Annotated in this window: 54 protein-coding genes and 2 tRNA genes (2 of these 56 running past the window's edge); 24 read left to right on the top strand and 32 right to left on the bottom strand. The window is 63.1% G+C overall.

Going from position 1 to position 55,231, the window contains the following annotated elements:
* Together Har1129_RS06700 and Har1129_RS06695 are read right to left on the bottom strand one after the other, a co-directional pair.
* Positions 1-1,389 carry the 5' portion of a hypothetical protein gene (locus Har1129_RS06700; protein ID WP_151099956.1) on the bottom strand. 342 nt of this gene lie to the left of the window's left edge, so the window shows 1,389 of its 1,731 coding nt (coding positions 1-1,389); the start codon lies at positions 1,387-1,389; the stop codon falls past the left edge of the window.
* Positions 1,386-2,666 (bottom strand): Single-stranded DNA binding protein, encoded by a 1,281-nt coding sequence (locus Har1129_RS06695; RefSeq protein WP_151099955.1) that lies wholly within the window; start codon positions 2,664-2,666, stop codon positions 1,386-1,388. Before Har1129_RS06695 ends, Har1129_RS06700 begins: the two co-directional genes overlap by 4 nt.
* Before the next feature lie 243 nt (positions 2,667-2,909).
* Here Har1129_RS06695 and Har1129_RS06690 point away from each other — a divergent pair, with 243 nt between their 5' ends.
* Both Har1129_RS06690 and Har1129_RS06685 read left to right on the top strand, forming a co-directional pair.
* Complete coding sequence (locus Har1129_RS06690; RefSeq protein ID WP_151099954.1) at positions 2,910-3,368, top strand: hypothetical protein; 459 nt, start codon at positions 2,910-2,912, stop codon at positions 3,366-3,368.
* Positions 3,369-3,412: 44 nt separating this feature from the next.
* On the top strand, positions 3,413-4,072 hold the full coding sequence (locus Har1129_RS06685; RefSeq protein WP_151099953.1) for a 2,5-diamino-6-(ribosylamino)-4(3H)-pyrimidinone 5'-phosphate reductase: 660 nt from the start codon (positions 3,413-3,415) through the stop codon (positions 4,070-4,072).
* Between the two features lie 21 nt (positions 4,073-4,093).
* Here Har1129_RS06685 and Har1129_RS06680 read toward each other — a convergent pair whose 3' ends face one another.
* Both Har1129_RS06680 and Har1129_RS06675 read right to left on the bottom strand, forming a co-directional pair.
* Complete coding sequence (locus tag Har1129_RS06680; RefSeq protein WP_008308882.1) at positions 4,094-4,381, bottom strand: hypothetical protein; 288 nt, start codon at positions 4,379-4,381, stop codon at positions 4,094-4,096.
* Between the two features lie 66 nt (positions 4,382-4,447).
* Positions 4,448-5,497: an NAD(P)/FAD-dependent oxidoreductase gene (locus Har1129_RS06675; protein WP_151099952.1), complete on the bottom strand. Its 1,050-nt coding sequence runs from the start codon at positions 5,495-5,497 to the stop codon at positions 4,448-4,450.
* A gap of 101 nt (positions 5,498-5,598) precedes the next feature.
* Between Har1129_RS06675 and Har1129_RS06670 the strand changes: the two genes are divergently transcribed.
* The 3 genes from Har1129_RS06670 (at position 5,599) to Har1129_RS06660 (ending at position 7,761) form a co-directional block, all read left to right on the top strand.
* Positions 5,599-5,883: a DUF357 domain-containing protein gene (locus Har1129_RS06670; RefSeq protein ID WP_151099951.1), complete on the top strand. Its 285-nt coding sequence runs from the start codon at positions 5,599-5,601 to the stop codon at positions 5,881-5,883.
* Between the two features lie 656 nt (positions 5,884-6,539).
* Positions 6,540-7,508 carry a transcription initiation factor IIB family protein gene (locus Har1129_RS06665; RefSeq protein ID WP_151099950.1) on the top strand — a complete coding sequence of 323 codons (969 nt, stop codon included), beginning with the start codon at positions 6,540-6,542 and terminating at the stop codon, positions 7,506-7,508.
* Between the two features lie 73 nt (positions 7,509-7,581).
* Positions 7,582-7,761, top strand: a complete 180-nt coding sequence (locus tag Har1129_RS06660) for a hypothetical protein (protein ID WP_004515550.1) — start codon at positions 7,582-7,584, stop codon at positions 7,759-7,761.
* On the opposite strand, the gene Har1129_RS06655 is transcribed toward Har1129_RS06660, so the two are convergent.
* From Har1129_RS06655 to Har1129_RS06640, 5 genes are all read right to left on the bottom strand, one after another.
* Positions 7,762-8,166 (bottom strand): translation initiation factor IF-2 subunit beta, encoded by a 405-nt coding sequence (locus tag Har1129_RS06655; protein ID WP_151099949.1) that lies wholly within the window; start codon positions 8,164-8,166, stop codon positions 7,762-7,764.
* Positions 8,167-8,218: 52 nt separating this feature from the next.
* Complete coding sequence (locus Har1129_RS20485) at positions 8,219-8,392, bottom strand: hypothetical protein (protein WP_191906200.1); 174 nt, start codon at positions 8,390-8,392, stop codon at positions 8,219-8,221.
* 198 nt (positions 8,393-8,590) lie between these two features.
* Positions 8,591-9,334, bottom strand: a complete 744-nt coding sequence (gene thyX, locus Har1129_RS06650; RefSeq protein ID WP_151099948.1) for an FAD-dependent thymidylate synthase — start codon at positions 9,332-9,334, stop codon at positions 8,591-8,593.
* A gap of 82 nt (positions 9,335-9,416) precedes the next feature.
* Entirely contained in the window at positions 9,417-10,076 is a 660-nt protein-coding gene (locus Har1129_RS06645) for an ATPase domain-containing protein (RefSeq protein WP_151099947.1), read from the bottom strand.
* Positions 10,077-10,086: 10 nt separating this feature from the next.
* Positions 10,087-10,671, bottom strand: coding sequence for a response regulator transcription factor (locus Har1129_RS06640; protein ID WP_151099946.1), 585 nt, complete (start codon positions 10,669-10,671; stop codon positions 10,087-10,089).
* A gap of 122 nt (positions 10,672-10,793) precedes the next feature.
* Here Har1129_RS06640 and Har1129_RS06635 point away from each other — a divergent pair, with 122 nt between their 5' ends.
* Positions 10,794-11,369, top strand: coding sequence for an MBL fold metallo-hydrolase (locus Har1129_RS06635; protein WP_151099945.1), 576 nt, complete (start codon positions 10,794-10,796; stop codon positions 11,367-11,369).
* Between the two features lie 21 nt (positions 11,370-11,390).
* Here Har1129_RS06635 and Har1129_RS06630 read toward each other — a convergent pair whose 3' ends face one another.
* The gene (locus tag Har1129_RS06630) at positions 11,391-12,215 is read right to left on the bottom strand and encodes an ATPase (RefSeq protein WP_151099944.1); all 825 of its coding nucleotides are present in this window, start codon (positions 12,213-12,215) and stop codon (positions 11,391-11,393) included.
* The gene (locus Har1129_RS06625; RefSeq protein ID WP_370455395.1) at positions 12,212-12,481 is read right to left on the bottom strand and encodes a DUF5827 family protein; all 270 of its coding nucleotides are present in this window, start codon (positions 12,479-12,481) and stop codon (positions 12,212-12,214) included. The genes Har1129_RS06630 and Har1129_RS06625 overlap by 4 nt, the downstream gene beginning before the upstream one ends.
* Positions 12,482-12,562: 81 nt before the next feature.
* Here Har1129_RS06625 and Har1129_RS06620 point away from each other — a divergent pair, with 81 nt between their 5' ends.
* The 3 genes from Har1129_RS06620 (at position 12,563) to Har1129_RS06610 (ending at position 16,971) form a co-directional block, all read left to right on the top strand.
* Complete coding sequence (locus Har1129_RS06620; protein ID WP_151099942.1) at positions 12,563-14,281, top strand: histidine kinase N-terminal 7TM domain-containing protein; 1,719 nt, start codon at positions 12,563-12,565, stop codon at positions 14,279-14,281.
* Positions 14,282-14,322: 41 nt separating this feature from the next.
* A complete protein-coding gene (locus Har1129_RS06615; protein WP_151099941.1) occupies positions 14,323-16,470 on the top strand; it encodes a glycoside hydrolase family 3 protein in 2,148 nt (715 codons plus the stop codon).
* A 111-nt stretch (positions 16,471-16,581) separates the two neighbouring features.
* Positions 16,582-16,971 (top strand): thioredoxin family protein, encoded by a 390-nt coding sequence (locus Har1129_RS06610; protein WP_151099940.1) that lies wholly within the window; start codon positions 16,582-16,584, stop codon positions 16,969-16,971.
* Between the two features lie 3 nt (positions 16,972-16,974).
* On the opposite strand, the gene Har1129_RS06605 is transcribed toward Har1129_RS06610, so the two are convergent.
* Together Har1129_RS06605 and Har1129_RS06600 are read right to left on the bottom strand one after the other, a co-directional pair.
* Positions 16,975-19,128 (bottom strand): thioredoxin domain-containing protein, encoded by a 2,154-nt coding sequence (locus tag Har1129_RS06605; protein ID WP_151099939.1) that lies wholly within the window; start codon positions 19,126-19,128, stop codon positions 16,975-16,977.
* A 44-nt stretch (positions 19,129-19,172) separates the two neighbouring features.
* Positions 19,173-19,436 (bottom strand): hypothetical protein, encoded by a 264-nt coding sequence (locus Har1129_RS06600; protein WP_151099938.1) that lies wholly within the window; start codon positions 19,434-19,436, stop codon positions 19,173-19,175.
* 151 nt (positions 19,437-19,587) lie between these two features.
* Between Har1129_RS06600 and purD the strand changes: the two genes are divergently transcribed.
* The 3 genes from purD (at position 19,588) to Har1129_RS06585 (ending at position 23,105) form a co-directional block, all read left to right on the top strand.
* Positions 19,588-20,940, top strand: coding sequence for a phosphoribosylamine--glycine ligase (gene purD, locus Har1129_RS06595; RefSeq protein WP_151099937.1), 1,353 nt, complete (start codon positions 19,588-19,590; stop codon positions 20,938-20,940).
* A 55-nt stretch (positions 20,941-20,995) separates the two neighbouring features.
* Positions 20,996-22,492, top strand: coding sequence for a TrkH family potassium uptake protein (locus tag Har1129_RS06590; protein WP_151099936.1), 1,497 nt, complete (start codon positions 20,996-20,998; stop codon positions 22,490-22,492).
* A gap of 94 nt (positions 22,493-22,586) precedes the next feature.
* Positions 22,587-23,105 carry a DapH/DapD/GlmU-related protein gene (locus Har1129_RS06585; protein WP_151099935.1) on the top strand — a complete coding sequence of 173 codons (519 nt, stop codon included), beginning with the start codon at positions 22,587-22,589 and terminating at the stop codon, positions 23,103-23,105.
* 6 nt (positions 23,106-23,111) lie between these two features.
* On the opposite strand, the gene Har1129_RS06580 is transcribed toward Har1129_RS06585, so the two are convergent.
* The 4 genes from Har1129_RS06580 to Har1129_RS06565 all read right to left on the bottom strand — a co-directional run bounded on the left by Har1129_RS06580 (position 23,112) and on the right by Har1129_RS06565 (position 27,153).
* The gene (locus Har1129_RS06580; protein WP_151099934.1) at positions 23,112-23,906 is read right to left on the bottom strand and encodes a mechanosensitive ion channel domain-containing protein; all 795 of its coding nucleotides are present in this window, start codon (positions 23,904-23,906) and stop codon (positions 23,112-23,114) included.
* A gap of 2 nt (positions 23,907-23,908) precedes the next feature.
* Positions 23,909-24,718, bottom strand: coding sequence for a diadenylate cyclase DacZ (gene dacZ / locus Har1129_RS06575; protein ID WP_151099933.1), 810 nt, complete (start codon positions 24,716-24,718; stop codon positions 23,909-23,911).
* Between the two features lie 72 nt (positions 24,719-24,790).
* Positions 24,791-26,110 carry a cobyrinic acid a,c-diamide synthase gene (locus Har1129_RS06570; protein ID WP_151099932.1) on the bottom strand — a complete coding sequence of 440 codons (1,320 nt, stop codon included), beginning with the start codon at positions 26,108-26,110 and terminating at the stop codon, positions 24,791-24,793.
* A 2-nt stretch (positions 26,111-26,112) separates the two neighbouring features.
* Complete coding sequence (locus Har1129_RS06565) at positions 26,113-27,153, bottom strand: nicotinate-nucleotide--dimethylbenzimidazole phosphoribosyltransferase (RefSeq protein ID WP_151099931.1); 1,041 nt, start codon at positions 27,151-27,153, stop codon at positions 26,113-26,115.
* A gap of 86 nt (positions 27,154-27,239) precedes the next feature.
* On the opposite strand from Har1129_RS06565, the gene Har1129_RS06560 reads away from it, so the two are divergent.
* Complete coding sequence (locus tag Har1129_RS06560; protein WP_004592515.1) at positions 27,240-27,464, top strand: hypothetical protein; 225 nt, start codon at positions 27,240-27,242, stop codon at positions 27,462-27,464.
* Positions 27,465-27,839: 375 nt separating this feature from the next.
* On the opposite strand, the gene Har1129_RS06555 is transcribed toward Har1129_RS06560, so the two are convergent.
* Positions 27,840-27,941, bottom strand: a tRNA-OTHER gene (locus tag Har1129_RS06555).
* Positions 27,942-28,152: 211 nt separating this feature from the next.
* Here Har1129_RS06555 and Har1129_RS06550 point away from each other — a divergent pair.
* Positions 28,153-28,473 (top strand): cupin domain-containing protein, encoded by a 321-nt coding sequence (locus tag Har1129_RS06550; RefSeq protein WP_191906133.1) that lies wholly within the window; start codon positions 28,153-28,155, stop codon positions 28,471-28,473.
* Between the two features lie 39 nt (positions 28,474-28,512).
* Here the strand turns inward: Har1129_RS06550 and Har1129_RS06545 are convergent, their stop codons facing one another.
* Complete coding sequence (locus tag Har1129_RS06545; protein ID WP_151099929.1) at positions 28,513-30,339, bottom strand: FAD-binding protein; 1,827 nt, start codon at positions 30,337-30,339, stop codon at positions 28,513-28,515.
* Between the two features lie 248 nt (positions 30,340-30,587).
* On the opposite strand from Har1129_RS06545, the gene Har1129_RS06540 reads away from it, so the two are divergent.
* Complete coding sequence (locus Har1129_RS06540; protein ID WP_151099928.1) at positions 30,588-31,937, top strand: PAS domain S-box protein; 1,350 nt, start codon at positions 30,588-30,590, stop codon at positions 31,935-31,937.
* A gap of 159 nt (positions 31,938-32,096) precedes the next feature.
* Here the strand turns inward: Har1129_RS06540 and Har1129_RS06535 are convergent, their stop codons facing one another.
* From Har1129_RS06535 to Har1129_RS06520, 4 genes are all read right to left on the bottom strand, one after another.
* Positions 32,097-32,984 carry a succinate dehydrogenase/fumarate reductase iron-sulfur subunit gene (locus Har1129_RS06535; protein WP_151099927.1) on the bottom strand — a complete coding sequence of 296 codons (888 nt, stop codon included), beginning with the start codon at positions 32,982-32,984 and terminating at the stop codon, positions 32,097-32,099.
* A 3-nt stretch (positions 32,985-32,987) separates the two neighbouring features.
* Positions 32,988-33,353, bottom strand: a complete 366-nt coding sequence (locus Har1129_RS06530) for a succinate dehydrogenase hydrophobic membrane anchor subunit (RefSeq protein WP_004592521.1) — start codon at positions 33,351-33,353, stop codon at positions 32,988-32,990.
* Positions 33,353-33,772 (bottom strand): succinate dehydrogenase, cytochrome b556 subunit, encoded by a 420-nt coding sequence (gene sdhC, locus Har1129_RS06525; RefSeq protein WP_004592522.1) that lies wholly within the window; start codon positions 33,770-33,772, stop codon positions 33,353-33,355. The genes Har1129_RS06530 and sdhC overlap by 1 nt, the downstream gene beginning before the upstream one ends.
* Positions 33,773-33,871: 99 nt before the next feature.
* Entirely contained in the window at positions 33,872-34,894 is a 1,023-nt protein-coding gene (locus tag Har1129_RS06520) for a succinylglutamate desuccinylase/aspartoacylase family protein (protein ID WP_151099926.1), read from the bottom strand.
* Between the two features lie 114 nt (positions 34,895-35,008).
* On the opposite strand from Har1129_RS06520, the gene Har1129_RS06515 reads away from it, so the two are divergent.
* Complete coding sequence (locus tag Har1129_RS06515; RefSeq protein WP_151099925.1) at positions 35,009-36,361, top strand: RimK family alpha-L-glutamate ligase; 1,353 nt, start codon at positions 35,009-35,011, stop codon at positions 36,359-36,361.
* 30 nt (positions 36,362-36,391) lie between these two features.
* Here Har1129_RS06515 and Har1129_RS06510 read toward each other — a convergent pair whose 3' ends face one another.
* From Har1129_RS06510 to Har1129_RS06500, 3 genes are all read right to left on the bottom strand, one after another.
* Complete coding sequence (locus tag Har1129_RS06510) at positions 36,392-37,003, bottom strand: DNA-3-methyladenine glycosylase (protein WP_151099924.1); 612 nt, start codon at positions 37,001-37,003, stop codon at positions 36,392-36,394.
* A gap of 45 nt (positions 37,004-37,048) precedes the next feature.
* Entirely contained in the window at positions 37,049-37,606 is a 558-nt protein-coding gene (cysE, locus tag Har1129_RS06505) for a serine O-acetyltransferase (protein ID WP_151099923.1), read from the bottom strand.
* Positions 37,607-37,881: 275 nt separating this feature from the next.
* Complete coding sequence (locus Har1129_RS06500) at positions 37,882-39,039, bottom strand: acyl-CoA dehydrogenase family protein (RefSeq protein WP_151099922.1); 1,158 nt, start codon at positions 39,037-39,039, stop codon at positions 37,882-37,884.
* 113 nt (positions 39,040-39,152) lie between these two features.
* Here Har1129_RS06500 and Har1129_RS06495 point away from each other — a divergent pair, with 113 nt between their 5' ends.
* From Har1129_RS06495 to Har1129_RS06480, 4 genes are all read left to right on the top strand, one after another.
* On the top strand, positions 39,153-41,117 hold the full coding sequence (locus Har1129_RS06495; RefSeq protein ID WP_151099921.1) for a 3-hydroxyacyl-CoA dehydrogenase/enoyl-CoA hydratase family protein: 1,965 nt from the start codon (positions 39,153-39,155) through the stop codon (positions 41,115-41,117).
* 157 nt (positions 41,118-41,274) lie between these two features.
* Positions 41,275-41,349, top strand: a tRNA-Glu gene (locus tag Har1129_RS06490).
* Positions 41,350-41,454: 105 nt separating this feature from the next.
* Complete coding sequence (gene glmU, locus Har1129_RS06485) at positions 41,455-42,636, top strand: bifunctional sugar-1-phosphate nucleotidylyltransferase/acetyltransferase (RefSeq protein ID WP_151099920.1); 1,182 nt, start codon at positions 41,455-41,457, stop codon at positions 42,634-42,636.
* Between the two features lie 138 nt (positions 42,637-42,774).
* A complete protein-coding gene (locus Har1129_RS06480; protein ID WP_151099919.1) occupies positions 42,775-42,954 on the top strand; it encodes a hypothetical protein in 180 nt (59 codons plus the stop codon).
* Between the two features lie 95 nt (positions 42,955-43,049).
* On the opposite strand, the gene Har1129_RS06475 is transcribed toward Har1129_RS06480, so the two are convergent.
* Positions 43,050-43,259 carry a hypothetical protein gene (locus tag Har1129_RS06475; protein WP_151099918.1) on the bottom strand — a complete coding sequence of 70 codons (210 nt, stop codon included), beginning with the start codon at positions 43,257-43,259 and terminating at the stop codon, positions 43,050-43,052.
* Between the two features lie 163 nt (positions 43,260-43,422).
* On the opposite strand from Har1129_RS06475, the gene Har1129_RS06470 reads away from it, so the two are divergent.
* Complete coding sequence (locus Har1129_RS06470; protein ID WP_151099917.1) at positions 43,423-45,405, top strand: long-chain fatty acid--CoA ligase; 1,983 nt, start codon at positions 43,423-43,425, stop codon at positions 45,403-45,405.
* Positions 45,406-45,424: 19 nt separating this feature from the next.
* On the opposite strand, the gene Har1129_RS06465 is transcribed toward Har1129_RS06470, so the two are convergent.
* The 5 genes from Har1129_RS06465 to Har1129_RS06445 form a co-directional block, all read right to left on the bottom strand.
* Positions 45,425-45,817, bottom strand: a complete 393-nt coding sequence (locus Har1129_RS06465) for a secondary thiamine-phosphate synthase enzyme YjbQ (protein ID WP_151099916.1) — start codon at positions 45,815-45,817, stop codon at positions 45,425-45,427.
* Positions 45,818-45,900: 83 nt separating this feature from the next.
* Positions 45,901-47,940 carry a SpoVR family protein gene (locus tag Har1129_RS06460; RefSeq protein ID WP_151099915.1) on the bottom strand — a complete coding sequence of 680 codons (2,040 nt, stop codon included), beginning with the start codon at positions 47,938-47,940 and terminating at the stop codon, positions 45,901-45,903.
* Complete coding sequence (locus Har1129_RS06455) at positions 47,937-49,247, bottom strand: YeaH/YhbH family protein (RefSeq protein ID WP_151099914.1); 1,311 nt, start codon at positions 49,245-49,247, stop codon at positions 47,937-47,939. The genes Har1129_RS06460 and Har1129_RS06455 overlap by 4 nt, the downstream gene beginning before the upstream one ends.
* On the bottom strand, positions 49,238-51,520 hold the full coding sequence (locus Har1129_RS06450; protein ID WP_151099913.1) for a PrkA family serine protein kinase: 2,283 nt from the start codon (positions 51,518-51,520) through the stop codon (positions 49,238-49,240). Before Har1129_RS06450 ends, Har1129_RS06455 begins: the two co-directional genes overlap by 10 nt.
* Positions 51,520-53,592, bottom strand: coding sequence for a PrkA family serine protein kinase (locus Har1129_RS06445; RefSeq protein WP_151099912.1), 2,073 nt, complete (start codon positions 53,590-53,592; stop codon positions 51,520-51,522). Before Har1129_RS06445 ends, Har1129_RS06450 begins: the two co-directional genes overlap by 1 nt.
* A gap of 598 nt (positions 53,593-54,190) precedes the next feature.
* Between Har1129_RS06445 and Har1129_RS06440 the strand changes: the two genes are divergently transcribed.
* The 3 genes in view from Har1129_RS06440 to Har1129_RS06430 are tightly spaced (at most 32 nt apart) and all read left to right on the top strand, a layout consistent with a single transcriptional unit that may run on beyond the window.
* A complete protein-coding gene (locus Har1129_RS06440) occupies positions 54,191-54,568 on the top strand; it encodes a DUF5820 family protein (protein WP_151099911.1) in 378 nt (125 codons plus the stop codon).
* A gap of 32 nt (positions 54,569-54,600) precedes the next feature.
* A complete protein-coding gene (locus tag Har1129_RS06435) occupies positions 54,601-55,050 on the top strand; it encodes a UPF0179 family protein (protein WP_151099910.1) in 450 nt (149 codons plus the stop codon).
* Positions 55,051-55,058: 8 nt separating this feature from the next.
* A protein-coding gene (locus Har1129_RS06430; RefSeq protein WP_151099909.1) for a metal-dependent hydrolase crosses the window boundary here: on the top strand, positions 55,059-55,231 show its 5' end (the start). It continues 340 nt past the right edge of the window; the window shows 173 of its 513 coding nt (coding positions 1-173); the start codon lies at positions 55,059-55,061; its stop codon lies off the right edge, out of view.

Raw genomic sequence — 55,231 nt, 5'->3', positions numbered from 1 at the left:
GCCGGGCGAGTCGGGCGCGGGCTCGGCGTCGGCGGCGTCCGCGGGCGCACCCGCCTGTGCCGCGTCAGCAAGGTCTTCTGGGTCCGGCGTTTCGATGCCGGCCTCGCCGGGCTCATCGACTTCGGTCCCGCTCTGGAAGTCAGTGCCGTACTCTTGTTCGATTTCCTCGCGCTCGCCGTCATCCAGTTCGAATTCGGTGTCGAAGTCGCCGAGGTCGTCGCCGTTGTCGGGTTCGGATGACGGTTCCGGCTCGTCTTCTCCCGTCGAATCGGTGTCTATCGCCGGCTCGCTCGATGCCGGAGATTCGTCCACGGGCTCGCTCGATGTGGGCGTTGTGGGTCCGTCGTCACCGGCGGTCGTCTCGTCGGCTCCGGCATCGGCCGCGGTGTCTGGGGTTTCTGCCGGGGCGTCGGTGGTGGCCGCATCGGCAGTCGGCCCGGGGGACTCGTCGCCGGCGGGTGCGCCGGGCGAGTCGGGCGCGGGCTCGGCGTCGGCGGCGTCCGCGGGCGCACCCGCCTGAGCCGCATCGGCATCCTCGTCTTCCGTCGATTCGGTCGCTTCCGCGTCGGCGGTCGTTGTCTTCGATGGCGACCCAGATTCGGCTGTCGCGTCGCTTTCTTCGCCCGTCGTCTCCGGGGTGGACTCGTCAGTATCGAGGTCGAGGGAGGCAAGCAGCGGAATCGGGTCGTCGGCCCCGTCGTCCGGTGACAGCGACAGCCCTGCCGCTTCGTCCGTGTCACCGGAAACAACGCGAGCGGCGTCGAGGGCTGTCGTTCGGAGCGCGTCGAGGTAGTCGCCGGTCGTGCCGTAGTGGTCCAGCGCGAGCGTGATGCCGGCCGCCGCGCTCTCGTCGATGCCCTGATCAAGCAACGCAACGCGGAGTTCGTCCCCGGCCAGACCGGTCTGTTTCGCGCTGGCCATCTGTCCGATGCGCGAGACGGTCTGCTCGGCGGCTTGGACGACCCAGCGGTCCCGCGTGTCCGCGTCGACTTCGCTGATGCTTTCGGGTCGGACCGAGGTGAACACCCGGTCACTGTCGTCGGGCTGGAAGGTGCGGGCCTTGCCCGTGACGGCGACGAACATCGGCGGGTCCGCGGCTTCGAGGAACGCCAGCTCGTCGGGCTGGTACTGGCCAGCGTAGATGACGAACGGGCCGGTCGGGTCCACGACACGGGCGCGCAGCACGTCGTCGTTGACCTGTTCGAGTTCGGTGAGGACGCCGACGAGGAACAGGCGGTTGACCCGCGCGCCGGTCGGCGTGACGACGTAGTTCGGCGCACGCTCCTCGTCGGACTCGGAGTAGGAGAAGTCGGCGTCGTCGAACTCCGCGGCGAACAGCCGATGGGCGACCTCCCGGCGGCCGGGGCCGCTGTCTCCGGACTCGCTCATGTGTCCGCCTCCTGTAGCAGGGCCTGCGCACGCGTCGCCGGGTCGTCGTCGGCCTCGGTAAAGGTCGAGGCAGTGAGGTTCGCGCCGTACTCGTCGACCGACAGTGACCCGCGGACGACGTACTCGCGGCCGACGATGCGGTCGGCGATGCGGTCAGCGACCACCTCTTTATCCATCGCGTCGCGGGCGTGCTCGCGGGCGTCGTCGAGGTCACCGCCGTACACTCGGGCAGTCAGCTCGTCGTCAAGTACCGCGGTGACGGTGTCGGTTCCATCGTCGAGAATGGCTTTCGTCCGCAGGTCGTCCTCGCCCTCGACAGCGCCGTGAGAGCGGCACTGGCCGTTCTGGACGACGCGGCCACACTCGGGACAGCGCTCGATGAGACCGGAGCCGTCCCGCACCTCGATGACGTTGCCGGCCAGCTCCACGTCGAACAGGCCGCCGCTCTCGACGGCCCCGCGGATCGACAGCCGCGGCGCGTCTTCGGCCACCTCGACCGTGCGGTCCAGCGCGGTCACTGCTGAGAACTCGGAGACGTTCACCGATGGTGCGCCACGGAACTCGCGGACGAACGTCTCTTCGAGGCGCACGGATGCGCCCTCCTCGATTTCATCGTGGGGTTCCCAGTCAGTAAAGGGGAGCCGGCCGCTCTCGTCGCCGAGGACGCCGCTGAGAATCGTCGTCTCGCCGTCGCGGCCGTCGATGACCTTCTGCTCGCACTCCAGTACTTGCACCTCGACAGTGATACCGCGGTCGCCCGGTGCGAGGTCCTGCAGCGCAGCGCGGCCACCGACATCGTAGTCGATGTCGAGGGTTTCGTCGACGACCTCGGGGTCGGTGCTGTCGCCCAGATTGAGCTCCGGCCGGCCGTCCCACTCGCGGACGCCGGCGTTGCCGAGCCGGACGGTCTGGCCCGGCTGGAGGTCTCCGGAGAAACCGTCCCAAGCTGTGTAGGATATCTTCCCCGTCTCGTCGGCGAGTTCGCCCTCGCGGATGACGTGCTGTTCCCCGTTGTACTGGATGGACCGGCGACCCGACGTGAGCACCACGGCGGTGACTGTCACGTTCGAGTCGTCGGTCGAGACCTCGCTGATGGCCTTGCTCGACGGCGTTCCGTCGTTGCCGGAGCTGCCATCGCCGTACTTCCGTCTGAGGCTCTGCTTGGCCTCGTCCATCGGGACGGAGTAGTTGACGAGGTTTTCCAAGTCGCGTGTGACCTCCTCTTTGTCAACACCGAGGTCGGAGGCGAGCTCCTCGGCATGGTCTTCGAGAGACATCGACCGACGGTTCGGTGGGAGCACTCAAAAGCGTTTTCGGCCAGCCGTGCGTGTCACAGTCATTCACAGCAGGGCAAAATCGCCCACAATTCTTATTTATGATACTGTAATCTCTCACGGTATGGGCGCTGACTGTGTTGGAACGTTTCAGACGGTCAAAAAATCCGCTATTGGGGATTCTCGGTTAGTTGGGATCGGCGATATCGACATTAATAATAGGCGCAACCTCGCGGGTGCCTGACGATGGGCAGTATGTTCGGATCGAAGCCGTCGGAAGCCCACGTCATCTGGCGGAGCGGGCGAGACAGCGGCGGCAAGAAGAAGTTCGATTTCGAGTATCTGGAACTGTGGGCCGCCCATTTCGGCGTCGACTTCGAGCAGTGGACCCGCGTCGACCACGACCGCGGTGACGAACCCCGCGAGCAGTTCGCCTGCGTGTTCCGCTGGTCGCAAAGCGGCGGGCAGGAACTCTCCGTCGGCGACGAGGAGTGGACGATGGGCTCTCAGCGCAAGCCTCGCACGTTCCTCGAAATCGACGAGGAAGGGATGGTCAGGCTCCGGGGCTGGACCAGCGAAACAACGCTCGATGTCGAGGAACTGGTACTGAAAAAGACGGTGCTGACGCTGAAAACTGCCGACAGCACAGTCAAGAAGCTCGATGTCCGGAAGCTCTCGAAGCGCCCTGAGACGCCCACCACCTGAGCGTAACCCAAAAGCCGTTTGGTCGGTCACCGGCACGAACGAGTATGCACGTCGTCGTCAACGCCGCCATGAGTGTCGACGGGAAGCTCTCTTCTCGCCGCCGCGAACAGATCGCTATCTCCGGCCCGGACGACTTCGACCGCGTCGACCAGCTTCGCGCCGACAGCGACGCGGTGATGGTCGGTGTGGGCACGATCCTCGCCGACGATCCTTCACTGACCGTCGACGACGCCGACCGCCGCGCTGCCCGGACCGACCGCGGCGACCCCGAAAATCCCGCGCGCGTCGTCGCCGACTCCCGCATCCGAACGCCACCGGACGCCACAGTGCTGGACGGCCGCGCCCAGACCTACCTCCTCGTCAGTGAAGCCGCGCCGCCCGATTTCATCGAGGAGATGGAAGAGGCCGGCGCGTACGTCATCGCCGCCGGCGAGGACCGTGTCGACCTCACAACGACGCTCGCGAAACTGGAGGGTGACGGTATCGACCAGCTCATGGTCGAAGGCGGCGGGGAACTCATCTTCGGCCTCCTCGAAGAGGCGCTGGTCGATGAGCTGTTCGTCTACATCGGTCCGAAGGTCATCGGTGGCCGGGACGCGCCGACGCTAGCCGACGGCGACGGCTTCATCGAGGACTTTCCGGAGCCGGAGCTGGCCGGCGTCGAACAGGTCGATGACGGCGTGTTACTTCACTGGCAGTTTTAGAACCTGCGACGGTCGGCGAAATTAGTGGTCGTGACCGGTCAGCTCGGCGAAGGACTGGCCGAAGCGCTCCTCGAACAGTTCGCTTGTCTCCTCTTCGAGCGCGACGATCTGTTCGTCCGGTTCGCCCTGCGCGTGGTGGACCGCGCTGTGAATCCGCTGGGTCATGCCGAACATCGCGATATCGCCGACGACCTGCGGGTCCGTCTCGTCCGGTGACTCTCGGAGGATGTCCACGAGTTCGCTCGGGACTGTGAGTTCGTCGCTCTCCTCGCCGTCGTCGATAGTCAGCGTGACAGTGTCAGTTGCCATGTCATTGACTCCGGGGGCTATCCTAAAGGGTCTGTGGATGTGGGGACGACCGCAGAAACAGGTGCGCTAGTCGTCGGCTTCCGCGGCGGCTTCGGACTCCGCCTCGGCAGCGGCTTCGGCCTGTGATTCGAGGTACTCGTCGGCGTCGATGGCAGCCTTACAGCCCATCCCGGCGGCGGTGACGGCCTGCTGGTAGTGGTAGTCGACAACGTCGCCAGCACCGAAGATACCGTCGACGTCAGTGGCGGTCTGGTCGCCGCCGGTACCGCCGTGGGTCTGGATGTAGCCGGTGTCGTCGAGTTCGACGCCGGTGTCTTCGAGGTAGTTGGTGTTTGGCGTGTGGCCGATGGCGATAAAGACGGCGCCCACGTCGAAGTCGAAGGTTTCGGTGTCGGAGTCGTCGAGTTTCTCGCTGGGATGGCCCTCGTCGTTCTGTGCGAGAGTGACGTGATCGACGCCATCCTCGGGGGAACCGTGCATTTCCAGCAGTTCGGTGTTCCGCATAATCTCGATCTCACCCTCGTCGACCTTCTGCTGGACGCGGTCGATCCAGTAGTCCTCGGCGCGGAACTCCTCGCGGCGGTGTGCGATGTAGACGGTGTCGGCGAACTTCGTGAGGAAATGCGCTTCCTCCATAGCTGCGTCGCCGCCGCCGACGACGAGCATGTCCTCGCCGCGGAAGAACGCGCCGTCGCAGGTCGCACACGTCGAGACGCCGTAGCCCATCAGGTCGTCCTCACCCGGAACGCCCAGTGTACGGGCACTGGCTCCGGAGGCGGCGATGAAAGCGTCGCAGGTGTAGACATCGCCGTTGGACAGTTCCACGCGGAACGGTCGCTCACTGTCGTCGATGTCGGCGACGATACCGTGTTCGAGTTCAGCGCCGAACCGTTCGGCCTGCTCCTTCATGTTGTTGATGAGATCCGGTCCGGAGAGCCCCTCTGGGAAGCCGGGGAAGTTCTCGACTTCGCTGGTCAGCGTGAGCTGCCCGCCCGGTTCATCGCCTTCTAGAACGAGTGGGTCGTTGTTGCTTCTGGCGGCATAGATGGCCGCTGTCAGTCCCGCTGCGCCCGTGCCAGCGACGATGAGTCGTCGGTGTTCGACCGATTCTGTCATTAGCCAAGTTAGACTACCGGGCCGTATTTAGCTTGTGTTGTCGTGCGCCGAACTCGAACTGTGACGACACGCTTAGGCCGCTCCCGAGGTTTGCTTGGGGTATGGCCGCCGATATCGAAGAGAAGACTGACCGTTATGAAGGACTGCTTGCGGACGCACTCGATGCGGCATCTGTCGCGCCACCTGAAGGGACGCCGATGCACGACGCCGCCCTAGAGTGCGAGGAGATGGCGGCGTCGTATCTGGCGGACGGTCGCCATTTCATGGACGACGACGATCTGGTCAACGCTCTCGCGTCGTTCTCGTACGGGCACGCGTGGCTGGATGCGGGCGCACGGGTCGGACTCTTCGATGTTCCGACTGAGGGGCACTTGTTCACTGTCTGAAACCACGGACTGACCGTCCGCCACTGGGTGCTGATAGCGGATTCTGCCGTCTACTACGTGTTTGACCCGCAGGTCGCTGTGCTATTGTAACACGCTGCTCCTGTCGCTGGCCGTGCAACCACGGTCGTCGCGATACCGGGCCGGGTGGGCCGGTGTTTCTGGCCGGAATCAGCGTCGATTGATCGCTCGCTGGCCCCTCTGATGAATAGATGCTGTTGTCACTGTACGTATATAGTACGTAATAATACCTAAATAATGTTAACTGGTAACATCGTTTTTTATATCCCATCACTCCCCCACGATGTGCGGAACCACACTGTGGCTCTCGCTGATCCGGTAACTCCGGGATTCGCTTGTTGCTCCCGACCGATCCGAGGCGGCTGTAGCAGGACGGGGTCCGGTCGTTCGGCGGTGCACCGACGGAGCCACACGGCACTGCAGTCCCTCAATTATTTGTTATGCATGGCAGGCAGCAATGACCACCAATGTTATGTACCCCTATTGGGAGCCATGTCATCTCGTATCACGCCGCAGTCCCGTGGTTCCTGCCGAAAATCGCCGAAAGATTTATATACTTTACGGACTAACTATAGGGTAAGACAGTTTCCCCAAAACGTCTTAATATTTCTGCACCCGGCAGAACAGGACTTCAAATCATGAGTGAATCAACAACGCGGACAAGCACACGAAAACGAGACGAGCAACTGACTGAATCGACAGAGCAGGAGGCTGTAGAGAACTGCCCCGAATGTAGCGGGAGCGTCGTTACGGACACCGAACACGGTGAAACAGTCTGTGAGGACTGTGGACTGGTCGTCGAAGAAGACGAGATCGACCACGGGCCGGAATGGCGTGCGTTTAATTCCGCAGAGAAGGACCGCAAGTCCCGCGTCGGCGCACCGACGACGAACATGATGCACGACAAAGGGCTCTCGACTAACATCGGCTGGCAGAACAAGGACGCCTATGGGCGCTCCCTCTCCAGCGAGCAGCGCCAGAAGATGCAGCGACTCCGCACGTGGAACGAGCGGTTCCGGACCCGTGACTCCAAAGAGCGAAATCTCAAACAAGCGCTGGGCGAAATCGACCGCATGGCGTCCGCGCTGGGACTCCCCCAGAACGTCCGCGAGACGTCCAGCGTCATCTACCGCCGCGCGCTCGGTGATGACCTCCTTCCCGGCCGCTCGATCGAGGGCGTCGCGACCGCCGCGCTGTACGCGGCCGCTCGAATGGCTGGGAATCCCCGGTCACTGGACGAGATGGCCCGTGTCTCCCGCGTCGAGAAGATGGAGCTCACACGGACCTACCGGTACATCGTCCGGGAACTCAGCCTCGAGGTCCAGCCGGCGGACCCGGAACACTACCTCCCGCGGTTCATCTCGGACCTCGGACTTAGCGAGGAGACCCAGCGACAGGCCCGGGACCTCGTCGAAGGTGCCCGCCAGTCGGGGATGCTTTCCGGGAAATCCCCGGTCGGTATCGCCGCCGCGGCCGTCTACGCCGCCGCATTGCTGACCAACGAGAAAGTCACACAGAGTCAGGTCAGCGACGTCGCTGATATCTCCGAAGTGACCATCCGAAACCGGTACAAGGAACTCCTTGAAGCCGAGGACCTTCCGGCCTGATGTCCGGGTGAAGGCAGACTACTGGGGAGACGCCAAGGCTTTTTATGATTGGATATGTGTGTGAGTAACATACATGGAGGAAGCGTACGTGCGATTGCTCTGTCCTGAGTGTAAGAAAGACTGGGAGTCGACGCCGACGGACCTGCCGCGACACGACACCACGTTTCACTGTCCGAACTGTCACGCGAGCCATCGGCTCGCCGTTTTCACCCGCACGGAAAACGACTTGCAGACGCTGAAAGGGCTACAGTAACTACTCGCTCGTCGCCGAGCGTGCGCCACACGCCTCACAGCGGAGCAACAGCGCCCCCTGCTCCCGTTCTAGTTGCGTGTCCGGCAGCCCACACTCAGAGCAGAGCACGAACTCGTCGACGTACTCGTCGACGGATGCCCCGATGCGGTCGGCGTCGAACTCGCCAGTCAGTCGCGCCCGCCCGCTTTCGTCGATGTGCCCACTCGTTCCGAGGTCGTTCTGGAGGAACTTCATTACATGCTCGTCCTCGCGTCCGAGTCGGGAACACGTCGACTGGAAGTTCTCGTAGACAGTGACGTTGCCTTCCTGCCGGACGTCCGGATCGGGGACCTCAAACCGCTCGCTCGTGCCGTCGATCTCTGGCGTCTCTTCCATCGCCCGGTCAAGCATGTCGTCGTATTCCATACTCGTACGTCACAGAGCAGTCAACAAAAACTTTTCAGCCGGTGGTCGTCCGCTATCGCCAGGCCGTAAGTGTACAGGTCTCGTCCGCTACCATCGAAATCCAAGTGTCATCGTGGGCAATATCGGCGATGACGAACCGCCGCTGGCCGTCGACATCGTCGACAGCACACATCACATCAGACGCAGTTCCCGACCGACGGGTGGGACGTTCAACCTCGTAAGACACGATTGTTCATCTAGGATGTGCGGTAATGAATGTGTCGTACTCGTTTCGTCTTTTGATACTCTGGGCTTCGACTGTTTACGCAACAAAACGACTCGTGTCTCGGTATTGCCTTTGTGAGTATCAAGGTCGATTCAACAATTGTCGACGCCAGCGGCCGGAGACCGTCGCCCCGAACCGCCGCGTAAAGCCTCGGAACTGTCAGGGAGCGAGTCGGTTCTTGCGTCCCTTCATCTCTCGCTCGTAGTACTCGAAGGTCTTGGGGCACCAGTCGGCCGCCAGATCAAGCATCTCCTCGGTCATCTCCCGAATCTCCCACTGTGCGTCCGCTGCGGCTCGCATATCCGCGACGTGCATCAGCATCCGGGCGTTCATCGACATCACGATGTTTACCTTGGTCCCGATTGGCAGCACGAAGCGGGCATCCTCCGGCGGCATTCCGAGGTCGAGCAGGTCCTGATACGATTCGACCGCCTGCTCGATGGTGTCTTTGAATATCTCCGTTCGTTTCTCGAACTCAGCCTCGGAGACGCTCGCTTTCTGCTGGTTCCGGCCGACCCAATCCGGATCTATCGCGGATGGCGGTGTCACGACCAGCTCACCTTCACGGACGGCTTCGGGGTCGACGTCGTCGAAGGAGACGTACCGCATCGACTGCACGTCGAATGAGACGTGTCGGTGACGAGTAATCTGGGCCATACAGGACCGTGAGACACCTTCGACGGCAAACGTCGCCTGCGCGTGTTCGAAGGGGCCGAAGTGGCCGTGGTCGAGCAGATGTCCGATGAGCGTCTCCTTTTTGTCATCAAGAGTATCGCCGTCGACCTCAGCCATCGTCGCCTCGAACGACTGGCTGCCGACGGAGGTGTCGCTGTAGTCGTTGCGTGCTGCCTTGCAGATGAGATCCTCGGGGTCGTCTGTCGCTTCGAGCAGCTTTACGTCCATATCGGGTGGGTGTCCCGGAGCGGCAAAATACTTCCTTCCCGGACCGACACGGGGTTCGGACCGCCTGTGGATGGCGACGTAATCAGATATCCTGCCAATCAGTTGGCTCGCCAGCCAGTCCGAGCACGCGGGCTTCGCGGCCGCCGCCCTCGGCGTCGCGCACGTCGATCATCCCGTCGAAGGCCTGCTTGATGACCTGCAGCGTCTGGTCGTCGTGGGCTCCCGAGTCGATGGTGAACACACCGATGTAGCCCGCGGAGTCCAGCCGCGATGACAGTACGTGACAGAACTTGAACACGGTCTTCTTGTCCGTGTAGGTCAGCATCGTCGACAGCGACACGAGAGCCAGACGGCCCTGTTCGTTGCCGGCGTTGTGCAGCCCCTCCAGCGCCTTCGTGATGCCGATACCGATACCGGTGAGGTCGCCGGGGGAGGAAACGTGATGGACGTGGGCGTTCCCGATTGCGTCCTCGTCCGTGCCACCCTCGCCACGGCAGTCGATGACGCCGAGCTGGGAGTCGTTGAGGTCGGGCACAAGCGACCGGAACTCCTCGACGACGCTGCCCGCGCCGTCACCGGTCGTCACGACCACTGCGCCGTCCCCCTCGCGCAGACCGTCGGCGAGAATATCGTATGCGAGTCGGTCCTTCCCGCTCATTGCTGGGCCGGAGATCAGGATGCTGGACCCTGGCCGGACCTCACTGAGCGCATCGAACTCTAGTACTGAGGTGAGATCATACATTGTTTGTCGCTCAGTTGTCTTCATCGTCGCTCAGTCCGCGAAGCGTTGCGATGAAATCGGAGTCGTCTTCGATGCCACCGAGTGTGTCCGAGAGGTCGTCTCGCATCTCCGCGACTCTCTGGGTCAGTTCGTCGTACTGGTCGCTCTCCGCCAGTTCCGCGCTCGATTTCGTCGCCTCGAGCGTCGCCTGCTTCTCGACGAGTGCGTAGTACTCCTGCAGCAGAGAGTCGTACTCGGAGCGGTCGAGCAGATTGTCGACCGTCTCGTGGAGCTGTTCGCTCCGAATCGGTTTCGAGAGGTACGCGTCGAAGCCCATCTCCAGAATATCGAAATCCGGCTCGACAGCGGTGACCATCGCCACCCGACAGCCAAGATCACGCTCGCGAATGCGTTCGAGTACTTCGTCTCCGGAAAGTCCGGGCATCATCCGGTCGAGCAGCACCACGTCGACAGTCGCGTCCAGTTGCTCTAGGCCCTCGTCGCCGTTCTGTGCCATGCGGACCTCGTACTCCTGTTGCAGCCACAGTTTGTACGTCTCGGCAACATCTGGTTCGTCTTCGACGATAAGTACCACAGGTAGGTCCGAATCTGACATAATGTTCTACTATCCCCCGTTTGCATATCCACGTACATAGCCCTGTGGGTGCGGGCGTGCAGCGCGTTTCGGCCGGTGACAGAACGATACCCACATCCGGGATGACGGCAAATAGACGGGTAATGATTCGAAATCTCGCCCGTGGACAGCAGGCCTTCACGAGCAACGTGTTCCTCGTCACCGGGGACCGAACCGTGCTGGTCGATGTCGGCAACGAGTTCGACGTGGTGTCGGCTGTCGAAGAACACGTCGACGATATCGACGCTGTTGCCGTCACCCACACCCACTACGACCACGTCGAGAACCTCGACAGCGTCGTCGACGCCTTCGATGTTCCGGTGTACGGCTACGACACTGAGCAGGACGGCGTCGAGCACGCTATCGCCGACGACGGGACGATACAGTTGGGCGACCACGACTACCGGGCGCTGCACACACCCGGCCACAAGAACGACCACCTCTGCTTCTACTCGGCAGACGCCGGCGTCCTGTTCGCCGGTGATCTCGTGTTCGCCAATGGCAGCTTCGGCCGGACCGATCTCGAAGAGGGCGACCGCGACCTGCTCGTCGGCAGCATCGAGCGGGTGCTGTCGGTTGTTGCCGAGGACTTACAGGAGATGCACACCGGCCACGGACCGAGTGTCACCGACGCGCCGTATCAGGACATCGAACTGGCGTTGCAGGCCGCGAAGTTCTGAGATCGCGCTGAGCGCACAGTTTCAGTCGAACGCACAGGCAAGCAGTGCGTCGTACGCGTGGCCGTACGCGTCCGCGACAGCCGCCGGGTCGCTGCGCTGGTCGCTGTCGAGTGCCGGTAGCCGCACCGCCCCGACCTGTTCGATGAGGTCGACGACGTTTGGCACCCGTTCCTCCAGTTGGCCGTCGCCGGGGCCGCCAGTAGCGATTTGACAGGCCTTGCTGTACCGGTCGCCGTCGTAGATACGAGCCCGGCCCGGTTCGACGACGGCCACGGCGTCCGGTTCGATGCCCGACAGCGGCCGGGCCACGTCGCCGTACGATTCGACGACCGCCCGGTCTGCCGCTTCGATGTCCGCGGCGACCGAATCCAGTGCTTCGACGTGCATCACCCGCATCAGGTCGTTGAAATCCGCGATTGAGGTAACTCGCGGTGCGTTGGCGAGCGGGAGCCGGTCGGAAACGGACTCCGGCAAGTCGACGGTCCCGTTGACGACGTACTCGATACCGGTTTCGGAGCTCGGACGGCCGACACGGTCGACGACGAACTGCTGGTTTTCCTTGCCGAGCAGGCCCGTCTCGGCCCCCGGCGAGGGATGCCACAGCCGATGGATCGGGTTGATCTCTTCGGGCACTACGTCACCCGGGGATGCGGCGGCGAGGCGCTTGGCGTCCTTGCCGTACAGCCGCCCCTCGCTTGTCGCCCGTTCGAAGTCGTCGTGGTCGAACCAGTAGTTGTTGCCCGCTCTGGGCTTGAACCCCTGTGCGCTGGTCCGGGAAAGCAGGCCGACGCTGAACGTGGTCTTGCCCGCGTCGACCCGGTCACTGCCGGCGACGAGCAGTTTCATGACTCGGCGAGGCCGTACAGTCCGACGACATCGTCGTTCTGCGGGTCGGCAATCACGAGGTCGTCCTGATTGAAGATCATCCACGGAATCGCCCAGTCGATGAACACCGACTCGTTGGCCTCGCTGAGTTCGGCGTCTGCCGGGAGGCCCTGCAGGATGCGAGCCAGTTCCGGGATAGTGTACAGTTTGTCGGGGTCGAGAATGTCTGCGGGTTCGTGGAGCTCGAACGACAGTATCTCGTCGAACTCCTGCTTGTCGACAGGCATACCCGCCGGTATGCCGAGCGAGTGGGTAAATCCCTCGAACTGGGCGGAACCCATTTAGTCGCTGGGACGGATTATACGCTAATGGCCACGCTGTTCGTTGCGTACGCCTTCCTCTTGCTTATCGTGGCCATCGTACTCGGATCGCTGTCGGTGTACGCTTGGGGGCGGCGCGACTACACCGGCGGGACCTCGCTCTCGGTCCTGCTTGCCGGGCTCTCGATATGGGACCTCTGTGTCGCGGCTGGCGTCTTGACACGCGGGACCGATGTGGCTCTCTTCTTCGCATATGGCCTGTACGTCGGTGTGATGCCCACGATAGCCGGTCTATTCGTGTTCTCGCTGGCCTACACCAACCGTGACCGGTATCTCAATCGGTGGACCTACGCACTCCTGAGTGTCGAGCCCATCGTGTTCTTCACCGCGCTGCTTGCCGGCCCCGACGGGCTAATATACACCGTGTCCGGTCCGACGGGAACAGGCATATACGGCTGGGAAATCGTTGGCGGGCCGGTGTTCTGGGGCCATCTCGTGTACTCCTATGCCCTCATCGCCGTTTCGAGTGGACTCATCGTTCACTACGCACTCGACTCCGGGGACCTCTACGGAAAGCAGGTGTATGCCATCTTGTTCTCTATCTTCCTCCCGTGGTTCGGAAGCGTTCTCAGCGTCTTCAGCGACACCGTGCTTGAACTCACGCCGCTGTTGCTGGCAGGGACTGGACTGACTATCTCGTGGGCGTTTTTCAGGGGGCGGCTACTGGACATCTCGCCGGTCGCATACCGAGAAGTCGTCGAGTCACTCAACAGCGCTGTGTTCGTCGTCGACACGAACGATACGATAATCGAGGCAAACGACGCCGGCCGCCAACTACTCGGAGACGAGACTATCGTCGGCAAATCCGTGGGGGACGCGCTCGAAACGTCGCCGGAGCTCCTCGAAAAGTACCGCGGTCTGAACGACCACGCCGAGGAAACACAGGCCATCATCGAGCAAAACAATCGGTTCTTCGACGTGCATCTCTCGCCGCTGTATGACTCCCGCGACGCGCTTGTCGGGCGCGTGTTTCTCATCCACGAGATAACCGAACAGAAAGAGCGCGAGCGGGAATTGGAGCGCCGAAACCAACAGCTCGACCAGTTCGCCGCCGTCCTCTCGCACGACCTCCGGAACCCGCTGAACGTGGCCTCTGGCCGACTGGCGCTGGCCCGGGAGCGCAACGACCCCGAGGAGTTCGACCGCGTCGAAGCGGCACACGACCGGATGAGCAGTCTCATCGACGAGGTGCTCGCCTTCGCCCGGGACGAGAAGACGACCGAAGTGGTCGAGCTACAGCTCTCGGCGCTGGCGAAGGCGGCTTGGGCCCACGTCGACACCGGGCCAGCGACGCTCCAGATTGACGACGACCGCGAGGTGCTGGGCGACCGCGATCAGCTCCTTCAACTGTTCGAGAACGTGTTCCGGAACAGTGTGGAACACGGTTCCACAAGCAGCCGGACGGAGTCCGGCGACAGCGCCGAACACGGCGGCGCATCGGTGACGGTCCGCGTCGACGCGACCACTGACGGGTTCACAATCAGTGACGACGGTCCGGGTGTGCCACCTGAGGATCGAGCGGAGGTGTTCACACACGGTGTTACCAGTTCCGAGTCGGGGACTGGCCTCGGACTGGCCATTGTCCAGCACGTCGTCGAGTCCCACGGCTGGGACGTCGAAATGACGGACAGCCACTCGGGCGGCGCGAAGCTCGTTGTCTCGGGACTCGAAGCGAAGCCGGAGCGGGCGTCCGAGATACCGTCCTGAGCAGTCGATACTCTAAGGCCCGTTCGCCCGTGAGCTACGGTATGACCGATGCCGACCACATCGAAGCGCTGCTCGCCCGGCTGTCCCGTACACAGAAACTGGCTCTCGTTCGCGGCGCAGCCGACCCGGAGGGCACAGCAACGGGGTACCTTTCGGGCGTCGAGGCGGCCGGGATTCCGCCGTTTCGCCTCGTCGACGGGCCGCTAGGAATCCGCGCCGAGGGGCAACGCGCGACTGCATTTCCGGCGTCGATTGCGACCGCCGCGACGTTCGACCCCGACCTCGCCCAGCGACAGGGGGCGGCGATGGGCCGCGAAGCCACGGCGCTCGGTCAGGACGTACTGCTCGCGCCCGGGGCAAACATCATCCGGGTGCCACACTGCGGTCGCAACTTCGAATATCTCTCCGAGGACCCCGTTCACGCCAGTGCTGTCGGGGTCGGCCTTATCGACGGCATCCAGTCCGAAGACATCGTCGCCACGGTGAAACACTTCGTCGCCAACAATCAAGAGACACACCGCACCACCGTCAGCGCCGAGGTCGACGAGCGGCCGCTTCGGGAGCTGTATCTCCCGCCGTTCCGCGCGGCCGTCGACGCCGGCGTCGGGTCGGTGATGACGGCGTACAACCGCGTCAACGGAACCCACATGAGCGACCACGAGCGCCTCGTCGGCGACGTGCTCAAAGGCGAGTGGGGGTTCGACGGCTACGTCGTCTCGGACTGGTACGGACTGGAAAGTACCGTCGGCGCGGCGAACGCGGGGCTGGACTTGGAGATGCCCGGCGTGCCGGCCCCCGGAGCGGCTGAGGCCGACGGCGACGAATCGGCGGCCATCGAGTGGCCCGACGGCATCCCGGACGCGACGCACGCGGGCCTGTTCGGTGACCCGCTCGCGGAGGCCATCGACAGTGGCGCGGTTCCGGCCGACCGGCTGGACGACATGGTCCGGCGGGTTCTCGGACAGATGGACCGGTTCGGGCGGCTGGGCGGCGACGAGGCGACCGCGGAAGGCGGGAGAGAGGACGACAACGCGGGCGAACTCGACAGCCAGCGACACCGGGACATCGCCGCGGACGTGGCGGCTCGCGGAACCGTGCTGCTCGATAACGACGGCGTCCTGCCGCTCGACGACGGGGCGGACGTGGCCGTCATCGGACCGTCCGTCGACGAACCGAAACTGGGCGGTGGCGGCTCCTCCGAGACGACGCCGATTCACTCGGTGACTCCGGTGGATGGGGTCGAATCTCGCGCCGAGGGCGCAGTCACGACGGCGTTCGGCGTCCCACGGATCGAGTCCGTTTCGCTGTTCGACCTCTTGCCGTTCGTCGGCGAGGACGAGGAAGCCGACGAGGCGGCCGAGGAGACCGTCGAACGGGAGCCGTCGCTCGACGATGCAACCGAAGCGGCCGCGTCCGCCGATGTCGCCGTCGTGTTCGTCCGCGACGCGACGACGGAGGCACGGGACCGCGAGTCACTGGCGCTGCCGGGACGGCAAGACGAACTCGTTTCGGCTGTCGCCGCGGCCAACGAGAACACCGTGGTCGTCGTCAGGTCCGGTGGCCCCGTGGAACTTCCGTGGCGGGAGGACGTAGCTGCGGTCCTCGAACAGTGGTATCCGGGCCAAGCCGACGGCGATGCAGCGGCGGCCGTCCTCTACGGCGACCGCGACCCGAGCGGCCGGCTGCCAGTGACGTTCGCGCCGGCGGGCGAGTACCCGACCGCAGGGGCTGAGCGCCGCTACCCCGGTGTCGACGACGAAGCCCACTACGACGAGGGCGTGTTCGTCGGCTACCGGCACTTCGATGACGCCGAGACGGACCCGACCTACCCGTTCGGCCACGGGCACTCGTATGCCTCCTTTGAGTACGGGGAGGCCGAAACTACGGACGAGCAGACTGTCGCCGTCCCTGTCGAGAACGTCGCCGACAGGCCGGGCCGGGAAGTCGTTCAGGCCTACGTCCGACCGCCATCCGTGGACGGCGTTGCCCGCCCGTCGCGTGAGCTCGCTGGGTTTGAAGCCGTGCAACTGGACGCCGGTGAACGGCAGACCGTGGAACTGGCACTCGACGATCTCGCGTTCTCGCGGTACGACCCGGATTCCGGCTGGACGGTCGACACCGGAACGTACACCGTCGAAATCGGCCGGTCATCACGGGATATTCGGACGACCGTTCCAGTCGACCGATAGCGCGTCTGTCCCCCTGTCCCGACTGAAACATCGATTTATCCGCTAAAGCCGGTCTGAACCGCGAAATCCGTGGCCGGGGATTTCAAGCCCCCTGAATACATACAGCCAGCTATGAGTCAGACGCTCGAAACCATGGAGCCGAACCCGGTGTGGGTCGAAGACGCCTACTCCGACACTGTCGACGTTCTCACACGCTATGCCGACGAGTTCGAGTACAAGATCTGGGGCGGCGACTGGTGCAAGGACTGCCGGGCACAGCTTCCCGACTTCGGGGCGGCCCTGAAAGCCGCCGGGGTTCCTGCCGAGCAAATTCACCACTACCCCGTCGAGAAGGAAGACGACGGCTCGAAGACCGGGCCGCAGGTCGAGGCGTACGACATCGAACTGATTCCGACGGTCGTCGTCGAACGCGACGGCGAGGAGATCGCCCGCTTCGTCGAGGAGGAACCGGTTCCTATCGCGGTGTATCTCGCCGACCAGATCGAAGACGCGATGGCGTAACTCTTACTCCGCGCCGTCAGCCTCTGTGCCCCAGTCCAGCGCCGTCCAGAGGTCGTGTTTCGGGGGCGAGCAGGCGAAGTTCCGGCAGGCGTACACCGTCGGCTCGCCGTCGACTTGTTCGCGGCCGGCCCAAATCGGCGGTGACTTCTCCACCTCCAGCGCGTCGAGCCACTGGTCGAACTCGCTGTCGTCGGCCGGCCGGTGGGCCAGCAAACGGCGCGGAATGTAGCGCTCGGCGAGGGTCTCTGTCCACTCGCTCGGATACGCTGACTGGTCGCCAACTAGTGTGAGTTCCAGCGCGCCCTGCTCGTAGGTGTCCGTCGCCAGCGTGAGCGAGGCATGTTGGAGCGGGTTCGAGGAGACCCGGTCGGCGTGGGTCCGGATGACCTGCTCGGCGACCGTCTCGAAGCGGTCGTCGTCGCTGAAATGGGACAGCGACAAGAGGAGGTCGACCGCGACGCCGGTACTGGAGGGGGTCGACTGGTCAGTGAGTTCCTGCGGGCGGGCGACCAGCGACTCGCCGCCGGTCGGCGTGAAAAACAGCGTCCCCTCGTCCTCGTCCCAGAACGCCTCGGTGATTGCGTCCCCGAGGTCCATCGCGAACGACAGCTGTTCCACGTCGCCGGTCGCCTCGAACAGCGTCAGCGCGCCGCGGCCGAGGAACGCGTAGTCCTCCAGATACCCGTCGATGGCCACGTCGCCGTCCTTGTACCGACGGCTGAGCCGGTTCGCGTCGGCGTCCCACAGGTGCTCGCGGACGAACGAGAGGGCGTCGGCGGCAACGTCTGCGTAGGCGTCGTCCAGCACGATAGCGCCCTCGGCCAGCGACCGTATCATCAGGCCGTTCCAGCCGGCCAGCACCTTCTCGTCGCGGGCTGGTCGGGGACGCTCTTTGCGAGCCTCGAACGTCTGGTTCAGAGCGCGCTGGAGGCTCGCCGTGATTTCGTCTTCGCTTCGCTCGTACTCCTCGGTCAACACCGACATCGGTTTTCGGACGGCGAGCACCGTTGCGCCCTCGAAGTTGCCCCGCTCCGTGACGCCGAAGTAGTCACAGAAGATGTCCGCGTCGGTCTCGTCGTCGACGGCATCACGGACCTGTTCGGGCGTCCAGACGTAGAACAATCCTTCTTCTGTCTCGCCCTCGGGGTCGTCGACTGGGGCACTCTCCGCGTCCAGCGTGCTGAAAAAGCCCCCGTCGGGGTGTTGGAGTTCGCGCTGGACGAACTCGAACGTCTCCCGAACGACCGACGCGTAGCGCTCCGACCCGATAGCCTGATAGCCGGCGAGGAAAGCGCGGGGAATCTCTGCGTTGTCGTACAGCATCTTCTCGAAATGAGGGACGGCCCACTGCTGGTCCGTCGCGTAGCGGTGGAAGCCGCCGCCGACGTGGTCGTACAGCCCCCGGTCGGCCATCACGTCCAGCGTCTCCTCGACGACGGTCAGGTAGTCCTCTTGACCACCATCTGCGTGGGCCCGAAGCAATGCGTGCAACCGCCCGTTCTGGGGGAACTTTGGCCCGCCAGAACCCCAGCCACCGTCCTGTCGGTCCGCGCCGCGGTGGGCGATGGTCGCTGCGGTCTGGATGATGTCTTCGGCGGGGTCTTCGGGGTCGGCCGGCGTCGCTTCGAGGTCGCTTTCGATGGCCTCGGTCCACTGCTGGGCACGGTTCGCCATCTCTTCGCGCTGTTCGGGGTCCGACCACGAGCCCGCGAGGCGCTGGAGCAGGTCGCCAAAGCCCGGCTGGCCGCGCTTTTCCTCGGGCGGGAAGTACGTCCCGACGTAGAACGGCTTCCCCTCTGGCGTGAGCCAAGCCGACAGCGGCCAGCCACCGCCGCCGGTCACCTGCTGGCAGATGCTCATGTACACCGAATCGAGGTCCGGGCGCTCCTCGCGGTCGACCTTTATCGGGACGAAGTTCTCGTTGAGTTGCTGGGCGATGGCTTCGTTCTCGAAGCTCTCCTCTTCCATGACGTGACACCAGTGACACGCCGCGTAGCCGATAGAGAGGAAGATGGGCACGTCCCGTTCCTTCGCTGCTTCTAAGGCCGTTTCGTCCCACGGCTGCCAGTTGACGGGATTGTCCGCGTGCTGGCGGAGATACGGGCTCTCTGCCTCGTCGAGTCGGTTTCGGGCCGTCGGGTCCGTCGCGTCGCTCATACCTGCGACTGGGAGCGCCGCGGTGAAAAGGGGCCCGACAGTAGCTACTCGCTGGACAATTGGATCCCGCGAGCGACGACATACAACAGGACGATTCCGGCCCCAACCGCGAGGATGAAATCGCCAACAAGGGCAAGTAGCGCACCCAGAACGGAGCTCTCCGATCCGAAGAAGACGATGGTGTAGGGAACGAGGCTCCCGGCGACGAACACGCCGATGAGCTTCGCAAGCGGAACGATTTCGGAGAGAAGCAGGGCTGTGTTCAGTTCTCCTGTAGCGGGATCGACAAACGGGCGGGTAGAGGGCATGCAACCTCGTGTCACGAGACTGGGACAAGTAATTCCCGGTATCCGTCCAGCGGTTCGGACACGGGTCCTCCCAGCACAGAGATGGCCGTCGCTGTCAGTGAGAACCGGCGAAAAGACAATACTTACGTGAAAGCCCATCCGGCCTTCGGGTATGTCAGAGACAGTGCTGCTCGTGGGTGGCGGCGGCCGGGAACACGCGATTGCGCGCTCGCTCACGGACTCGCCGGGAGAGCTATACGCCTGTGCTAGCAACCGGAACCCGGGTATCGTCGCCCTCGCCGACGGCTTCGAGGCACTCGATACGACCAACCCGAAGGCCGTGACGACCTACGCCCGGGAGGTCGACGCGACGCTGGCCGTTATCGGCCCCGAGGCAGCACTCGCCGCGGGGGTCGCCGACGCGCTGGACGACGCTGGCGTCTACACCTTCGGGCCACAGGAGCAGGAGGCCCGCATCGAGACCGACAAGGCGTTCCAGCGGCGGTTCATGCGGGAACACGACATCCCCGGCTGCCCGGACTTCGAGACGTTCGAAGACATGGACGCCGCCTGCGAGTACATCGACGAGTACGACGGCGACCTCGCGGTCAAACCCGCCGGCCTCACCGGCGGCAAGGGCGTCCGGGTCATCGGCGACCAGTGTACCGCCGAGGAGGCCAAGGAGTACCTCCGGAACGCCGACTACGGCCGCGTCGTCCTCGAAGAGCGTCTCGTCGGCGAGGAGTTCACTGTTCAGGCGTTCGTTGCTAACGGTCAGTTGCGCGTCACGCCAGCGGTGCAGGACCACAAGCGCGCCTACGAGGGCGATGAGGGGCCAAACACCGGTGGGATGGGGAGTTACTCCGATTCTAGCCTCCACCTGCCGTTCATGGACGAGGACGACTACATGGACGCTGTCGACGTGCTCCGGGCTACCGTGGAGGCCCTCGACGGCTACAAGGGCGTTCTCTACGGCCAGTTCATGCTCACAGAGACCGGGCCACGCGTCGTGGAGTTCAATGCCCGCTTTGGCGACCCCGAGGCGATGAACACGCTCCCGGTACTCAACACGGACTTCCTCGACGTGTTGACCGCCGCCCGCGACGAGGAACCCCTGCCACAGCTCTCCTTCCGGCCGATGGCGACTGTCTGCAAGTACGCCGTCCCGGACGGCTACCCGACCGACCCCGATGCCGGGGCAAAGGTGACCATCGACGACGACGTTATCGCTGAAGTCGTCAACGACCACCGCGCCCAGTCCAACGAGGACGCGGAGACAGCCCCCGAGGCCCTGCTGTTCTACGCCAGCGTCGACGACCGCGAGGACGGCATCTACACGACCACGTCGCGGTCCTACGCCGTTGTCGGACTGGCAGCGACGGTTAGCGACGCGGAGGCCATCGCCGAGGAGGCGCTCCAGCGGGCCGGTACGGAGGGCCTTCGGGTCCGCCACGACATCGGCAAAGCCGACCTCGTCCAGCAACGTATCGATCACATGAACGACATCCGCGGTGGCGCGGACTGAGCGCGTGGTGGCAGCACCAACTGTCGCACAGCATCACAGCGGGCGGTGAGCATCCGTGGCACTGACTACTGTCGACGTACGATCGTCGCTAAACGTTCTCGGCGCAATCTTGCAGTGGCTGGCCGTTCCGCTGGTGATTCCCACCGCTGTCGCCGTCATTTATGCCGAGTCGCCGTTTCCGTACTTGGCCACAATCGCAGTGACGCTCGGCATCGGCACGGCACTCGCTCGCCTCCCGCGCGACCGCATCCACGACCGCGAGGCGTTCCTGACGGTCTCGCTGGCGTGGCTGGCTATCGCCGTCGTCGGCGCGATACCGCTGTACATCGAGGGGACGGGCGTGTTCGCCAGCCCGGTCAACGCCCTGTTCGAGGGGATGAGCGGCATCACCACCACGGGCGCGACCGTCATCCGGGACTTCGACGCGCACTCGCAGGCGCTCCTGATGTGGCGGCAGGTCCTCCAGTGGCTCGGCGGCCTCGGCGTCCTTCTGCTCGCGACGGCCGTGCTCTCGCGGCTCTCGGTCGCTGGCGCACAGCTGATGGAGACCGAGTCGCGGACGGATGACGTCACGAAGCTCACCCCCGGTATCGAGCAGACGGCGCGCATCCTCGGGCTGCTGTATCTGGGACTGACCGCGGGGGCGGCGCTGATTCTCGCCGGACTCGGTGCCAGCGGCCTCGCACCGGAGATGACGCTTTTCGATGCGATTGCACACGCGTTCACCGCCATCGCCACCGCCGGATTCTCCCCACGAGCCGAGAGCATCGGCGCGTTCTCCCCGGCCGTCCAGTGGGCCGTCACACTGTTCATGATCGTCGGCGCGACGAACTTCGTCCTGCTGTACGCGCTCGTCCGTGGTGACACTGGCCGACTGCGAGATAGCGAGGAGTTCCGATTCTATCTGGGGATTCTCGGCGTCGGCTCTTTGCTTGTCACCAGCCTGCTCGTGGTCGACCCGGGGTACACCGGCAGCGTAGGAGAGACCGTCCGCCACGCTGTCTTTCAGGTCGCGGCTATCGTCACGACGACGGGCTATGCTTCGACGGACTTCAACACTTGGTCGGCCGGGGCGAAGAACGTCCTGTTCGTCATGATGTTCATCGGTGGGATGGCCGGCAGCACCACCTGTTCTATCAAGACACTTCGCTGGCTCGTCGTCACCAAGTCGTTCTGGCGGGACCTGAACGTCTCGGCCCACCCACAGAGCGTCCGCCCAGTCCGGCTCAGCAATGAGGCTATCAGTGAGACGACCGTCCGGGACGTGTACGCCTACACGCTCATCGCGATGGTGTTCTTTATCATCGGGACCGTCCTGCTCGTCGCTGACGGGGAGCGAGCGGGCGTCCCGATAACCGAGTTCGAGGGGATCAGCGCCGCCGCCTCGATGTTCTTCAACATCGGCCCGGCCTTCGGTCAGGCCGGCCCCTACGGGACCTACGAGGGCTTTGCCCGGTCGAGCAAAGTGCTGATGATACTGTTGATGTGGGTCGGCCGCATCGAAATCGTGCCCGTGTTAGTGCTTCTGACGCCGACGTTCTGGACGCGGTGACGGCCCACCGAACGGCGGCCGCCGTCGATGCCTGTCCCCGCGACCGCTGCCGGAGCCGACGGGTTTGATTACCGCGGCCCCGTAGACGACGGACGTGAGTGGTCCACGACACGACCGACTGAGCCAGCACCCGACGCCCGGCCCGCACAACTCGCTGTTCCCGTGGCCGGACGCTAAACATCCGCTCCGAGTGATGGTCAACTACGTCGTCATCCTCGTCTGTCGTATCTCGCCGAGCCTTCGGCTGAAGAACTGGCTTCTCTCTCGGCTCGGTGTCACCGTCGGCGACGGCGTCGCTTGGGGGCTCGAATCGACGCCGGACGTGTTCTGGCCGGAACTCATCACCGTCGAAGACCACGCTATCATCGGCTACGACGCGACGCTGCTGTGTCACGAGTTCCTGCAGGAGGAGTTCCGAACCGGCGAGGTCGTCGTCGGGGAACGGGCGATGATCGGCGCGGGCGCGATTGTCCTCCCCGGCGTCGAAATCGGGCCGGGCGCACAGGTCGCCGCGAACTCGCTTGTGACTACTGATGTGCCGCCAGAAACGACCGTCGCCGGCGTCCCGGCCGAACCGCTCAGCGAGGACGACGCAGCGACTGAAGAACCGTGACTCCGCCTAGCTCCGGATACGGACGATACCCGTATTGAACACGCGCTTGTTCGGGATGATGTACTCCTCGCCGTCGCTTTCGATACGCGTGACGAGGATATCCACCTCCTGAACGATGCCGCTCTGGTCGCCGATGACGATTTCGTCGCCGATGCTGTATGGCTCTGTCAGTAGCAGGTAGAGACCGGCCGCACCGGCCTGCAGGATGTCTTTCAGCGCCAGCCCGCAGACGAACACGAGCCCGAACGCGTACGCCCCGAGGAGAATGAGTAGGGCGAGCGTCTCGACGCCCAGTTGCCCGAGCGCGATAAGCACCGCCAGATAGAAAATGCTGTACTTGACGAGTTCGGGGAGGACCGTCGCCTCGGGCATCTTGACGCTGCGCAGTCGCTCGGAGACGAGGAGTTTGGCCTTATCACCCGCGATGAGGCCGATGATGACGGCGAATAGGGCGATAAACAGGTCGGGCAGGAACGATGTAAAGCGAGCCCAGTACAGCTCCGGATCGGTCAGCTGTGCGATGTTGAGGACGGCGGTGACCGTCGTGATGTAGATGAACAGCGCCGCTAGGTTCGAGACGATACCGACAGTCGATGTGCCAAGCCCCCTCGCTGTCCGCTCGAAGGGCGTGCCTTCTACCGCTTCGGGCACACCGAGTTCGCGCATGAACCGTCGGGACGAGCGCCAGACAAGATAGCCGAGCACGATGCCCACAGCCAGTACTACGAGCGAAAAGACGAACGTACCCTGTGGTGAGAACACCTGCCGAATGATCGTCGCCCAGTCGAAACCAAGCTGCATCCTCAGTACTCCTCGGGATCGATTTCGAGGACCAACTCCCCGCCTTTGAACGCCCGTACGAGCCCGTCGCTCTCCGAGAGCACGATAGCCGTCGCCATGGTGTCACGGGTGACCGCGCCGGCCGCCATGTGCCGTGCCCCGAGCCCCTTGGGGATGTCCACCCCCTCAGCGGAGGGTTCGAGGTACCGATAGGCGGAGACGATCTTACCAGCGTCGGAGATGACGAACGCGCCATCGAGCCGCGAGAACTCCTTGAGCATCACGTTGACGATGGGGTCGCCGACGTGGACGTGGGACTTTTCAAAGGGGTTGTACGATAGCGGCCGGGACTTGTTCATCACCTTGCCGGCGTCGCCAACGACGAACAGGGCACCGACGGGCTTGCCCTTCTGGCCTTTCTTCCCCAGTTCGATGGCGACCTCGAAGACATCACGGACGACGCTCGCGTCCGCTCTGGAGTTGACGAACATGTCGTACACGCCGGAGGGTGAGAAGTCGTTGGTCTGGACCCGAACGACCGTGTTCTCGGCTCCGTCAAGCACCTCTGTTACACAGAGCACCTCGTCGCCCTCGTCGACGATGCCCTGCTCTAACGCGCCTTCGATCCCGAAGCGAAGACGCCCTTCGAGGTCGGTGAAATCGATCGGTAGCTCGACGAACGGCTCCGCATCGAGAGTGTTCTCCGGGCCGACGACGACGATCTCCTCGTCGACGTCGTCGAACTCCTCGAAGAACGACGCGTTCGGGGAAAACAGGAACACGGCGTCGACGTCTGCGACCAGGTCTCCGAGCAGGTCGCGCAACTCGTTCATTATCAGAACGACGCTGTCTGTCGAAAAAAAGGTTGCGGGCAGTCAGCCATGCGTCCGACGCCGGACCCCGCGTCAGATATCCTTCGAAGGCACTTCGAGCAGACGGTCGAACGCGCCGCTTTCTCCGTGGCAGTGACAATACGTACCGACGGTGTTGTATTCCGTGAGTCCGTCGTGCTCGCCGTCGATCCCGTCGCCGCGGACCATATCGAAGGCGAACGATGCGTCACCGGCGACATCGGCGGCAGAGTAGTGAAACTCGTGCCCGCGCCGGTGTTCCCCGGATGCGGCTGCGACGGTGTCTGACTGCGCCTCTAGCTCTACGTGGTCGAGTGCCTGATACCGGTCTTGCATCTCGATATCTGCGGGGAGGACCCCAGCCATCTCGTAGGTGTCGCCATCAGTCGTCGTCAGCGACTCCGCCAGCGCCATCAGGCCACCACACTCGCCGTAGACTGGGACGCCGTCGGCGGCACGGTCCGCTATCTCGTCGAGCGTCCCGCCGGTTTCGAGGGCCTCGCCGTGGAGTTCCGGGTAGCCGCCGGGGAGATAGATCGCGTCGGCGTCGGGAACTGGGTCACCGGCGACGGGCGAGAACGCTTCGACGGTCGCCTCGGATTGGAGCCGTTCGAGCACCGAGGGGTAGATGAAACAGAACGCGCTATCCTGTGCGACGGCGACCCGGCGGTCGGTCGCCGCGCTGCCGCTGTCTGTCTTCGCTGGGGCGACTTCCGGTGGTGCCCGTGCCACGTCGACCAGCCGCTCGACGTCGATGGTCTCCGCCGCCGTCGACAGCGCATCCCGGTCGAGCCCCGCTTCTGCGCCCATCTGGAGCCCGAGATGGCGGTCTGGAATCTCCAGCTCTGACATCGGCGGAATCCGACCGAAGTAGGTGAGGTCCTCGGGAAGTGCGTTCTTGATGCCGTCGGCGTGCCGGCCACCATGGGCGCGCTGTGCGAGGATGCCGGCCACATCAATGTCCACGCCAACGCGGTCGGCGTACTGTGCAAATCCAAGCGCCGTCGCGGCGACGCTCTCCATGCCGGCCTTTGCATCAACGACCAGAACGACCGGGAGGTCTAGTCCCTCGGCAACCGCTGCCGTCGATGTCTTGCTCCCGTCGTAGAGGCCCATCACACCCTCCACAACGCAGATGTCGCCCTCGCCGCGCCAGTAGGTCCGGGACATTCCGTCCTCGCCCGCGAGCCAAGGGTCGAGTGTTCGCGAGGGCGTGTCGACAAGCGCCTCGTGATGGCTCGGGTCGATGAAGTCCGGACCGGCTTTGGCCGGCTGTGGCTGGTAGCCGGCGTCTTCGAGCGCTGTCAGTGTCGCCAGCGTGGCAACGGTCTTGCCGACGCCGGAGCTCGTCCCGGCGAGGACGAGCCCCTCCATCGTCACGGCCCCTCCTCGCCTGTTGCTGTGGGCGTGTCGCCGATCAGATCGTCGTAGATGGTCGCGAAGCGGTCCCGCACCTCCGCCATCGGGATGCCGGCGCGGTCGGCGAGCGCGAGCGAGCCGCCCATGCCGACCCCCTCTTTGGCCTCGCCGGCGACGAACCGCTCCATCGCGACGTGGTCGCTCCGGTCGAAGCCGGGGTCCGTCACCGTCAGGTCGAGGTCGAGTCGGTCAGCCGACGCCCGTACGTCGGCGCTCTCGTCGTCGGCCACGTAGCTCGTCGTCGCGAGTCCGAGCGGTCCCTCGTACCCGCCGTGGCGGACCAGCGCAGCGACGGCGATGCACTGGCTCCCGCCGGCCAGCGTCACTGCGGTATCGCTCTCGACGGCTCCTGCGGTCAGGCCAGCGAGCGTTGCCAGAACGGGGTCTCCCATCCGGCGGACCGCCCGCTTCGGTTCGTTTGCGGCGTCGCCCGGGTCCAGCGAACTGGCCTGCAGCCCCTCAGCGACCAGTTTCTCCTTCTGTTCTGTGGGGTTCTCCGGAAGGGACGAGGAGACCATTCCCGTCTCGCCCAGCGCACGAAGGACGCCCAGCGCTGTCGTCGTCCCGCCGGGAATGGTCTCACCCAGATAGAGCTCGTCGGCCGGGAGCGCCTGACCGAGCTGTCGGGCGGCCGTGAACGCCCCGTGGGCCGTCGGCACTGGGTCCTGCTCCGCGATGTCCTTTCCCGGGCGTGCCCCGACAGAGACTGTTGGAGCCCCCGTTTTCTCGGCCAATCCGCCGTCGACAACTGTGATGTCAAATCCCAGTACGTCTCGGACGGCCCGTGTCACCAGCGCCGGCGTCGGACAGCCGCTCGGACTGACCGGTGTCACGTCCGTCCGAACTGGCGTGCCGTAAGTCACTAACTCCGCGTCTGCTGCGGGCGTTACCGACATTAGTTCGGGATCGGCGCCGGCGGCGCTGATTCCCGCCCGATCTGCGGTTTCCGTGGTTCCTGCGACGAGTGCGAAGCGCGTGCCGCCACCGGGTTGAGTCATTGTAGTTGTATTACGACAAGTAAACTTTAATGCCTTGGTGCTGGGGCGGCGTATGATTTATGCCGTACGCCCGCGGTTGCCCGAACATGGACGATTTTGACGAACTCCTCTCGTCGTTGACGCCGCGCGAGGACAACGAGGCGATCGCTTCCTACCAGAACACGACTGCTGTGGCCTGTCCGTCCTGTGAAGAACCGTTCGACGATATGGTCGTCTGCAAGCAGGAGTTCACTTCCCTGAATCTCGATTTCGAGATGGATCTCTGTACGACTATCAACGACGGGAACGTCGTGCTGTTCACCCACAAGTAACTGCGTCACAAACGCGCTCTCGTTGCTTTTCCGCCAATACCCTACGCCAGTAGGGTAGACGTCGGCAATAGCATTCCACAACAATATCGAATGTGATAATATCGGCAACGGTTTTTTATACATCTACACCCTTCTTTCTCGATAGGCACCTTACTGGTGCCGCACCACCCCCACCCCCCACCCCCCACCCCCACATTCCTTACTTTCCACTTCCTGTGAGGTGTCGGCTTCCGACTCGGCAGTTCTCGCTACCTGATAGCCCGCAGCCAAGTCTACGGGGTGTGATAGGTCTGGGGCAGCGCAACTGTCCGATCCGACGTGCCAGTGTGACACCCTGAAACCGACTGCATCCGCTCACACCGAACCGCAGGAAAATGGAAGGGGCGGGAGTCGAACCACGCGGAGCCCTTTGCGGGGTAACCACCAACCGATTCTGGCATGTTGGTCGGTAGCGCTCTACCACTGAGCCACCCTTCCAAGCTACCCTCAATACGTTCCTGACAACCAAGTAAGTGATGATTCCGGGTGTTTCCGAATTTACGCACCACCATGCGAGCGCGGTCTGGCTGCCCGTTTGTCCGTAATTCTGAGTGGCGACGTTCCGGATTGGAACTGTGTCCCCCTTTACAGTCGCTTCCTTTCGGATCCGCAATAACTTATTTCGGGCTGGCCGGCGACAGAAGTGCACGTGAGCTACACGAAAGTCGACTATACCGATGTGGAACCGGTCGCGGATGCGATGCACTTCCTCAGGGACCCGTTAGACTGTGAGCAGGTCGGCGTCACTATACTCGATTGTGAGGCCGGCTGGACCGGCAAACCGCACGACCACGCCGACGAGGGTCACGAGGAAGTCTACGTCCTTGTTGAGGGGACAGCCACCGTCGAGGTTGACGGTGAAGACGTCGCCCTCACTGCGGGCGACGCGATCAGACTGCCGCCGGAGGCTGAGCGAACGATTCACAACGGCGATACAGAGAGCACGTTCGTGCTCGTCGGCGCACCCTGACACTCGCAGAAATCGTTCCGGCAGCCGGAGGGCAGGTCGTCAGTACGACCGGACCTTCGGCTCGTAGGTCTCCTCGTCGCCTTCGAGGATGACGGGCTTGTAGTACAGTTCCGGCTGCCCCTCGTTCCAAGCCAGCATCGTGTGCTTGATCCACTCGTCGTCCTTGCGTTCCTGATGCTCCGCGCGCCAGTGTGCACCGCGGAACTCCTCGCGTGCGAGCGCGCCGAGCGTGATAGCCTCGGCCACGTCGAGGATGTTGCGGGTCTCGATGGTGTGGATGAGGTCCGTGTTGTACGTCCGGGATGGGTCTTCGACGGCGACGTTCTCGTACTCCTTGCGTGCCGTCCGGAGGTCTCGAAGGGCCTGCTTCAGGCCGTCCTCTTTTCGGAACACGTTGACGTTCTCGGTCATCGTCTCTTGAACGTCCGCGCGGACTTCAGCGTGGTTGATGCCGTCGGATTCGATGAGGTTCTCGACGCGCTGGCGTTCCTGCTCGACAGTGCTTTCGAGGACCGCCTTTGGCTCGATGGCCGCTCCGTCGGCAGCGACGTCGTCGCTGCTGGCGTCGATTGCGCCGGGATCGACCGGCGGTTCGACGTCACCGGGCTCGCTCTTGGCGGAGGGGCCGGTCTGGATTTCGGCGGTCTTCATGTCCTTGCCGGCGGCGTGGTGGCCGGCGCGAGCGCCGAACACGAGTAGTTCCGGCAGGGCGTTGCCGCCGAGCCGGTTCGCGCCGTGCAGCGAGACACACGCGGTCTCACCGGCCGCGTAGAGGCCGTCGATACACGTCTCGCCGTTCTCGTCGCACTCGACGCCACCCATGGCGTAGTGCTGGCCGGGTTTGACCGGCATCGGCTCGTCGAGGCCGTCGACGCCCTCGAAGTCCTCCGCGAGGTGGAGGATGTTCTCGAGCCGGTCGAGGATGCGCTCCTCGCCGAGGTGGCGCATATCGAGGTCGACGTACTCGTCCTCGACGCCACGACCCTCGTTGACTTCCGTCAGTTCGGCACGAGCGACCACGTCACGGGAGGCCAGTTCCCCCTCGTTGTTGGCGTAGCCGTGCTCGAACATGAACCGCTCCTCGTCGTCGTTGTAGAGGATGCCGCCCTCGCCGCGGACCCCCTCGGAGATGAGGACGCCCGTCGACGGCAGCGTCGTCGGGTGGAACTGGATCATCTCCATGTCCTCCATCGGGACGCCGGCGCGGTAGGCCATCGCACAGCCGTCGCCGGTGTTGGCGACGGCGTTCGTGGTGTGGTCGAAGGCCTGCCCCAGCCCACCAGTTGCGAGAATCACGCCGTTGTTCGCCCGGAAGCCCTGAATCTCGCCGGACTTGATATCGTAGGCGACACAGCCGTGACAGACGCGGTCCTCGGGGTCGTCGTGGTCGGTGACCGCAAGCTGGGTCACGTACCACTCGTCGTACACTTCGATACCGCGCTTGACCGCCTGCTCGTACATCGTATGCAGCAGGTGGTGGCCGGTCTCGGCGCCCGCGTACGTCGTCCGCGGATAGGAGAGACCGCCGAACGGGCGCTGGGAGACGCGGCCGTCGTCCTCACGTGAGAAGGGCATGCCCCAGTGTTCGAGCTGGATGACCTCTTCCGGGGCGTCCTTGGCGAAGGTGTCGATGGCAGGGGCGTCGCCGAGGTAGTCAGACCCTTTCATCGTGTCGTACGCGTGGAGGTCCCAGGAGTCGCCTTCCTGCAGTGCGGCGTTGATTCCCCCCTCCGCAGCACCTGTGTGGCTCCGAACTGGATGGAGCTTGGTCACGAGGGCAACGTCCGCTCCCTCTTCGTCCGCTGCAATAGCCGCCCTGAGGCCAGCGCCACCCGCGCCGACCACGATGACATCGTGTTCGTACATTGTGAGAGTGTCTCTTGGCGTAGTTTCGGCTTAGGATTAGCCAAACTTAAGCCTCCCTGTTGCGTTACCGAGTGCTACGCCACTAGTGGGTTGCATCCCGTTTTGTAGGCGTGATATACTGTCAGCAAAAGCGTATTTTTGACCTATCCGATGGAACTATGTCACGCGCTGTGAATACTTAGGAACCAACTACTGATACCAGACCCGACAGATGGTAGCACTACGGGTACCGACCCGTCTCGACCCTAATGCCAGACCAGTATCTCACGTCAACTGACGACTTCGAAGCGGTGTTAGCCGAGGCACCCTCGGTACTGACGGTTACTGATGGAGAGTTGATGATACGGTTTGTGAGCCCAGCGATCGAGCGCGTGCTGGGATACGACGCGGACTCGCTTGTCGGCACGAGCTGGCTGGACCTCGTCCATCCGGAGGACACGGAGCGCGTCCTCGCCACACTCACAGGTGAACGGGAAGATGACGGGACTGAGTACCGGTTCCGGAACGTCGATGGCGACTGGGTCTGGCTCGAAACCATCGTCGCAGCGGACACTGAGACGGACCGAAATTGTCGGGTGTTCACGTCCCGCGATGTCAGCGACCGACCGCGCTTCGAGGCCCAGTTTCACCAGTTCGTCACGCACACCTCCGACGTCCTCACTGTGTTCGACGGGCAAGGCAACGTCGAGTACATTAGTCCGTCCGTGGAACGCGTTCTCGGCTACGAGCAAGACGAGATGCAGAACTCGGATCTTTTCGAATATGTCCATCCAGACGACCTCTCGAACGCACTCGATGAGTTCGGTCGGATGATAGACGAGCCGGGCTACGTCGCCGTCATCGAACACCGATACCGACACGCCGATGGTAACTGGATCTGGGCGGAATCCCGTGGAAAGCAGGTCGCGAGCGGCCCGCTGGAAGACCATGTCGTCGTGACGACCCGCGATATTTCCGAGCGCAAACAGCGCGAACAGGAACTCAGGCGACAGAACCAGCGCCTCGAACGGTTTTCGGACGCGATTAGTCACGACCTTCGGAACCCACTGGACGTACTCGATGGCTCGCTCGAACTCGCGCGTGAGACGGGCGAAGAAGCCCACTTCGAGCGCGCCGAGCGGAGCATCGACCGGATGTACACGCTCATCGACGACTTGCTCGTGCTCGCCAAGCAGGGTGTCGACCCGGCGGAGATCGAGACAGTCGATCTCAACGCCCTTTCACAGCGGGCTTGGTCGATGGTCGACACTCGGGACGCGACGCTGGAAACCGACACCGACGACAGCATCAAAGCTGACGAGGGTGCAATGCTGGAACTACTGGAGAACCTCTTTCGGAACGCTATCGAACACGGTGGCGACGACGTGACCGTCACTGTCGGAACAGAATCGTGGGGGTTCTACGTCACGGACGACGGGACCGGCTTCCCCGACGGCACCGCGGACCTGTTCGAACCCGGCTACTCGACGGCCGATGAGGGCACCGGGTTCGGGCTCTGCATCGTCGAACAGATCGTCGACGCACACAACTGGGAGGTCATCGCGACCAACAGCGAAAGCGGCGGTGCACGCTTCGAGTTCATCTGTTGCGATACTTGAGCCACGGTTCTGTGGTCGCTGGCTACGCCCATTGGAGAGGCCGGCGCTCACTGTAGCGACCGGCGTGAATCACGGCCAGCGTGGCTATTCGACTCGAATCACAGCCGCTACTGCTATCGGACTCCGAACGCGAACGGAAAACTAGCCAGTCGAATCGCGCTACCAGAACTTGAGGTTGTTCTTGACCGCTTCCCGCTTGAGTTCTTGGATGTGCTCAGTCAGCGGGATGTCTTTCGGACACACTTCGGTACAGGAGAACTGGGTCTGGCAGCGCCAGACACCGTGTTCCTGCTCGATGATGCGTAGTCGCTCCTGCTTGCGGTCCTCGCCCTCGCGGTTGTCCATCGCGAACCGGTAGGCCTTGTTGATGGCCGCGGGGCCGAGGTACTCGTTGTCGCCGGCGGCGATGTTACACGAGGACATGCACGCGCCACACCAGATACACCGCGTGGACATCTTGACCTTCTCGCGGTTCTCCCGTGTCTGGCGCTGCTCTTCGAGCTTATCGTCCGGGGTCTCGTCGGCGTCGAAGTACGGCTCGACGGCCTCCATCTGGTCGTAGAAGTGCTCCATGTCGACGACGAGGTCCTTCACGACCTCCTGATGGGGCAGCGGCTCGATACGGACCGGGTCCTCAAGCTCGGATATCTGCGTCTTGCAGCCCAGACGCTGTCGCCCGTTGACAAACAGTGCATCGGACCCGCAGACGGCCTGCCGGCAGGAGTGTCGGAAGGTCAGCGAGGAGTCGTAGTGGTCCCGTGCGTAGATGAGCGCGTCGAGGATGGTCATCCCCTTGTGGAACGGGACGCGGAAGTCGTCGAAGCGTGGTTCCTGCTTCCCCTCGACTTCGGGGTCGTAGCGGAACACTTTCAGCGTGATCGTGTCCTCGTCGTCGAGGGTCTCCTCCTCGACTTCCCGCTGGGCCTGCTCCTGTGCCTGTCGTTCGTCTCGCTGTTCGCGCCGACGCTCGCCCGGGGACTGGACCTCGGGTTCTGTCTCCTCGTCGGCTTCCGTCTCGGTTTCCTGTTGTTCGATTTGCGTACTCATAGTTCAGACGAGGGTCGTCATGGCCAGCGACACGCGGGTCCCCTGCACGACGAGCAGGAGGCCAGCGATGCCGAGCATGTATTTGACTGCGTTTTTCTGGGACCCGGTGAGTCCCTGATTGACCAGCGCGTTGTACACACCGTTGACGCCGTGGAACGTTGCGGTCACGAGGAACAGCCACATCGTCGCGAAGTAGCTGACCTGACTCATCCGGGCCTGCGTGCCTAGGAACGTGATATCCGAGGCATGGTTCACGAAGTGCAACAGCATGAAGTGGAACGCGAGCACGCCGATGAGGAACACCGCTGTCAGCCGCTGGAACAGCCAGCGACGCCCGCCGCGGTCAAAGGAGGAGTAGTGCTGTGCCATCAGGCTAGTTTCCCCCCGAGGAACGTCGGCACGCTTGCGATGACGATTGCGCCGGTCAGCAGGAGCGACGCGTAGAAGCTCTTGTCCTGCGATTCCAGCCCCACGCCGAGATCAACCATCAGCAGCCGAATCCCGTTGAGGATGTGGAAGACGGCGACGGCCAGCAGACCGACTTCGAGAAACCGGACGATCAGCAGCGATTCGAGACCACTGAGCGTGCTGGTGTAGAGGTCGCTGCCTGCCTGTGCGCTCGCCGGATCGACGCCGACCGAAGTGCTCAGCACCGCGATGTGGGTGAACAGGTAGCCCACGAGAACCCAGCCGGTGAACTTGTGGAAGATCCAGGCCCACATCCCGGCCGTGAACTCCCGCCACCGTCCGAAGTCCTCGACGGTGCCGCGATTGTAAGACTGACTCATACACTGGGGGGTTAGTCCGGGGACAGATAGTAGTTTCTACAACGGACGCGTATCGCCGGAATCCCGCCCGAAGACGTTCGTCAATTGACTACTCCACCGTTACCAATCGTCGTCGTTCGTCCGACGGTTCCACTCGATAGCCCGCTGTGTCCGGTCGTCGAGTCGGACTAGGTGACACAGCGGATTACCGGGGTACACCAGTGGGTTCTCGAGGATGCCGACCAAGAGGCCGGTAAACGGCGCACGCATCAGCGTGTTCTCCGTCTTGAACGGGTTCGTGATCGTACAGATTACGTCGTCTTCGTACACCAGATCGCCGCGGTCGTAGTGCATATCCACTAAACCGCCCGAGTCTGCACGGATCCAAGTCTTCTCGCCGGTATCGTCGATGACTGTCCGCCAGCCCGGCCACCGGACAGTGTCGGAGTCCCGGAGGCCGAACTCCGCAAGCACCGACCGCACACTCTCTAAGGCCGAGTCGATGAGCGGCCGCTGGAACCGATGCGCTTCGCCCATCTCTATCGTGACTGTCGGGACGCCCGAATCGCTCAACTCCCGACGGAGCGACCCCGATGGGCCTTCAGAGGAAATAATGACGTTCGACGAGAAGGCATTCGCGACCCGCGCAACCGCAGGGTCGTCCATGTCCGCCCGGACGTGAAGCATGTTCGTCCGACCACGCGTGGACGTGTGAAAATCGAGGCCCACGTCACACGGGGCGAGGAAGTTCCGGAAAATCTCGTGGGCCATTCGCTTCGCGCTCGTCGATTCGGGGTCGCCGGGGAACGAGCGGTTCAGGTCCCGGTCGTAAATCGGCAGGTATCGCTCCTGTGCCAGAAACGCCGGGACGTTCAGCACTGGCAGACAGACTAGCGTGCCTGCAAGCCCCTCGTGGTCCCACTCGTGGGCGACCTCCCGGACGACCTCGATGCCGTTGAGTTCGTCGCCGTGGGCCGCCGCGGTGAGAAACACTGTCGGTCCGGGTCGTTCCCCGTTGACGATGGTAACCGGCATCCGGACAGCGTCACCGAGATACGTCTCGCTGACCGTGTAGCGAACGTTGCGGGTCTCACCCGGCGCAACGATCCCCCCGTCGTAGGTGAACGGCTCGGCTTCGTCCATGCCATCACAACGAGAGGCGGCGGCTAAAACCCCTCCGGCGAGACGGTTGTGGGGTCGGGTCGTACCGCGTTCCCCATCCGTACATCTATATCATGGCCGACAGAAGGCGAGGGCATGAGCGACCAGGATATCACAGTTGGCGTTCTCAGTCTCCACTCAAGCAAGGAGTCGAAGGCCATCCTGAACGCGGTCGACGAGATGGGCTATGACACGGAGTGGCTTCGGACCGAAAACACCGCGATTGGCGTCACCGACGGCGACATGACGCTCGAACCAAGCGTCGACGTGGTCGCGAACCGGCTACTACTTTCCAGCGACGAACACCCGGCGGAGGGGATCGGGCTGGGGATGACTATCAGTCGGCTCGCGCCAATGTTGAACGAGCCGATGGCGGCGACGACGGCCCTGCATAAATTCGCAAGCGCCGCAGCGTTGGCCGACGCCGGCGTTCCTGTTCCGGACGCGTTGCTTGCGCTGTCCAGCGACCTGCTGAACGAGGAACGGGACCGGTTCGGTGATCGCGCGGTGTACAAGACTGCTATCGGCACACATGGTGGGGGGACGTGGATGGTTGATCTGGAAAATCAGGTCAACGCACAGGTCGGCGGCCGCTATGCCTTCTTACAGGAGTACATGGAACACGACGAGCAGCGCCACCACGACCTCCGCGTGTACGTCGTCGGCGACCAGATCGTCGGCGCGATGAACCGCTACGCGCCCGAGGGCGAGTGGCGGACGAACGTCGCGCTCGGCGGCGAAGTCGAGGACATGACCGGGACGCTCCCCGAGCGGGTCAGGGAAATCGCGCTCAATTCGGTCGAGGCCATCGGGCTGGACTACGCTGGCGTCGATATCGTCCAGAGCGACGACGGCTACTACGTGCTCGAAGTGAACCCAACTGCCGGGTTCCGCGGGCTGTTCAAGGCCAGCGGCGTCAGCCCCGCCCCCTATATCGCCCAGCTCGCCATCGAGCGGGCCGGCGGGAGTGTCGACGACGAAACTGTCGAACGGCTCTCAGACCGACTTGACGACTCCAAGCCCGCATGTACGCCGAAGAAGCCACAGCCGAAAGCACAGGAGAACGTCGTCGTGGGCTACATCGAGGAGGTCGTCGTCACCGGAACGCAGGGGACCAAGTCCGTCCTCGCGAAGTCCGACACCGGCGCGACCCGGACCAGCATCGACGCTAAACTCGCCGCGGAAATCGGAACGGGGCCGATTCTCGACATCGTGAAGATCAAATCCGGGAGCCTCAAGTCCGGCCGCTCGCGTCCGGTCGTCGACCTCGTCGTCGGCGTCGGCGGGACCCAACACACCGTCACCGCAAGCGTCGAAGACCGCGGGCATATGGACTATCCGCTGTTGCTGGGACGGGATATTCTCAAACACTATCAGGTCGATGTGAACCGCCGGGCAGACGACGAATCAGAAGTGGACACCGAAGAAGAAGAACAGAGCGAAGAGTAGCGACTCCCCGGTACCGACCTCCGAACCGGCTCAGTCCTCACTCACTTCCGCGACACTCTCGGCGATGTCCTCGCTGGCGCGCCACAGATACAGGCTCGCGTAGCTCCGATACGGCGACCACCGCTCGGCGTACTCCCGCATCTCCGTGCGACTGTACCCCTCGCCGACAACGGCTTCGAATCCTTTGCGGATGCCCAGATCGCCGACCGGGAACACGTCCTCGCGGCCGAACGCGAACAGGAGTTGCATGTTCGCGGTCCAGTCGCCGACGCCGGTGATGGCGGTCAGCTCCTCGTGGATTTCCTCATCGGTGGCGTCCTCGAAGGTCGCCAGCGAGTAGTCGTGTTCCAGAAACGCGTCGGCGACTTCGTTGACGTATCTGGTCTTCTGGCGTGAGAGCCCGGCGTCCCGGAGCACCTCGTCGTCTGCGTTCTTGATGCCCCCCGGCGTCACGGTGACAGTGTCGAACAGCCGTTCACGCGTCGCGGCGGCCGACGCCATCGACACCTGCTGGCGGAGAATCGAGACGACGAGCCGCTCGAAGAGGTCCGACGCCGAATCGAGCGTGAGTTCCCCGTGTGTCTCGACGAGCGGCCCGATATCGGGGTCTGCGCGTAACGCCTCGTGCGGCGAGTCACTCATGGCTCTGTGGTACTAGCTCGACGGAAAAGAACGTGTCTGTCGCCGTTAGCCGTCGGCGATGATTGGGTCTGGGTTTGGTGAGGCGACACCGGCAGCACCGACCGGCTCCGCCGGGTTGCCGACGACTGTCGTCTCCGGGGGCACGTCGTCGACGACGACAGCGCCAGCCCCGACGGAGGCGTTCTCACCGACGGTTATCGGCCCCATTATCGAGGCGTCAGCGCCGATGGTCGCGCCGTCCTCGACTGTCGGGTGGCGCTTCTCTCGGCGCATCGAGGTGCCGCCGAGGGTGACGCCGTGGTACAGGAGCACGTCGTCGCCGATCTCGGCCGTTTCGCCGATAACGATGCCCATCCCGTGGTCGATGAACACCCGCTCGCCGATCTCCGCGGCGGGGTGGATTTCGACGCCGGTCAGGAACCTCGTGACATGGGAGATGAGTCTGGCAAGCATCGTCCGGTCGTGGCCCCAGAGCCAGTGAGCAATCCGATAGGCCCAGATCGCGTGCAGGCCGGGGTACGTCAGTGCGACCTCCACGGCGCTCGTTGCCGCCGGGTCCTTTGTGAGTGCTGTACGGATATCCGCTTTCAGTCGGTCTAACATTATGTATGTGGGTGAGCGTATCGTCTGCGCACGAGACAGTCGGTCGTGGTCCGAATCACCGGACCGAAGTCACCGGGGACAACAACAGCGACGGAGAGAGCGGCAACTGGCTCCAGTCTGAAGCGGGCGAGTGGCACGGCGTGGGACTTGGTCGCCCATGGTTGGCTCAACTACTTGGTCAGTAGCTTAAAAAGCAGTGGTTCGCTTACCCACTGTCTCGCCTGAGAGGATCGGCCGTTCGTGAAACAGAAGTATCGCCGAGCGCTGCAGCGTGCTCAGGTCATGCCTTTCCCGAGCAGTTCCCGGGCGATAATGTTCTTCTGGATTTCGGTCGTCCCCTCGTAGATCTGGGTGATCTTGGCGTCGCGGTAGAACCGCTCGACATCGAAGTCGTTGACGTAGCCAGCGCCGCCGTGAATCTGGACGGCCTCGTCGGCTGTCTCGACGGCGACGCGGGAGGCCTTCTCCTTGGCCATCGAGGCCAACTGGGTGAGCTGATCGGCGTCGTTGTCGACGCTCCATGCGGACTTGTGTGTGAGCTGTCGTGCCGCCTCGATTTCGGTGAACATCTCGGCGAGCTTGTGCTGGATGGCTTGGAACTCCGAGATGGACTGGCCGAACTGCTCGCGGTCCTGTGCGTACTCCAGAGCGCGCTCGGCGGCTCCGCGGGCGATACCGACACCCTGTGCGGCCACGCCGGTCCGGGTCTCGTCGAAGAACTGCATGATCTGGAGGAAGCCGGCCCCGCGCGTGCCAACAAGGTTGTCCCCGGGGACGCGCACGTCGTTGAGGATGAGTTCTGCCGTGTCCGACGCGCGAATTCCCAGCTTTCCGGTAATCTTCTCGGCCTCGAACCCGTCGCGGTCGGACTCGACGAGAATTTGCGAGAAGCCGTTGTAGCGTCCCTCTGCGTCCGGGTCGGTCTCACAGAGCACGACAAAGTAGTCACCGACCGAGCCGTTGGTAATCCACATTTTGTTGCCGTTGATGACCCAGTCGTCGCCGTCTTTTCGTGCCTGTGTCGACACGGACGACACGTCTGAGCCGGTATCGGGCTCGGAGATGGCTGCGCCCATGATGGCGTCGCCCGTCGCGACCGGCTCTAAGTACTCCTCTTTCTGGGCCTCTGAGCCGAACCCGATGAGGGCGTCAGCACCGAACGCGGCCGACTGGATGCTCAGGCCGATACCGGGATCGGCTGCGAACAGTTCCTCGGCGATGATGGCGTTTGTCAGCGTATCGTAGCCTGCACCGCCGTACTCCAGCGGAATGTTCGCACCTGTCAGACCCATTTCGGCGGCCTTCTCGACGATTTCTCGGGGGAACTTCTCTTCCGTGTCGTACTCGGTCGCCACGGGCTTGATTTCGTTTTCCGCGAATCGGGCGATCTCGTCCTGAATCTGTCGTTGCTCTTCTGTCAGTTCGAAGTCCATATGTGGTGTGTTGACGTGAAATGCATTAATGGTTTGTAATCCGAAATAAACTTGAGAGTGGTTTTCTAACGAGAGAAACGTTGAAGCCTCGGCCGGCAGTGGAACGATATGTCATGGATTTCGAGGATATTGACACTATCGCCGTGCTCGGTGCCGGGAACATGGGCCATGGAATTACCGAAGTGGCCGCGCTCGCAGGCTACGACGTGCGGATGCGGGACATCAAAGACGAGTTCGTCGAGGACGGCTACGACAACATCGAATGGTCGCTGAACAAGCTGGCCGAGAGAGACCAGCTAACGCAGGACGAAGCCGATGCGGCACTGGACCGCGTGACGCCGCTTGTCGATGTCGAGGAAGCGGTACGCGATGTCGACGTGGTCATCGAAGCCGTTCCGGAGAAGATGGAGATCAAGAAGGACGTGTACACAGAGGTCGAAGCGCACGCGCCCGAGGACGCTATCTTCGCCACGAACACGTCCAGCCTCTCTATTACGGAGCTGTCGGAGGTGACCGAACGGCCCGAGCAGTTCTGTGGGATGCACTTCTTCAATCCGCCGGTGCGGATGCAGCTGGTCGAAGTCATCTCCGGCGCACACTCAAGCGACGGGACGCTGGACGCCATCGAGGCGCTTGCCGAAGACTTCGGTAAAACGCCGGTCCGCGTCCGCAAGGACTCGCCGGGCTTCATCGTCAACCGCATTCTCGTCCCGCTGATGAACGAGGCTGCGTGGCTCGTCCACGACGACGTAGCGACCATCGCCGAGGTCGACTCGACGACGAAGTTCGACATGGGCCTGCCGATGGGGTCGTTCGAACTCTCGGATCAGGTGGGTAACGACGTCGGCCTGCACGTCCTCGAATATATGCACGAAGTGCTGGGCGAGCCGTACGCCCCGTGTCCGTTGCTCGAGGAAAAAGTCGAGAACGAGGAACTCGGGAAAAAGACCGGCAAGGGCTTCTACGACTACGAGAACGGCGGCGTCGACATTCCGACCGACGCCGGCCGTGAGGATGTCGAGCACCGCCTCGTCGCCGTGATGGCAAACGAGGTCGGGAAACTCGTCGAGAACGACGTGGCCCCCGTCGCGGACATCGATCAGGCCGTCCAGCTCGGCGGCGGCTTCCCGGACGGCCCTGCGAAGATCGCCGACAAGACTGGCCTTGAGGCGCTTGTCGACACACTCGAGGAAACCCACGAGGAGACCGGGGCAGAGCGGTACGCCGTCTCTGACGGCCTTCGAGAGGCCGCAGAGGACGGTGGCTTCTACGGTAGCGAAGACGAGGGTGACGCCGAGTTCGACAACGTCACGGTCGAATACCCCGGCGACATGGTCGGTCACATCGAACTCGACCGCCCACACCGGATGAACACCGTCAGCCCCGAGCTGATGGACGACCTCGCCGACGCCGTCGACCTGCTCGAAGACGACGACGAGGTGCGCGCCATCCTGTTGACCGGGGCCGGCGACAAGGCGTTCTCCGCCGGGGCCGACGTGCAGGCGATGGCCTCGAACGCGACGCCACTGGACGCTATCGAACTCTCCCGCAAGGGTCAGCAGACGTTCGGCAAGCTCGAAGAGTGCTCGATGCCGGTCGTCGCCGGTATCGACGGCTACGCGCTGGGTGGCGGGATGGAATTGGCGACCTGTGCTGACCTCCGCGTGGCTTCTGAGCGCTCCGAACTGGGCCAGCCCGAACACAATCTCGGTCTGTTGCCGGGCTGGGGCGGCACACAGCGTCTTGCCCGCATCGTCGGCGAGGGCCGCGCCAAGGAGATTATCTTCACTGGCGACCGTTACGACGCCGACGAGATGGCCGAGTTCGGCTTCATCAACGAGGTCGTCGACAACGATTCGCTCCACGAGCAGGCGCTCGAACTGGCCAAAGACATGGCCGCCGGCCCGCCGGTCGCACAGAAACTCACCAAGCGCGCGATGCTCGCCGGCCGTGACGACATCGACGCCGGCCTCGAAGTCGAATCACAGGCCTTCGGTCACCTCATCGGGACCGACGACGTGATGGAGGGCATCAACGCGTTCATGGGCGACGGCGAGCCGGACTTCGAAGGGAAGTAATAGCGGACAGTCGCCCGCCGAGCAAATACGTCGCATCTTTTTGCTGGAGACGTCTCGGGGGTAGTCTGCGTACGGTAGCCCCGCGCCTGTGGTACGCATCCTCAGGTAGCGTCTATTTCGATGGGGTTAAATTGGTCCACCCGGAACGGATGAGTACGCTCGGTTGGTGTAGTCCGGCCAATCATCTTGGCCTTTCGAGCCGAGGACCAGGGTTCAAATCCCTGACCGAGCACATTACTGTCGTAAACAAACCAGTCAGCGGCTGCTGTCCGTCGCTATACTCTCCTAACGAGTCAACAGCGGTAGGTATTTTTCCGGGCCGGGCAACGGACCGACCATGCAAGCAGTTGTACTCGCGGCGGGGCAGGGGACGCGTATGCGGCCGTTGACAGACAACACACCGAAGCCGATGCTCCCGGTCGCTGACCGGCCGTTGGTGGCACACACCGCTGACACGGCCATCCAAGCGGGGGCCGACGAACTCATCTTCGTCGTCGGCTACGAGGCCGACGCGGTCCGCTCGTACTTCGGCGACGAGTACAACGGCGTCCCGGTCAGTTTCGCCGTCCAAGAAGAGCAACTGGGGACCGCTGACGCCGTCGCCGCCGCGAAGGAGTACCTCGACGGTCCCTTCGCAGTCCTCAACGGTGACAACCTCTATGACGCAGCGAGTCTTAGTGGCCTTTTCGACGCCGCACCGTCGGTCGCCGCCTATCAGGTGGACGACCCCCGGAGCTACGGCGTGCTGTCGACAGCGGGCGATGCCGTCACCGGCATCGTCGAGAAGCCGGACGACCCGCCGACGGACTTGGCGAACGCCGGGGCGTACGTCTTCCCGGCGGAAGCGCGGGACTGGCTGGACGTGCCACTCAGCGACCGCGGAGAGCGCGAAATCACAGATGTCCTCGCGAAAGTAATCGAGGCGTCGACGGTCACCGCTGTCGAGGTCGACCGCTGGCTGGATGTGGGCCGTCCATGGGAGCTACTGGAAGCCAACGAGTGGAAGCTCGGCGAGCTGGACCGGCGACTCGCCGGTGAGGTGCGGGGCGATGCGGACCTGCGCGGCGAGGTCGTCGTTGAGGAGGGCGCAGTCATCGAACCCGGCGTCGTTATCGAAGGACCGGCGCTCGTCCGGGCGGGCGCACACGTCGGACCGAACGCCTACGTCCGCGGGGCGACCCTTCTGGGCGAGGACACGCACGTCGGCCACGGCGTCGAACTCAAAAATACGGTCTTGATGGCCGATTCGAACGTGCCCCATGTGTCCTATGTGGGCGACAGCGTCATCGGCCGTGAGGTCAACTTCGGCGCGGGAACGCAGGTCGCCAACCTCCGCCACGACGGCGACCCGGTCCGGATGACAGTGAAAGGTGACCGCGTCTCAACGGGCCGGCGGAAGTTCGGCGTCGTCGCGGGCGACGGCGCGAAGACGGCGATCAACACGAGCCTGAACGCCGGCGTTGTCCTCTCATCGGGCGCGACGTCTACCCCCGGCGAATCCGTCACACGGGACCGATAGCGGGACCGCATAGTGGTCGCCCGTCCGGCTCACGGACTCACTGCTGGCCTTCTGTTACCGGTTCGACATTCGTGTATGTTCGTGATGTTCAGTGTAAGTATGTGGGATTAAGTGGCGTGAAAGACACTCTCAACTAAGATGGTCGACCCGACATCAGATCACCACGAGGATATCGACGAAGACGAAGCACCGGAGTGTGCTACCTGCGGTGACGCTATCGCTAACGAAGTGACACACCGCGTCATTACATGGATAGAAGACGGCAGCGTCGAGACAGCCCACTTCTGTAACGAGGACTGTCAGCTAGAGTGGCAGTAACGCGTTTGTTCTACCTGTCTTCTGAACGGTGACCGCCCGTTGATAACTTCGCTCATGCGGTAAGCAGTCGCATTCCTTCGCTAACAGCGCCCTACTCAGTCCAGTTGCGTATCGATGTGGTGGACAGCGTCTGGTGAGAGGAGCCGTCCTGTGGGTAGTTCGACCCAACCGTTTGCGAGGACGCGAACCGCTCCCTCGTGCAGGACTGTCTCTTGCTCGATATCGGCGTACACGATGGCGCTCTCGTACTCTTTGACGAACTGATCCACAGCATCACCCCAAGCCGGTTCTGTCGAGATGACCATAGGCTGGCTATGTCGTCACCATGACAAAGCTCTGGTGTGACACTTTGCCACTCCGCCGTCGCCTCTTCTTTCAAAACCGTTGATGGAATCAACTCCGACAAACCAATTGGGTGTTAACATCCTGCACATATTTGGGATGGCCTAGTGAACACTGCAGTATGACATGACCGCGGGAAAGCACTTTGATTGGCGGCAGGCCGAGACAGACTACACTGATGACGTCATCGGCGACGACACGCTGGGTGAGATGTTCGCTGCGAGCGCTGCGCGGAACGCCGATACGACGGCCCAACTGTACAAGGGTGGCGTCTACGATCGGTCACTGACTGATGACGTGATACCGGCGGCTCCCGACGGCGACTATGCCGACCTCAGCTACGAGCGGATGCATCATCTCGTCAAATACTTGGCCGCAGGGTTTCGTGACCTCGGTGTCGGCGCGGACGCCCGCGTCGGCATCCTAGCCAACACGCGGATGGAGTGGGCGCTAAGTGACTTTGCCGTTCTGTCGGCAGGTGGGGTGGTGACGACCGTGTACACGGATTCCTCGCCGAAGCAGGTGCAGTATCTGCTGTCGGACCCAGAGGCGAGCGCCGTCGTCGTGGAGAACACTGAGATGCTAGAGCGTGTTCTGGCTATCGAGGACGAGCTCTCGCTATCGTTCATCGTCGTCATGGACGACACTGATGTCGACCGCGAGGACGTGTACACACTCAAAACGGTGTACAGGCGCGGCGAGGAGACGTTTAGTGAAACAGCGTACCAGTCTTGGCTGGACGACCGCGACCCCGACGACCTTGCGAGCCTCATCTACACCTCGGGGACGACTGGCCAGCCGAAAGGGGTCCGGCTCACTCACCGCAACTTCCGGGCGAACGTCAATCAGACGCGCAGGCGAATCGGGCCACGACCGGACAAGTCGCCGGACCTGCCGACCGTTACCGCGGACACGCGTTCGATAGCGTTCCTCCCGCTGGCCCATGTGTTCGAACGCCTTGCGGGCCATTTCTTCATGTACGCCTCCGGCGCGGCCGTGAGCTACGCCGAAAGCCCGGATACGCTGGCCGACGACCTCCAGACTGTCAAACCGATGACCGGGCTGAGCGTCCCTCGGGTCTATGAGCGTATTTTCGACAATATGCGAACACAGGCCAGCGAATCCCCGCTGAAAAAGCGGATTTTCGACTGGTCGATGGACGTGGCCCGCGAGTACGCCCGAACCGACAACCCCGGGCCGATACTCACTGCGAAGCACTCGCTCGCGGACCGCCTCGTCTACAGCACGGTCAAAGAGCGACTCGGCGGCAACATCGAGTTCATGGTCAGTGGCGGTGGGAGCCTCTCGAAAACGCTCTGTGAGACGTTCCTCGGGATGGGACTGACGATACTCGAAGGGTACGGTCTCACGGAGACATCGCCGGTTCTGACTGTGAATCCGCCGGAAGACATTCGGCCCGGGACTCTGGGAGCCCCGCTGCCTGCTGTCGATGTTCACATCGATACTGATGTGATCGACGCCAGCGAGTTCGACGACGTCACCGGCGCTGTCGGCGAACTGCTTGTCGACGGTCCGAACGTCACTCAAGGATACTGGAACGCGCCCGATGCGACGACGCGAGCCTTCACGGAAATCGATGGCACCCAGTGGTTCCGTACCGGCGACATTGTCGAGCGGACCGACGACGACTTTCTCATCTATCACGACCGCCTCAAGGAACTGCTCGTCCTCTCCACGGGCAAAAACGTCGCGCCACAGCCCATCGAAGACCAGTTCGCGACGAGCGACCGGGTCGATCAGGTCATGGTCGTCGGCGACGATCAGAAGTTCGTCGGCGCGATACTCGTCCCGAACTTCGAGGAACTCCGCCGGTGGGCCGACAGCGAGGGCGTTGACCTCCCCGACGACCCCGAAACGCTGGTCGATGACGAACGGGTCCACGCGTGGGTCCAGACCGCAGTCGACGCGGTCAACGAGGAACTCGAACGCGTCGAGCGGATCAAGTCGTTCGCACTCGTCTCCAGAGAGTGGACCGCCGAGAACGACTTGCTCACACCGTCGATGAAAAAGAAGCGCCGCAACATCCGCAGCGCGTACCGCGAGAAACTCGCAGAGATATACGGCGAACAGCAGGTCGAGGCTGTCTGACTGACGGGGATAGGATGTCTCAGTCGGGACAGACCACGTCAACGGCTCGTTCGCGCGGCCCGTCGCAGTCAACGAGCAGCACGGACTGCCACGTCCCCATATCGAGGCCCCCGTCGCGGACGGGAATCGTCTCGCTCGGCCCGACAAACAGTGCCCGGACGTGTGCATCCGCGTTGCCGTCCAGTTCGTCGTGGTCCCACCCGGTGTCCGGCACGAGGTCTCCGAGTGCATCGCTAAGATCGCCGAGCAGTCGCGGCTCGGCCTCGTTGACTGTGATTCCTGCAGTGGTGTGACGGACGAAAACGGTGCAGGTCCCCTCGGCATCGTCGGGAATCACGTCCCGGACCCGGTCGGTGATATCGACCACCGAGAGCTGTTCGTCAGTCGCGACAGTGAACCGATTCGTTGGCATATCTTCGCTCACGAGCGGACGGGACTCAAGCGTACCGTTCCGCTCACCGTCGACAGCCGGATATCCCTCGTTCAAAGCCCGTGTCAGGCAAGCCATTCGTCTGGCTTGGTGTTGTAGTCGATGTCGGTCGCCGTGAGGTGTTCGACCTCGGCCCAGTCCACGTCGGTGACGGTTACGTCGTCGCCATCGTAGCGGATTCGCTTCCCGACCTCCTCGGGTTCGGGTTCCCGATCACGGCGCTTGGCGACCTCCACGTCGTGATCGTCGAACTCCTTGACGATGGTCAGGAGGTTCACGGGCCGGCCCCAGAGCTCGAAGGTCCGCTTGAGGACTTCTTTCGCCTGTCCGATGTCGAGCATCACGCCGTTGTACTGGTGGGCCAACAGCAGTTCGTTACGGTTCTGGTAGTTGCCGTCCTCGACGACGACGGTGGGCTTCCCGAAGTTGGTGAACTGCAACATCAGCTTCTTCTTGACGTCCTCGTGGTCCGTCGAGGTCACGCGGTAATCGCCGGAAGCGTGGGTGTACTCGTAGGTGAAGTAGTCGTTGTCGTCGACGAACTCCTGAGTGAGGAACTCATCGAGGAAGGTCACGTCGTTGTGGCTCTCGCGGATTTCCCGCATCCGCTCCCAGCCGCGGGTGTAGTCCACGTCAGCCAGTGCCGCTTCGACGCTGTCGTAGCGCGAGTCGTCGAACATGTAGCGGGCGGTCCGCTCTAGTTCCTCCTGACCGACCCGGGAGACGAACCCACGGTACTGTGGCTTGACCAGCGAGTAGTGACGCTGGGCCAGTCCCTCGTAGGTCAGCACCTTCCACGGGTACTGCTCCACGTCGAACGCGCCGTCGCGGGCTGCCGCCAAGCCGTCGCTATCGACCCGCGGGTCTTCGGGGTCGATGGCATCGAGATGGCTCGGAATGTCAGTGAGCCACGCCGGCGGTTCGAGGTGGTCCTGTACCGTCTCGTAGTCGATGCTGTCTTCGAAGTTCCGCCAAGTGATGCCCTCGACGCGGAGCAGGCGCTCGATGACCTCGCGGCGGTTCTCCGTGTTTTCGACGTACTCCCAGATCTCCAAGCCGAGGCTGTATGGATTGAGCCCGCCCGACCCGAGTACCTTCGACATGTGGTCCGAGTAGAGGATGAACTCGTCGTCGCCGGCAAAGCGCTCGCCGGTCATCATCAGAGATTCCCAGTAAGAGGCCCATCCCTCGTTCATTATTTTCGTCATTTTCTGCGGCGCAAAGTAGTGGGCCTCCCGGCGGAGGAGTTCGAGCAGGTCCATCTGCCAGTCCTCCATCTCCGTGGCGCGCTCGGCGTCCGCGTCGTACTGCATCCCGTGCTTGCGCAGGAATCCGAGCACGTCCTTCTCGGGCTCGGCGGGGAAGGTGACGTTCTCGTCGTCGTCGCGCTGGGCGTCCAGCCACTCCTCGTCGAACACCTGCCGTTTGACCTCCTCCGAGAGGTCCAGATCCTCTAGCTGGTCGGTCACGTCAGCCCCTTCGATGTCTTCGAACTCCTGTGGGACTGTCTCGACCGGGCTGTAGGGGACGTGCTGGTCGATGTTGTCCTCCAGACAGAGGACGTGGTCGATGAACCGCTCGACCTCGGCCCGTTCGATGTCGGGGTCCTGCATATACTCCTGAATGGTGTCGCCGTGGCGAGCGAGCATTCCGGCGGCGTCGGGGCCGCGGCGACGGTCCTCACCGGAGTCGTCGGTCGTCGTCCGGGAGGAGCCGTCGGTGAACATCCGGAACCACTCGTTGTTGGCGAAGAAGTCGGCGTGGGCCTCGACGTGGGTGATAACCGCCTTCTGGTCGGCCAGCGTGTTCGACTCCTGTAAGAACGCATGGGAAGGGTCGTCGTTGTTGACGATCTCGAAGGCCTTCCCGCCGAGGAACTGGCCCTGCTTCTGTTGGCGGTCGTACTGCATCCCCCAGCGCCAGTGTGGGTAGCGCTGCTGGAAGCCGCCGTAGGCGATGAGTTCGTTCATCTCGTCGTAGTCGACGATCCAGTAGTTCACCGGGTAGGGTTGCAGCCCGAGCTTTCTGGCGAGATTGCCAGCCTCCTCGACGGGTTCGTCGAGGTCATCGGCAATGCGTTGTTTCGCGAATCTATCGTCGTTCATTGGTCCTCCGTACTGAGTATGTCGTAGATGGCGTCCACCACGTCCTCCGGCGAGGAGACGTACGCGACCGCGACGTTGTCGGCGTCGCGGAAAGAGCGTTCGACCTCCTCGGCGTGGGTGGCGTTGATCGCGTTCCCGCTGGGCTGGGTCTCCACGTAGGCATGGAGGTTCGCCGGAATCTGCTCCATCAGCGGGACGACCTTCTCCTCGGTGTCGTTCGAGGAGTTCTCGCTGTCGCCCGCCGCGAACACGTAGCGGTTCCACTCGCTCCATGGGAACTCTTCTTCGAGGATTTCGGCGGCGAGTTCGTACGCACTGGAAATGCGGGTCCCGCCGCCAGAGCGGATGCCGAAGAACTCGTCGCGGTCGACCTCCCACGCGTCGGCGTCGTGGGCGATGTAGACGAACTCGGCGTTGTCGTATTTCCCGGTCAGGTACCAGTCAAGCGGCGTGAACGTCCGCTCGACGAGCTCGCGTTTCTTCTGGCGCATCGACCCGGAGACGTCCCGGATGTTCACGACGACGACGTTCTTCTCGCGCTCCTCGACGATTTCGGGGTAGCGATAGCGTTCGTCCTCGCGGCGGAACGGGATCTGATCGACACCTTCCTGACGGATGCGCTGTGAGGTCTCGACTTTCTCGACGTTTTCTTCCATCTCCTCGATGGAGTCCCAGACGGCCTTCTCGTCGCCGGGCAGTTCCTCGTAGGCGTCGTCGATCCACGCCTTCGAGACGGGCATGTTCTGCTCGCGGGTCCACTCGTAGACGGTGGCCGGCCCCCAGCCGTCGACTTTGAGCGCCTCGCGGACGTAGTTCTCGTCGAAGTCCATCGCGAGCTTTCGCTTCAGCCCCTTCTTGAACAGCCGCTCGAAGTCGAGCGTCGAGGAGGGACCGGTCCGTGTGATGTCCGTGAAGTCGCCCTCCTTCTCCTCGATGACCTTCTTACCCTTGGGTTCGAGGTCGAGCCCGAGCTGTTCGTCTAACTCCTCGGCGAACTCCTCGGGGTCCATCTCGTAGTACTCGTGTTCGCCGCCTTCCTCGCCGGGGTCGCCGTCCTCGTCACCGTCGCCGGGCTGGGGCTGTGGCTGGCCGACCGGGTCGCCCTCTTCAGCCCCCTCGCCCTGACCGACCCCGCCTTGGTCGCGCTGGTCGTATTCGAACTCAGGCAGGTCGACGATTTTGATAGGGATACGGACGGAGTCGCCCCGAGACTGGCCGAGGTCGCCGTACTGGATGAACTCGGCGAGGTCCTGTCGGCGCTCCTCACCAACGTCGCGGTACCGTTCGAGGTCGTCTTTCAGTCCCATCTGTAGCTCACCTGACTCATAACGTGACGGCTCGTCAGCTCGGCCGACGCCGGCGTGTAGTCGAACATCTCGACCATGTTGTCCAGCGTCTTCGCCTTGACACGGGCCGTCTCAGTTCCGGACGGCGGTTCGTCCCACTGTCCGGGCTCGAAGTCCTCGTAGGTCCGCTGGATGTCGTCCCAGTCGTAGCTGCCAAGCACTGTGTTGATGACCGGAATCTCCTTGGGGTTGACGTCGCTGACGCGGAACTCCTCGTCGCGGCGCTGCCACGCGTGGCGGTTCAACGCCGTGATTATCTTGTCCGTGCGGAACTGCTCGACGGCGTGGTCGGGCTCGTTGCCGTCGTAGTTCTTCTCGTCGAAGCGACCCAGATGCTCGATTTCGAATATCTTCATCTTCAGCGGGTCCGGGTCGACGAGTTCGCCGCGCTCGTTCTCGATCTGGTCGTCGGACTCCCAAGCGTAGACGTGTTCGATGTACTCCTCGACAGTCGCCTCGTCGACGCGCTTGTCCCGCATCATCGCGTCGAGTACGTCCTGTTCCTGCTGGCCGAAGATGTAGTTCTTGACAGTCACGACCCGTTCCTCGTACTCCGTGGCCTCGCCGGTGGAGAACACCGGGGCGTCTTCCAGCCCCTCGGCGACGGCGTTGAGCACGTCCCGCGGCATCAGCACGTGCTCGACCGGGAGGTCGGGGTGATGGCGATCCTGTGGCTCGTGTAGCAGGTCGGCGATGATGTCGCGCACGTAGGTGACTGGGATGCCGTGATCGCCGTCCTCGGCGGTGGTTTCTAAGTCGTAATCGTCGATGTCGATCCGCTCGTCGCCTTCCATCAGGTAGCCCCGGTCAAACAGCAGCGCCTTGTCGACGAGATCGAGTCCCGTCGGAATCTCGGCGCTGTCGAGCCGCGAGACGACGGCATATAGCGCCGCGGACTCGATGGTGTGTGGGGCCAGCTCCTTGTCGGTCGCCGTCTCGACTTCGTCCCGGACCGAGATGGTCAATGGCTCCTGAATCCACGTCTCCAGTTCGTCCCAAGACTCGGGGTCCCAGACCCGCGTCTCGTTGGTCAGCTCCCGCCGCAGGAGCTGGGCCTCAAGCGAGAGATTCGTCAGGTACGTGAACTCGTGTTTGTCGAGCCGGCGTTTCAGCGCCTTCAGCGGGTCCTGCCCCTCTCGGTCGGCGTGTTTGTTCAGCTGGGCTTCCAGATCCGGGTTCGAGATGATGACCAGCTGCGTGTCCACGTCCATCCCGATGCCCTTGTCGAGTTTGACGTGGGACTCGTCGGGGACGTTCAGGAGCTTCTGGAGCAGGTCGGCGTGCTGGGCGGCGTCTTCGACGACGGTCAGCAGGCCGTTACCCTGCGAGAGGACGCCGTCGTAGCTGAACGCCTGTGGGTTCTTCCGGCCCCGCGAATCGAGTTCCCGGAGCATCCCGTGCATCCACGAGCCGACCAGCCGTTCCTTTGGCGTGCCCTCGTCCTCGGAGTGGAGGATGCCGATGCCATGTCCCACGTCCACGACGAAGTTCTTCACCCGGAGGTGGGCGGGCTGTGTGACCGCCGAGAACAGGTCTGTTTCGCCCTGCCGTCGGTACTGCTCTTCGAGGAAGTCGTAGGCCTCCCGAGAGAACGGGTCGAGCTGGCCGTCGACGCGAATGGGGATATGGTCGTCGAGGCGCTCGTTGATGTCGGCGAGCAGGTCCGCGCGCACGTCATCGGGGAACACCGTCAGCGGGTGGGCCTGGACGGGGCTTTCGTACCAGTCGTCCTCGTCCTCGATGGCCGCGTTCCCGTAAGTCATACTCGTGGCGCTGCCGCCCGCTCCGGCGACGTTCCACTCGACGGTGTAGCGCCGCCCTTCTGGCGTCTTCGAGTACTCCCGGAGGCCGTTGATGAGACAGCGTTTCAGTTCGGATTTCCCCGTGGCTGTCGGCCCCTCCAGCCAGATGATCTTCTCGTCTTTCCCCCGACCCGCCGCAATCGAGCGGAGGTCGTCGACGAAGGCGTTCAAGACCTCGGTGTTTCCGAGGATGGCATGCTCGCCGTCGTTGTACGGGTCGTCGAAGAACCGGTAGCGCTCCTTCTCGTCGCCTTCCTCGATGACCATCCGGGTCCCCGCGGCTTCGATGGCGTCAAGCAGATACTTCGAGGCGTGGGCCGCGACCTGTGGCGTTTCGAGGACGGTGTCGACGTACTCCGCGAGGCTCATCGGGGCCTCGTAGGCAGCGTCGAGTGACTCGTCCGCGCGGTCGATGTACTCCTGGCCTGTCATTACTCTTCCATCTCGCTTTTGGCGACCTCCGCACCAGCGAACTCAAGCACTTCCTTGGCACCCTCCTCGGAGTAACCCTGTTCGATGAGGGCGTCGATCCACTGGTTGCGCTCCTCGTCGTCCATCTCCGAGCTGGAGACCAGCGCGGAGAAGTTGATGTTGTGTTTCTTGTCTTCCCAGAGCTTGCGTTCCAGCGCGCGGCGCAGGCGGTCGTTGTCCTGTGGGTTGAATGTGTCACCCTCGCGGGCGCGGCGGGACACCCAGTTCGACACTTCCTGCCGGAAGTCGTCCTTGCGGTCCTCGGGGAGATTGAGTTTCTCCTCGACGGAGCGCAGGAACTGCTCGTCGGGCTCCTGCTCGCGGCCGGTGAGTTCGTCCTCGACGGTCGCGTCGTCGATGTAGGCCATGACGTGGTCCATGTACTTCTCGCCTTGGCGCTGGATCTCGTCCATGTCGTAGGCCAAGGCGTGGCGCACGTCCTCGATGGCCCGCTCCTTGTACTCCTCGCGGACGAGTTCGAGGAAGCGGTAGTACTTGCTGAACGATTCCTCGTCGATGGAGCCGTGGTTTTCGAGGTTGCCTTCAAGGTGATTGAAGGTCGTCAGCGGCGAGAGGAAATCGCGGCTGCGGTGCATCGAGTCCATGATGGCCTCAGCGATTTCATCGCCGATGAACCGCGGGGAGACGCCGTCCATCCCCTCGCCGATGTCGGCCATCTTCTCGGCCTCCTCGCGAAGCTTCTTCACGTCGACGTCGTCGGCTTCGTCGATCTCGCCGTTGTAGGCTTTGGCCTTCTGGATGAGATCGATAGACTCGTTGTCCGGCTCCTCGATGCGGGTGAGAACGCCGAACAGGCCTGCCATCTCTAGGGTGTGTGGCTCGACCTGAATGTCGGGCAGGTCGGCGTTGCGCAGCATCTTCTGGTAGATGTTGGCCTCGGCCTCGTACTGGAGGACGTACGGGAAGTCGATGCGCTTGGTCCGGTCGTTGAACGCCTCCATCTTCTCGTCGCCCTTCTTGTCCCGGTACTCTGGCATATTCGTCCGGCCGACGATGACTTGGTCGATGTCGATCCGGGGGTTGTTCTTGGGCTTGATTGTCTGTTCCTGACTGGCGTGCAGGAAGTCATAGAGGAACTCCCGCTGGAGCTTCAGCAACTCCTCGCCCGAGAAGATGCCGCGGTTGGCATTACAGAACGCCCCGGAGTAATCGAACGCCCGCGGGTCGCTCTCGCCATAGATGGCGATTTTCGAGTAGTTGACGTCGCCGGTCAGTTCGGTCTCGTCTTGGTTCTTCTTGTCTTTGGGCTCGAACGTCTCGATCCCGCGGCGCTGGTTCTCGTCGGCGACGAAGCGGATGATCTCGACGTGGTTCTCCAGCACGGACTGGAGGTCGTCGTCGTATTCGGCCAGCAGCCGGTCCATGTAGAACTCCGAGGCGGGGTCCAGTGACTGCTCGTTCCGGATGGTGTAGGGCGCATCGAGTTCGGCGTTGATGTCCTCGATGACCTTGTCCCGCTGCTCTTGGGGAAGCAGTACGAGGGGGTCCTGATTCATCGGCGACCGGACCACGTCGTCGGCGGGATCCTGATCGTGGATGACATCACAGAGGTTCGTCCAGCGGAAGGTGTACATCCGCCCGTCGTCCCGGCTCGTGTAGTCCTCGAAGTAGCGTCGGACCTGCCGGTCGAAGTCGGACTTGCCCGACCCGACCGGGCCCAGCAGGAGCTTGATCCGCTTCTCGGGGCCGAGCCCGCGAGCGCCGGATTTGACTTTGTTGACGAACTCGTGGATGGCCTCGTGGATGACCCGCCCGTAGAACGTGTTTTCGCCGTCGTTGAGCGGGTCCTCGCTCGCCAGTTCGTACTCGACCACGCCGGCCTCTTCGTCGTAGCTCTTGCCGTAGTAGTCGAACATGTCCGCCACGCGCTGGTGGGCGTTGCGGGCTATCGTTGGTTCGTCGTACAACTGTTCCAGATACCAGTCGAACGTGTTCGTCTTCCGGAGGTCCGCCGGTATCGTGTCACGGTACTCCTTGCTCAGCGCTTCGAGTGTCTCTTTGTTCTTGCTCATGCTCTCTCGGTAGTTCGTCGTGGTCGTCGGCTGTCGGGGGACGGCCCCGCTGCTGTGTCTGTTTCATCCATCGTCGGCACTGTTCCGCTTGGTACGCGACCGCGTACAGCCGCCGAATCACCCTTCACTGCTGGGTGACGGGTATGCCCTTCCATGGCTGACCAGCCCGGCGGAACACAGGGACTGTTCCGGCCCGGTGTGGTAACGGGAGACAGTTGGAAACTGTTTCCGATACTATTTAATATATGAGTTCTTCTAGGATAAGAACCTTGTCCCCCTGTGGGTACGATGCCGGTAAAATCCGACGCCGCGGTAGACCGAACACGGGGATGGCGGGCTACAGGTGTGTTATGGGTTCTCATTTGTTCTGTGTTGGTTTATATACTGTGTCGCTTGTCAACTGTTCCCTCTGGTGGGTCGGCCAGTGTTTAGCGCTGGATTGATGTGAATCTGTTGCCGAGTTGATTGACGGCTGAGAACGAATACCAAGGGGCGGTAGGTCGATCAAGCGCGGTTGCCGACGTGCAAACGAGTGTGTTGAGGGGGTGACCTCGGGACGGACCAGCGGATTCTTGCCGGTCCGCGCCAATTCGTCGGTATGGACCTGTCGGGCCTTCCCGAAGACTGGACGGTGTGGAACGAGACCGACGACAAGCTCATCCTCGCGTACCGCCCGGACCTCTTCGACTCCGAGCAGTTTCCAGCGCCGTGTCTCCCGACCATCTATCTCACGCGCGGAAAACGGACCCGACGCCCCGGCGCCGACCGGACCGGAGAGAGTTGGTATGTCACCTTCTATCTGGAGCCCGAGGTCGAACGCGACGCCGAGTCCTACGAACACCGCGACGCTGCCATCGAGGGTGCCGTGGAACTGGCGACCCGGTTTGCCGACGGTACATTGGACTACCGGTCGCTGTATCAAGTACCACGAGACGCGTATCTGGACAAACTGGACGAACTGACCGGGCGGTCATGAGCCTTTACCGTGACGACATTCTATAGCCCAGTATGACTACTGTCACGCTCGTCGGGACGCGCCTCGCCGAGGTCGGCGAGGAGTTCGTCTACCGCGGCGAAGCCAGCGGCTGTGCGGGCTGTCCCTACCGCGACCAATGTCTCAATCTGACGACCGGGAACCGGTACCGGATTACCAACGTGAGACAGAGCGGGCAAACGCTAGACTGTGCGATGCATCAGGACGGTGTGCGGGCCGTCGAGGTCGAACCCGCGCCGATCAGGGCGAACGTGCCCTCGAAGGGAGCCTATGCCGGGAGCAAAGCCTCGCTAATGGGCCCGTGTCCACACACTGAGTGTCCGAGCCATCCCTACTGTGAGCCTGCTGGTGCCGACTTCGACGAAGAGTACCGGATTGACGAAATCATCGGCGACCCGCCCCACGACTACTGCATGCTAGACCGGGACCTGACGCTAGTCGAGTTGGAAGGCGACGAACAGTAGGCCGAGACATGGTCCTCCCAATCGAGCACTTCATCATCGCCCTCCTCCCCATCGCGGCGTATGCGGTCATCCGAGACCAGCGGCTGCCGTCGCTCCAGCTACTCGCAGTCGCCTTCTTCGGGAGCCAGTTCCCGGACCTCATCGATAAGCCTCTGGCTCACGAACTGTTCCTCATTCCGTC

The organism is Haloarcula sp. CBA1129 (assembly GCF_008729015.1).
GTDB lineage: Archaea > Halobacteriota > Halobacteria > Halobacteriales > Haloarculaceae > Haloarcula.
The sequence above is the reverse complement of the archived record's forward strand: the minus strand, read 5'-3'. Positions and strand labels throughout refer to the sequence as shown.

What these genes read in the sequence shown, in the direction of transcription:
- Har1129_RS06695 (WP_151099955.1), bottom strand. Translation starts at nt 2,666, where the DNA reads ATGTCTCTCGAAGACCATGCCGAGGAGCTCGCCTCCGACCTCGGTGTT.
- Har1129_RS06690 (WP_151099954.1), top strand. Translation starts at nt 2,910, where the DNA reads ATGGGCAGTATGTTCGGATCGAAGCCGTCGGAAGCCCACGTCATCTGG.
- Har1129_RS06685 (WP_151099953.1), top strand. Translation starts at nt 3,413, where the DNA reads ATGCACGTCGTCGTCAACGCCGCCATGAGTGTCGACGGGAAGCTCTCT.
- Har1129_RS06680 (WP_008308882.1), bottom strand. Translation starts at nt 4,381, where the DNA reads ATGGCAACTGACACTGTCACGCTGACTATCGACGACGGCGAGGAGAGC.
- Har1129_RS06675 (WP_151099952.1), bottom strand. Translation starts at nt 5,497, where the DNA reads ATGACAGAATCGGTCGAACACCGACGACTCATCGTCGCTGGCACGGGC.
- Har1129_RS06670 (WP_151099951.1), top strand. Translation starts at nt 5,599, where the DNA reads ATGGCCGCCGATATCGAAGAGAAGACTGACCGTTATGAAGGACTGCTT.
- Har1129_RS06665 (WP_151099950.1), top strand. Translation starts at nt 6,540, where the DNA reads ATGAGTGAATCAACAACGCGGACAAGCACACGAAAACGAGACGAGCAA.
- Har1129_RS06660 (WP_004515550.1), top strand. Translation starts at nt 7,582, where the DNA reads ATGGAGGAAGCGTACGTGCGATTGCTCTGTCCTGAGTGTAAGAAAGAC.
- Har1129_RS06655 (WP_151099949.1), bottom strand. Translation starts at nt 8,166, where the DNA reads ATGGAATACGACGACATGCTTGACCGGGCGATGGAAGAGACGCCAGAG.
- thyX (WP_151099948.1), bottom strand. Translation starts at nt 9,334, where the DNA reads ATGGACGTAAAGCTGCTCGAAGCGACAGACGACCCCGAGGATCTCATC.
- Har1129_RS06645 (WP_151099947.1), bottom strand. Translation starts at nt 10,076, where the DNA reads ATGTATGATCTCACCTCAGTACTAGAGTTCGATGCGCTCAGTGAGGTC.
- Har1129_RS06640 (WP_151099946.1), bottom strand. Translation starts at nt 10,671, where the DNA reads ATGTCAGATTCGGACCTACCTGTGGTACTTATCGTCGAAGACGAACCA.
- Har1129_RS06635 (WP_151099945.1), top strand. Translation starts at nt 10,794, where the DNA reads ATGATTCGAAATCTCGCCCGTGGACAGCAGGCCTTCACGAGCAACGTG.
- Har1129_RS06630 (WP_151099944.1), bottom strand. Translation starts at nt 12,215, where the DNA reads ATGAAACTGCTCGTCGCCGGCAGTGACCGGGTCGACGCGGGCAAGACC.
- Har1129_RS06625 (WP_370455395.1), bottom strand. Translation starts at nt 12,481, where the DNA reads ATGCCTGTCGACAAGCAGGAGTTCGACGAGATACTGTCGTTCGAGCTC.
- Har1129_RS06620 (WP_151099942.1), top strand. Translation starts at nt 12,563, where the DNA reads ATGGCCACGCTGTTCGTTGCGTACGCCTTCCTCTTGCTTATCGTGGCC.
- Har1129_RS06615 (WP_151099941.1), top strand. Translation starts at nt 14,323, where the DNA reads ATGACCGATGCCGACCACATCGAAGCGCTGCTCGCCCGGCTGTCCCGT.
- Har1129_RS06610 (WP_151099940.1), top strand. Translation starts at nt 16,582, where the DNA reads ATGAGTCAGACGCTCGAAACCATGGAGCCGAACCCGGTGTGGGTCGAA.
- Har1129_RS06605 (WP_151099939.1), bottom strand. Translation starts at nt 19,128, where the DNA reads ATGAGCGACGCGACGGACCCGACGGCCCGAAACCGACTCGACGAGGCA.
- Har1129_RS06600 (WP_151099938.1), bottom strand. Translation starts at nt 19,436, where the DNA reads ATGCCCTCTACCCGCCCGTTTGTCGATCCCGCTACAGGAGAACTGAAC.
- purD (WP_151099937.1), top strand. Translation starts at nt 19,588, where the DNA reads ATGTCAGAGACAGTGCTGCTCGTGGGTGGCGGCGGCCGGGAACACGCG.
- Har1129_RS06580 (WP_151099934.1), bottom strand. Translation starts at nt 23,906, where the DNA reads ATGCAGCTTGGTTTCGACTGGGCGACGATCATTCGGCAGGTGTTCTCA.
- dacZ (WP_151099933.1), bottom strand. Translation starts at nt 24,718, where the DNA reads ATGAACGAGTTGCGCGACCTGCTCGGAGACCTGGTCGCAGACGTCGAC.
- Har1129_RS06570 (WP_151099932.1), bottom strand. Translation starts at nt 26,110, where the DNA reads ATGGAGGGGCTCGTCCTCGCCGGGACGAGCTCCGGCGTCGGCAAGACC.
- Har1129_RS06565 (WP_151099931.1), bottom strand. Translation starts at nt 27,153, where the DNA reads ATGACTCAACCCGGTGGCGGCACGCGCTTCGCACTCGTCGCAGGAACC.
- Har1129_RS06560 (WP_004592515.1), top strand. Translation starts at nt 27,240, where the DNA reads ATGGACGATTTTGACGAACTCCTCTCGTCGTTGACGCCGCGCGAGGAC.
- Har1129_RS06545 (WP_151099929.1), bottom strand. Translation starts at nt 30,339, where the DNA reads ATGTACGAACACGATGTCATCGTGGTCGGCGCGGGTGGCGCTGGCCTC.
- Har1129_RS06540 (WP_151099928.1), top strand. Translation starts at nt 30,588, where the DNA reads ATGCCAGACCAGTATCTCACGTCAACTGACGACTTCGAAGCGGTGTTA.
- Har1129_RS06535 (WP_151099927.1), bottom strand. Translation starts at nt 32,984, where the DNA reads ATGAGTACGCAAATCGAACAACAGGAAACCGAGACGGAAGCCGACGAG.
- Har1129_RS06530 (WP_004592521.1), bottom strand. Translation starts at nt 33,353, where the DNA reads ATGGCACAGCACTACTCCTCCTTTGACCGCGGCGGGCGTCGCTGGCTG.
- sdhC (WP_004592522.1), bottom strand. Translation starts at nt 33,772, where the DNA reads ATGAGTCAGTCTTACAATCGCGGCACCGTCGAGGACTTCGGACGGTGG.
- Har1129_RS06520 (WP_151099926.1), bottom strand. Translation starts at nt 34,894, where the DNA reads ATGGACGAAGCCGAGCCGTTCACCTACGACGGGGGGATCGTTGCGCCG.
- Har1129_RS06515 (WP_151099925.1), top strand. Translation starts at nt 35,009, where the DNA reads ATGAGCGACCAGGATATCACAGTTGGCGTTCTCAGTCTCCACTCAAGC.
- Har1129_RS06510 (WP_151099924.1), bottom strand. Translation starts at nt 37,003, where the DNA reads ATGAGTGACTCGCCGCACGAGGCGTTACGCGCAGACCCCGATATCGGG.
- cysE (WP_151099923.1), bottom strand. Translation starts at nt 37,606, where the DNA reads ATGTTAGACCGACTGAAAGCGGATATCCGTACAGCACTCACAAAGGAC.
- Har1129_RS06500 (WP_151099922.1), bottom strand. Translation starts at nt 39,039, where the DNA reads ATGGACTTCGAACTGACAGAAGAGCAACGACAGATTCAGGACGAGATC.
- Har1129_RS06495 (WP_151099921.1), top strand. Translation starts at nt 39,153, where the DNA reads ATGGATTTCGAGGATATTGACACTATCGCCGTGCTCGGTGCCGGGAAC.
- glmU (WP_151099920.1), top strand. Translation starts at nt 41,455, where the DNA reads ATGCAAGCAGTTGTACTCGCGGCGGGGCAGGGGACGCGTATGCGGCCG.
- Har1129_RS06480 (WP_151099919.1), top strand. Translation starts at nt 42,775, where the DNA reads ATGGTCGACCCGACATCAGATCACCACGAGGATATCGACGAAGACGAA.
- Har1129_RS06475 (WP_151099918.1), bottom strand. Translation starts at nt 43,259, where the DNA reads ATGGTCATCTCGACAGAACCGGCTTGGGGTGATGCTGTGGATCAGTTC.
- Har1129_RS06470 (WP_151099917.1), top strand. Translation starts at nt 43,423, where the DNA reads ATGACCGCGGGAAAGCACTTTGATTGGCGGCAGGCCGAGACAGACTAC.
- Har1129_RS06465 (WP_151099916.1), bottom strand. Translation starts at nt 45,817, where the DNA reads ATGCCAACGAATCGGTTCACTGTCGCGACTGACGAACAGCTCTCGGTG.
- Har1129_RS06460 (WP_151099915.1), bottom strand. Translation starts at nt 47,940, where the DNA reads ATGAACGACGATAGATTCGCGAAACAACGCATTGCCGATGACCTCGAC.
- Har1129_RS06455 (WP_151099914.1), bottom strand. Translation starts at nt 49,247, where the DNA reads ATGGGACTGAAAGACGACCTCGAACGGTACCGCGACGTTGGTGAGGAG.
- Har1129_RS06450 (WP_151099913.1), bottom strand. Translation starts at nt 51,520, where the DNA reads ATGACAGGCCAGGAGTACATCGACCGCGCGGACGAGTCACTCGACGCT.
- Har1129_RS06445 (WP_151099912.1), bottom strand. Translation starts at nt 53,592, where the DNA reads ATGAGCAAGAACAAAGAGACACTCGAAGCGCTGAGCAAGGAGTACCGT.
- Har1129_RS06440 (WP_151099911.1), top strand. Translation starts at nt 54,191, where the DNA reads ATGGACCTGTCGGGCCTTCCCGAAGACTGGACGGTGTGGAACGAGACC.
- Har1129_RS06435 (WP_151099910.1), top strand. Translation starts at nt 54,601, where the DNA reads ATGACTACTGTCACGCTCGTCGGGACGCGCCTCGCCGAGGTCGGCGAG.